Raw genomic sequence first — 56290 nt, 5'->3', positions numbered from 1 at the left:
ACTTGGCGGGGTGGTGTCGTGCGGGTGTGAGGCGGGTCGTGCGGATGGGGTGGGCCGTGCGGGTCATGCCGGCGGGGCCGGAAGGGAACGTGCGGAAATTGCGTCGCGCCGTAGGTGGTCGAACGGACAGAGTGGTGGCCGTCCGTACACGCGGCCGGGTTGGTCGCAAGCACTGCCGCGGTCGAACCAAGGGGAGGAGTCCGTCCATGTCCACGCTGCGCGTCACCGCGGAGAAGCTGACCGTTCTGGAGCACCCGAACGCCGATGCCCTGGAGCTCGCGCAGGTCGGCCTCTACCGGGCGGTGGTTGCCAAGGGCAGGTACCGGACCGGAGACCACGCCGTCTACATCCCCGAACAGTCCGTCCTGCCCGATGAGTTGATCGAGGAGCTCGGCCTGACCGGCAAGTTGGCCGGCGCCCGGGCGAACCGGGTGAAGGCGGTACGGCTGCGCGGCGAGCTGTCCCAGGGCATCGTCTGCCGGCCAGCCGCACTCGCCGGCACCGACCTGGCCGCCGCGGCCGAGCGCGGCGAGGACTTCGCCGAACTGCTCGGGGTGGTCAAGTGGCAGCCGCCGGTGCCCACGTCGATGAGCGGCGACGTGGTCAGCGCGCCCGACCTGCTGCCCTGGGTGGACATCGAGAACCTCAAGCGCTACCCCGACGCCTTCGAGCCGGGCGAGCCGGTGGTGCTGACCGAGAAGCTGCACGGCAGCTGCTGCCTGGTCACGTACGTCGCCGCTACCGGTGAGGTGCAGGTGTCGTCCAAGGGCATCGGCGCGCAGGGGCTGGCGCTGGCCGAGGACGAGCGCAACCTCTACTGGCGGGCGGTGCGCGCCTACGGCATCCCGGCGGCCGCCGCCCGGCTGGCGGAGCGCCTCGGGGCCGAGCGGGTCGGCGTCTTCGGCGAGGTCTTCGGCGAGGGCGTGCAGGACCTGAGCTACGGCTCCTCGGCGCGCACCGAGCGGCCCGGCTACGCCGCCTTCGACGTCTCGGCCGTGGTGGACGGGCAGCTGAACTGGTTCTCGGCAGCCGAACTGTTGGACGGCGAGCTGCCGTTGGTGCCGGAGCTGTGGCGGGGGCCGTTCGACCCGGAGACCGTCCTGGGGTTCGCCCGGGGCAAGGAGAGCGTCTCCGGGCGTGAACTGCACCTGCGCGAGGGCGTGGTGGTGCGGCCGGTCACCGAGCGCTGGAGCCCGGTGCTCGGCGGACGGGCGATCGCCAAGGTGGTCAGTGACGCTTACCTGACCCGCAAGGGGGGCACCGAATACGAGTGAGACGGGTCCGGATCCGGCCGGGCAGGTCGGCCCGTCGGTGGGTCCGGGCGCGGCTCCTTTCGGTGCTGACCGCCCGTCGGAAGCGGCGGCGGGCACGCCCCTGTACAGAAGGAGTGCCGATGACCATCGAACTCGTCCCTGTTCGGGCCCCCGGGCTCGCACCCGCCCCCACCTCCGCGATACCCGTCCCGGCGGGGAACCGCCTGGTCGGCTCACTGTTCGACCTCACCCGCCGCCCGCTGCGCAGCTACCTCGCGGCCCGACGCGACCACGGCGACGTGGTGCGCTTCCAGGCCGGGCCGCCCGGGCTGCGCGCCGACTTCTACGGGGTGTTCTCGCCGGAGGGCGTCCGGCAGGTGCTGGCCGTCGAGGCGGCCAACTTCCGCAAGGAGGACCCCTTCTACGACGAGTTGCGGACCAGTGTCGGCAACGGGCTGCTGACCAGCCAGGACGCCGAATACCAGCGCCAACGCCGCATGGTGCAGCCGCTGTTCACCCGGCGCCGGGTGGACGGCTACGCGGACGCGCTCGCACAGGAGGCGCAGTCGCTCGCCGAGCGCTGGCGGGCGGTGCCCGGCGGGGTGGTGGACGCGGCGGAGGAGACGTCCCGGTTCGCCCTGCGGGCGGTCGCGCGGATCCTCTTTGGCGCCGACGTGGAGGAGGCGATAGCGGTGGTGCACCGCAGCTTCCCGGTGCTCGGCGAGTACGTGAAGGAGCGCGGCTACGCCCCGGTCCGCCTCCCGCGCACCTGGCCGACCCCGGCCAACCGGCGCGGTGCCGAGGCCCAGCGGGCGCTGTACGGGGTCTGCGACCGGATCATCGCCGAACGGGCCGCGCGGGGCGGCGGCGACGAGGACGCGGACGACCTGCTCACCCTGCTCGGACGGGCCCGCGACGAGGACGGCGGGCGGCTGGACCCGGCCGAACTTCGCGACCAGGTTCTGGTGTTCCTGCTTGCCGGGCACGAGACCACGGCCACCGCGCTGGCCTTCGCGCTGCACCTGCTGGCGATGCACCCCGAGCAGCGGCGGCTCGCCCGGGAAGAGGCGCGGACCGTCCTGGCGGGGCGGGCGCCGACGGCGGCGGACCTGGAGGCGCTGCCCTACATCACCCGGGTGCTGAAGGAGGCGATGCGGCTCTACCCGTCGGCGGCCCTGGGTGGGCGGCGGGCGGTCGCGGAGACCGTCATCGACGGGTACGTGATCCCGGCCGGGGCGCAGGTCGTGGTCGCGCCGCTGGTCACCCACCGGCACCCGGACCACTGGGCGGACCCGGAGCGCTTCGACCCGGACCGCTTCCTCCCGGAGGCGGAACGGGCCCGGCACCGCTACGCCTGGTTCCCGTTCGGGGGCGGACCGCGGGCCTGCATCGGGCAGCACTTCTCGATGCTGGAGGCGGTGCTGGCGTTGGGGGTGCTGCTGCGGGACTTCGATGTGGAGGCGGTGGACCGGCGGGTGGCGCTCGCCCAGGGGATCACGCTGCGAGCGGCGAGCCCGATGCGGATCCGAGTGACGGCGAGCCGCTGACGGCCGACGGCTGACCGCGTGCGGCCGACAGCCGACAGCCAGCAGCGGACAGATGACAGCCGACAGAGTTCAGCGGACAGATGACAGATGTCAAACTCTGTCATCTGTCCGCTGCCGTTTGTGCGCAGCCCCCGCATGCCGTCCGTCGCGCCGGCCGCCCTCCGGGTACACGACAGGGCTATCGGAACACATCAACCGCTCCCTGCGGGCAGCTTTTCAGATCTTTGTCTGACCGATTCCGGCCCCTCGGTAGCGTCCCACGCACCCCAGGCCGGAAGCGCACATGCGGTTGGCATATGCCATTCGTGTGCAGTCCGCCCGGCCCGGGGCGCCCGGGCGCACCGCGTACCGCCCCCGGGCCCGACCGGTCGACCGGAGGTCCCATGGGCACTCTCAACCATCTCAGCCTCGGCTGGCTGACCCCCGCCCTCTCGTACCTGATGGCCTGCACCGGCGCCGCCCTCGGCCTGCGCTGCACGCTGCGGGGACTGGCCGCGAGCGGTCCGGCCCGGCGGAACTGGCTGATCACGGCCGCCGCCGCGATCGGCTCCGGCATCTGGACCATGCACTTCGTCGCCATGTTCGGCTTCACCGTCGACGGCACCGAGCTGCGCTACAACGTGCCGCTGACCGTCCTCAGCCTCGTGGTCGCGGTGCTGGTCACCGGCCTCGGCCTGACCGTGGTCTGCTACGGCCGGCACCGCGGCCTCTCCCTGCTCTCCGGCGGCGTCACCACCGGTCTCGGCGTCGCCGCGATGCACTACCTGGGCATGGCCGCCCTGCGGATGCACGGGGGCCTGCACTACGACGCCGGGACGGTCGCGCTGTCCGTGCTGATCGCGGTCGGCGCCGCGACCGCCGCGCTCTGGGCCGCTGTCACCATCCGCAACGTGTACACGGCCGCGGCCGCCGCGATGGCCATGGGCCTCGCCGTCAGTTGCATGCACTACACCGGCATGGCCGCCGTCCACGTCCGGCTGGAGCCGACCCGGACCGTTCTCGGCGGGGTCAGCCCGATGGAGTTCGTCTTCCCGCTCGCCGTCGGCCTCGGCTCGTTCCTCTTCCTCGCCTCGGCCTTCGTGGCACTCTCGCCGACCGCCCAGGAGCGGGCCGGCTACCGGGAGGCGGGCGAACTGGCCGTGGAGGAGGTCCCCGCCGCGCCCCCGCAACCCGAGCGCGCGTGGCACGAGCCCACGCCGGCGGCGGCCGGGCGGCGCGACGCCGAGCGGCACGACCGCGCAGCCTGAGCCGAGCCCTCGCACCTTCGCACCGCCCGCTCGCTCCTCGCCCGCTCGCTCCCGGTCCGGCCCCGCCGTCTCCGCCCACCCGGCCTCCGCCCACCCGGCCTCCGCCCTCCCCGCCCGAAAGGCTCCTCACCCATGCGAGAAGACCGCGGTACCGCCCCCGGTACCCGCCGGGGTGCCCATGCCGGGCCGCCCGCCCGTCCGCCGCGCCCCGGCCCGTGGCTGCGCGGGCTGCGTCCCCGGACCGTCCGCGCCCGGATCATCGCCCTGCTGATGGTCCCGGTCGTCTCCGTCATCGCCCTGTGGGGGTTCGCCACCGTTACCACCGCCCAGGGCGTCTGGGGCCTGATGCGCCAGCGCGACGCCCAGCGCACGCTGCTCACGCCGGTCGCGGAGACGGTCGCCGGGCTGCAGGCCGAACGCACCGTCGTCGGCCAGCTGTTGGCCGCCCCAGCGGTCCCATCGGTCCCAGCGGCCCCAGTAGCTCCGGCGCCGACCCCGGCGACCCCGGGGACCCCGGCGACCGCCCCCAGCGCCGCCCGGGAGAGCGCCCTGCGCGAGGCGGCGGCGGCCACCGACCGGGCGCTCGCCCCGCTCTTCCCGGACCCCCGCCGACCCGACCGGGGCTACAACCGCGCCGACGCCCAGGGCCTGGGCGATGAGGCGGCCGTCCGGCTGGACGCCCTCGGCGGTTCGCTCGCGGCCCTGCCCGCACTGCGCGACCGGGTCCTGGCCAGGAGCGTCGGCTGGCCCGAGGCGTACGCGGCGTACGGCGAGGCGGTGGACCGGGCGCTCGCCGCCGCCGGGGCCGTCGTTCCCTTCCAGGAGCGCCAGATGGCCGCCGACGCGCGGGTGCTGCTGGAGCTGGCCCGGTCCCGCGAACTGCTCTCCCGTGAGGACGCGTTGCTGCGCGCCGCCCAGCTGTCGGGCGGGCTCGGCGACGACCAGCTGCGGGAGTTCTCCGGCGCGGCCTTCGCCCGGCGCGAGTTCGAACGGGGCGCCGCCGCCGACCTGCGCTCCGTCGACCGGGCGGAGCTGCTCGCCGTCACCGGGGGTCAGGACCACCGCGAGCTGGCCGGGTACGAGGACAGGATGCGGACGGCCGCCGACGGCCGGTCGGCGGTCGCGGCGGTGCCGGCCGACCGCTGGGCGATGGTCGCGGGCAACGTGGCCGGCGCCCTGCGGGGCGTCGAGGACCGGGCCGGAAGGCTCGCCGCCGAGCGCCAGGACCCTTACGCAATGGGCCTGTTCACCCCGGCCGGGATGGCCGTGCTGCTCGGTCTGGTCGGCGTGGTGGCGTCGCTGGTGATCTCGGTGCAGATCGGGCGCGGGCTGGTCACCGAGCTGATCGGCCTGCGCAACTCGGCACTTGAGCTGGCCGGGCGCAAACTCCCCGCGACCATGAGGAAGTTGCGCGCGGGCGAGGAGGTGGACATCGAGGTCGAGGCGCCCCGGCCGGTGGGGCGGGGCGACGAGATCGGCCAGGTGCACCGGGCGCTGGGGACCGTCCAGCGCGCGGCGGTCACGGCGGCGGTCGAACGGGCCGAGGTGCTCTCCGGAGTCTCCGGGGTGTTCGTCAACCTCGCGCGCCGAAGCCAGGTCCTGGTGCACCGCCAACTCACCCTGCTGGACGCGATGGAGCGCCACACCGACGACCCGTCCGAGCTCGCCGACCTGTTCCGGCTGGACCACCTCACCACCCGGATGCGCCGCCACGCCGAGGGCCTGATCATCCTCTCCGGGGCCGCCCCCGGTCGGGGCTGGCGCCGTCCCGTCCCCCTGGTGGACGTGGTGCGCGCGGCCGTCTCGGAGGTCGAGGAGTACGCCCGGGTCGAGGTCCACCCGCTGCCGCTCGCCGCGGTGGTCGGCCACGCCGTCGCCGACCTCACCCACCTGGTGGCCGAACTGGTCGAGAACGCCACCGGGTTCTCGCCGCCGCACACCCGGGTGCACATCCGGGGTGAACGGGTCGGCAACGGCTTCGCGCTGGAGATCGAGGACCGCGGCCTCGGCATGGGCCCGGAGGTGCTGGCCGCGGCCAACCGCCGGATCTCCGCCGCCGAGCAGACCGACCTCTTCGACAGCGACCGGCTCGGCCTGTTCGTGGTCAGTCGGCTCGCCCGGCGGCAGGACGTCAAGGTCTCGCTGGTCACCTCCGCGTACGGCGGCACCACGGCGGTGGTCCTGCTGTCGACCGCGCTGCTGGCCGACGAGGCGGCGGCGGTGGGGGCCGAGGACGAGCGGTACGGCTTCGAGCCGGTCGCGCCTCCGCCGCCCTCGGCGGCGTCGGGCGGCACGGCGTCGGGCGGCACGGCGTCGGGTGGCACGGCGTCGGGTGGCACGGCGTCGGGTGGCGCGGTGGCGTCTGGTGCCGCCCCGATCGACGCGGTGGGTGCCGCGGCGGTCGGGGCGGGGCCGGTGGAGCCGGTGTTCGCCGATCGGGCGGATCACCGCGCTGTCCCGGAGCGGGAGTTCACCCCGGAGCACGGCCACGCGGAGCGGCCGGTGGGCAGTCCGGGCAGTGGCCCGAGTGGTGGCTCGCCGGGTCTCCCGACCGGCGTCTCGGGGCACCCGGGGCATCCTGGGCGCCGGGATGACCCGGGGCGCCGGGAGCACCCGCAGGACGGGACGGGTGATGGGCTTCCGGCGGCGGGTGGGCCGCCGCCGGAGGGTGGGGCGCTGCTGCCGTTCGGTGTCCGGGGCAGTGCCCCCGGGCCGGTGCGCCGCACCCCCTTCCGGGCCTCCGGTGCCCGGGAGGCCGGTCCGGCTGCGGACGGGCGCGCGGGTGCGGCCGCCCGTCCGCAGTCCGGGCCGCCGCAGCCGTACGGCGTGGAGCCGTACGGTCAGGGCTCCCTCGCGGAGCCGGTACCCGGACCGGCCACGGACGGTTCCGGCTCGGACGGTGTCCGTTCGGGCGGTCACCAACCCGGCCAGGGGCCGGAGGAGTTGCCGCGCCGGACCCGCCAGGCGAGCCTCGCACCGCAACTGCGCGAGGCCCCGGCCCGTCCGCCTGCGCACAGGCGCCGTACGGCTGCCTCTTCCTCCGTCTTCGCCTCCGCCGGGCCGGGTTCCGGCGACGGCTTCGGTGCGGCGGGCCGCAGCCCCGAGGAGGCGCGGGCTGCGATGTCCGCGTTCCAGAACGGATGGGCGCGCGGTCTGCACCCGGAAGACCGGCGGGACGGGCAGCCCGCAGACCCTCCGCAGCCGCCGCGGGCGCACCACCCCCAATCCCCGTCCCGATCCGAAGGAGAGCGTCCGTGATCGCCACCACCCACCGCGCGGGAGCGCTGAACTGGCTCCTGGACGAGCTGGTCCAGCGCGCCCCCGAGCTCCGCTTCGCCGTGATGCTCTCCGCCGACGGCCTGGCCATGGGCACCTCGGCCGGACTGGCGCGGGAGGACGGAGAGCATCTGGCGGCCGTCGCCTCCGGATTCCACAGCCTGGCCAAGGGCGCCGGTCGGCACTTCGGTGCGGGCGAAGTCCGCCAGACCATGGTCGAGTTGGAGGGCGGCTACCTGCTGGTCGCGGCGGCCGGGGAGGGCACCTGCCTCGCCGTGTTCGCCACCTCCCGGGCCGACCTCGGCCTGATCGCCTACGAGATGGCCAGGCTGGTCCGCCGGGTCGGGGAGCATCTGAGCGCCCCGCCGCGGGCGGTGGGCGGCCGGTGAATCCGGTGCCCCGCCCGTACCGGGGGCGACATCCGGAGCACCCGAGGGCAGACCCCGACGGGCAGCCCCGCAACCCGCTCGCCGCCGCCCACCGGGCGCGCTGGTACGACGACGAGGCCGGGCCGATGGTCCGCCCGTACGCGATGACCCGGGGGCGCACCGGGGCCGGGGAGCAGCAGTTCGACCTGATCGCCGTGGTGGTCACCGAGCCGCCCGACCCGACGTTCCTGCCCGGCGTGCCCGAGCCGCCGGTCGGCCCGGAACAGGCGCACATCCTGGCGCTGTGCCGGGGCACCCCGCTGTCCGTGGCCGAGCTGGCCGCCGACCTCGACCTGCCGGTGGGTGTCGTGCGGGTGCTGCTCGGCGATCTGCTGACGGCCGGGCTCATCCGGGTCCGCCGCCCCGTCCCGCCCGCCCTGCTCCCCGACGAGCGCATCCTCCAGGAGGTCATCCGTGGACTCCGCGCACTCTGACCACCCGTCCGCATTGTCCGCCCCGTCCGCACCGTCCGCCCCGCGCGTACCGTCCGGACTGCGCGTGCCGTTCGAACCGTCCGACCCCCTCGGCCTGTCGGATCCGTACGGCGGATCGTATACGTTCGACGGGTCGGATCCGTTCGACGCCGAGGACCCCGACGGCACCGTGCTCGCGCTCAAGATCCTGGTGGCGGGCGGCTTCGGGGTCGGCAAGACGACGCTGGTCGGCGCGGTCAGCGAGATCCGGCCGTTGCGCACCGAGGAGCGGCTGACCGAGGCCGGGCGCGAGGTGGACGACCTGGACGGTGTGGAGCGGAAGACCACCACCACGGTGGCGATGGATTTCGGCCGGATCACCATCCGCGAGGGGCTGGCGGTCTACCTGTTCGGCACCCCCGGGCAGGACCGGTTCTGGTTCCTCTGGGACGAGTTGGCCCAGGGGGCGCTCGGTGCGGTGGTGCTCGCCGACACCCGCCGGCTGACCGACTGCTTCCCGGCCGTCGACTTCTTCGAGCACCGGGGCATCCCGTTCGTGGTCGCGGTGAATCGTTTCGCCGGGACGCGGGAGTTCGGCCCGGAGGACGTTGCCCGCGCGTTGGACCTGGATGCCGGGACGCCCGTGCTGCTGTGCGACGCGCGCCGCCGGGCCTCGGGCAAGGAGGTGCTGATCAACCTGGTCGAGCACGCGGGCCGGGTGCACGCCGCCCGGCTGCTCGCGGACGCCTCGCCGGTGGGCTGAGACGGTGGCGGCGGAGGTGCAGCGGGCGGGCGACGGACAGATGACGGATGACGGCTGACAGATGACAGCTTTCGAAATCTGTCAGCCGTCATCTGTCAGCCGTCGACCGCCGGTTCTGTCGACGGTTCAACCGTGCCTCAGCTGTGCCACTGGAACACGATCCGCGTCCAGGTGGACCCGGGGCATTTGCCCCAGACCGCCCAGGCCTCCGGCCGCGCGCCGATCCACAGGCCGGTGGTGTGCGAGCCGTCGGCGCAGTAGGTGATGGTGCGCAGTCGCCCGGAGTAGACGTTGCAGTAGCCCTCCCAGCGCCAGCCGTAGTTGCCGGTGATGACGCAGTGGTAGGCCTCGGACGTGATGGTGTTCCAGGCCTCGGCGGCCGCGGGGGTGACGGAGCGGGTCCCGGCCGTCGCCGCGGCGGCCGGCAGGGCGGTGGCCCCGAGGGCGGCCGTGGCGGCCAGCCCGAACGTGGCGATCTTCCTGGCGATGCAGCCTCGCACGGTGGTTCTCCTTGCTGAGGGGTTCTCGTCGGGCGGGTGTCCCGGCCGTCGGGATGTCCGCGCGGTCCGAACGCGGATCGCGCGGTCCGCGCGGAGGTGAAGTCCCGCCTCCCGTACGACTGGTGACGTGTTGCACACGAATGACTGCGCACAGTGAGACGACGAACTATGATGTGACCTGTGTCACAAGTAATCCGGTTGGCTCATGGTTCCTGCGGCCAGGACGGACCGGGTTCTCGGAGTGCCGATTTCCGGGGAGAGCGGCATGGCGGATTGCAGCGGTCGGAATGAGGGCGGCGGCGGAGGGGAAAGGGACTTCGGTCCCAACGGGAACGGCGGTCAATCGGCCGAATTCAACCAGGTGTTCACGGATCTGCTGCCCAGACTCCAGCAGGCGGCGGCCTCGCTCGCCGGCGGTCCGGCCGGTGCGGGGGACGTCGTCCACGACGCGTACCTCAGGATCGCCCGTCGGCCGGAGCGCTTCCTCGGCCATCCACAGCCGTACGCCTACGCGTTCACCACGATGGTCAACATCCTGCGCGACCAGTGGCGCCGGGAGCGCCGGCGGGTGTCGATGCCCGAGGTGCCGGAGACCGGCGACATCGGCGAGCGGGACCGGGGGCTGCCCGACCTCCGGGCCGGTGGGATGGCCGAGTTGCAGGCGCGGTGGGAGGTGATGCGGCTGCTCGGCTTCCTGACCGTCAAGCAGGCCCGTGCGGTGGTGCTGGTCGACCTCGACGGCTACAGCGTCGACGAGGCCGCCGAGCTGCTCGGGCTGCACCGCAGCACGCTGGCGGTCACCCGGCGCCGCGCCCACGGTCGGCTGCGCGCCGTCGTCCAGCGGGAGCGCGAGCGCGACGGGGAGCGCGGTCGGGAGCACGATCGGGAACACGCGCGGCAGCGGGAGCGGAGCTGAGGGCGCGGCGGCGGGTGACCGCCGCGCCACCCCGACGCACCGAACCGTCGGCAAGTCGGCTCGGGCGCTGCCCCGGCCCGTACCCTGCGAATCGTGATCACGTACGAGGACGGCGGCCTGCGCGCACTGGCCGAGGACGGCCGCTGGCCCGAGCTGCTCGCCGCCTACCGGCAGGGCCGCGCGGCTGCCGTGGTGGAGGCGGGGGAGGAGACCGCGGCGGCGCTGACGGCTCCGCTCGGCCACCTGATCGCCTACGCGGCGCCGCCCGAGCTGGCCGTCCGGCTGTTCGACCGGGAGGGTGGCGCGGGGACGGCCGCCGGGGTGGCCGATCATGACGCCGGTCCGCTCTGGGAGGTGCTGGCGACCAGGCACTCCTGGCTGCGGCTGGCGCCGCTGCTCGGTCCGGCCCCGGTGCGACGGCTGGTCGCACACACCAGGGCGCTGCTCGGTGAGGACCTCTCGCAGACGGCCGAGCCCGATCCGGAGGGCGTGCCACTGCGTCTGGAGCCGTGGGAGGCGGCGGGCTGGGGCGAGACGGCCCGGGTGCGGGAGTACCTGCCCGGCGGGGGCGCGCGCAGTGCGCTGCTGACCCTGCCGGCCAGCCGGGAGGGCCTGGGCGAGGTGGAACTGCCCCCGGGGGCGCAGCCGGGTGGCCGGCCGGCCGGACCGCGGGTCGCCCGGGCGCTGGCCGGGCTGGGCGCGCTCGCGCCGTGGGCGCAGACGGCCTGCGTCCGCGGCCGGGCCCCGGCGGCGGCCGCCCTGCTGGCCCGCGACCGGCGGGTGGTCGGAGGCTATCTGCCGTTCGCGCTCGCTTACCCGGCGCTGGTGCGGGCCGCAGCCGTGGGACGGTCGCGGGGTTGTGCGCACGGGAGGCTGGGGCTGTGGCGGGCGCTGACGGCGATGGCCGGGGCAGATGGTCAGGGCGGCACGGGCAGTACGGGCAGTACGGACGGTACGGACGGCGCGGATCGTGCGGGCGGGACGGACCGGGACGAGGTGAACGCCCTGGTGGCCCGGATGCGCTGCTTCACCTGGCAGGAACCGTCGGCCGGGCTGCACCATCTGCACATCGCGCTGGAGGACCCGGCCAGTGGGGTGGCCTGGGTGGTCAGCGGCTCGCAGGAGTTGTGACGCGCCGACCGGACCGACGCCGGACTGCTGCTGGACAGCCGTCGGACGGAAAGCCGGACGGAAAAGTCGGACGGAAAGCCGGACCGAAAGCCGGACAGCCACCGGACAGAAAGCCGGACGATAGTCGGGCGGAAAGACGAAACCCTGGTCCGGCGCCGATTCCGGGGGTTGGTGGGAGGCGCCGGACCAGGGAGTGCGGGGGTGCCGCCGGGCTCAGACGCCGACGGGGGAGGTCCCCTGAGGGGTTCCCTGCGGGGTTCCGTGACCGGCTCCGTGGCCGGTTCCCTGGGCGGGGACGTCCTCGGGCGCGTCGGTCGTGGAGCCGTCCGCCGCGCCGGCGGGCCCGGCAGGCGCACCGTGGGCGTGGGCGTCGACCAGCGTCAGCTCGTCGAACGGCAGCTCGCCGGCCAGCACCCGCCGGGCACGTTCGGCGTCGAGCTCGCCGGTCCAGTGCCCGATGAGCACGGTCGCGACGGCGTTGCCCGCGAAGTTGGTGAGCGCGCGGGCCTCCGACATGAAGCGGTCGATGCCGACGATCAGTCCCACGCCGTCCACCAGCGCGGGCTTGTGCGACTGGAGTCCGCCCGCGAGGGTGGCCAGTCCGGCGCCGGTGACCCCGGCCGCGCCCTTGCTCGCGATCACCATGAAGACCAGCAGTGAGAGCTGCTCGCCGAGCGACATCGGCTTGTCCATCGCCTCGGAGATGAAGATCGAGGCCATGGTCAGGTAGATGGCGGTGCCGTCGAGGTTGAAGCTGTAGCCGGTCGGCACGGTGATGCCGACGACGGGGCGGCTGACGCCCAGGTGCTCCATCTTGGCGATCAGGCGGGGCAGCGCGCTCTCGGACGAGGAGGTGGAGAGGATCAGCAGGAACTCGCGGCCGAGGTACTTCAGCAGCGCGAAGACGTTGACCCCGGCGACCAGGCGCAGCAGCGTGCCCAGCACCACGACGACGAACAGCACGCAGGTGACGTAGAAGCCGATCATGATGACGGCCAGGCTCTTCAGCGCGGCGGTGCCGGTGGCGCCGACGACGGCGGCCATCGCCCCGAAGGCGCCGACCGGCGCGACCCACATGATCATCGACATGACCCGGAAGACCAGGCGCTGCACGTGCTCGATCCCGCGCAGCACCGGCGCGCCGGCCGCACCCATCGCCTGCAGCGCGAAGCCGGTGAACAGGGCGACCAGCAGGGTTTGGAGGACCTTGCCCTGGGTGAGGGCGGAGAACAGGGTCTCGGGGATCATCCCGAGCAGGAAGTCGGTGGTCGACTGGGCGCCGCCGGCGGCCGCCTGGGCGTGGCCGGACTTGGCGAGCGCGGCGGTCAGGTGCAGGCCGCCGCCGGGCTCCAGGAGGTTGCCGACGACCATGCCGATGGCCAGCGCGACGGTCGACATGGCGAGGAAGTAGCCGATGGCGAGGCCGCCGACCTTGCCGACCTTCGCGGCCTTGGTCACCGAGCCGATGCCCAGGACGATGGTGCAGAAAATCACCGGGCTGATCATCATCTTGATCAGGTTGACGAAGCCCGTGCCGACCGGCTTCAGCTCCACGGCGAACCCGGGGGCGGCCAGACCGACCACGACGCCCGCGACCACCGCGGCGATCACCGCGATGTAGAGGTAGTGGGTCCGGTCCTTGCGTCTGGGTCCCGCCGCCGGGGCGGCTCCAGCGATCGACATCTGCGGCTCCTTTGCCGTGCACTCCTGGTGGCCCCGGGGGGATGGGCCGCTCCGACTATGGACCCCGAAGTGACGGAGGTCACGTTTGCGTTCATAGAGTTCACGGACGCGGCGGACGGCCCGGACGGCGGGCCCGCGAACGGTGCGGGCCGGGTGGGCCCCAGGGGTGTCCGGGAGTGTGGTGCACACTGGCAGGCATGTCCGAGCGCACCGCCCCCACCGCCCCGCGCCGCCGCTCGCACCGGCCGACGGGCCGCGGAGCCCGGCGGCTGCCTCCGGGTCCACCCCGGCGTCCCGCCCGCCGACTGCCCTGTGGGCTGGCTCGGAGCCTGGTCCGATGCCTGCCCCGGCGCCTGGTCCGCAGTCTGGCCGGGCAACTGTTCGTCGTCCAGGTGGTGATCGTCGCCGCCGTGGTCGCCGGTGGCGCGGTGCTCGCGTACCTCTTCACCGCCGATCGCGCCGAGGACGCCGCCCGCCGCCAGGTCACCGCGGTCGCGCATGCCGTCGCGGACTCGCCGTCCGTCCGGGCCGCGGTCGCCGGTCCGGACCCGACCTCGGTGCTCCAGCCGTACGTGGAGCAGGTGCGGGCGGACACCGGGGTCTCCTTCATCACCGTCATGGACACCGACGGCGTGCGCTGGACCCACCCGCTGCCCGAGCAGATCGGGCGGACCTACCTCGGGCACATCGACTGGGCGCTCGCCGGGCAGACCCGCAGTGAGACGTACACCGGCACGCTCGGCCCGTCCGTGCGGGTGGTCACCCCGGTGTGGGACGACCGGCACCGGGTGGTCGCGCTGGTCAGCGCGGGTCTCACGGTGGAGTCGATCTCCGCGCAGCTGAGCGGCCCGCTGCTCGCCCTGGTCGGCGTGGCGGTGGCCGCGCTCGCGGTCGGTGGCGTCGGCACCTACCTCGCCAACTCCCGGCTGCGGCGGCACACCCACGGGATGGGGCCGGACGAGCTGAGCCACCTCTACGAGTACCACCAGGCCACCCTGCATGCGGTGCGCGAGGGACTGGTGCTGCTGGACCGCTCGCACCGGGTGGTGCTGTGCAACGACGCGGCCCGGGAACTGCTCGGCCTGGCAGGCGAATTGGACGGCCGTCCGGTGGCGGAGCTGGGGTTGCCGGAGGCGCTGGTGGCGGCCGTACTGGGGGAGGAGCCGGTCCGGGACGAGGTGCACCTGACCGCCGAGCGGGTCGTGGTGCTGAACACCTCCACCATCGGCACCGGGCTCGGCCGGGTGGTCGCCCTTCGGGATCACACCGAACTCCAGGCGCTCAGCGGAGAGTTGGACTCGGTTCGCGATTTCACCGAGGCGCTCGGCGCGCAGGCGCACGAGGCCGCCAACCGCCTGCACGCGGTGGTCTCGCTGATCGAACTCGGCCGCCACGAACAGGCGGTGGAGTTCGCCACCGCCGAGCTCGAACTCGCCCAGCAGCTCACCGACCGGGTGGTCGCGGCGGTGAGCGAGCCGGTCCTGGCCGCCCTGCTGCTCGGCAAGGCGGCGCAGGCCGCCGAACGAGGAGTGGAGTTGACCCTCACCGAGGACAGCCGGATCGACGACGGAGTGCTGCCGCCCGGGCTCTCCGCACGGGACCTGATCACCGTGCTCGGCAACCTGATCGACAACGCCGTGGACGCCGCCATCGCCGGTGCGGCCGAGAGCCCCGTCCCGCCGGAGGTCATCGTCACGGCGCGGGTCGCCCGCGGCCGGGACTGCGAAGGACCGGGCCGCAGCGTCCATGGCGACGGGAGCGGCGACGGGAGCGGCGACGGGAGCGGGGAGGGGGACGGCGTCAGCGGTGGTGGTGCGGCGGCGGCCGGTGACTTCCTGCTGCTGCGGGTCGCCGACACCGGTGCGGGCATCGGTCCGGGCGCGGTCGAGGACGTTTTCCGGCGCGGCTGGAGCACCAAGCAGGACGGCCGCGGGCACGGGCTCGGGCTGGCGCTGGTCGCCCAGGCCGCCCGGCGCAACGGCGGCACCGTCGAGGTCGGGCGGGAGCGAGGCGCCGTGCTCACGGTGCGATTGCCGCTGTCCGGACGGCCGGGAGGGGCCGTCGGCGACCAGGGGGAGTCCACCCGGCGGCCGGGGGAGTCCCCCGGTCGCGAGCAGGAAGGGGCACTGGTGTGACCGGTACCGCCGACACCCCCGCCGCGGCGGGCATCTCGGTCCTGGTGGTCGAGGACGACCCGGTGGCCGCCGCCGCGCACACCCTGTACGTCCGGCGCGAGCCCGGATTCCACGCCGTGGGGACCGTCCACAGCTGCGCCGACGCGCTGCGCTTCCTGGACCGGGCCCGCGCCGCCGGCGCGCCCGTCGACCTCACCCTGCTCGACCTCTACCTCCCGGACGGCCACGGGCTCCAGCTCTGCCGCACACTGCGCGCGGCCGGTCACAGCACCGACGTCATCGCGGTGACCTCGGCCCGCGACCTCGCCATGGTCCGGCAGGCGGTCTCCGCGGGTGTCGTGCAGTACCTGCTGAAACCGTTCAGCGCGGCCGCCCTGCACGACCGCCTGGAGCGCTACGCCCGCTACCGCGACAGCCTCGGGCGCACCGGCGAGGCGACCGGGCAGGAGGAGGTCGACCAGGCGTTCGCCCTGCTCCGCACGCCGGAGCGCAGCACCCTGCCCAAGGGGCTGAGCGCGCCCACCCTGGAAACCGTCGCCTCGGTGCTGCGCGAGGCGGCCGCCGGACTGTCGGCCGCGGCCGCGGGCGCCGCCGCCGGGGTCTCGCGGATCACCGCGCGGCGCTACCTGGAGCACCTGGTGGAGACCGGGTGCGCGGTGCGGGAGCCCCAGTACGGGAGTGTCGGGCGGCCGGAGCTCTGCTACCGCTGGAGGGGGCGGGCCTGACGGCCGCCGAGGGTGGGGCGGCATCGGTCGGCGGTCGGCGGTCGGCGTGGGTCGGCGTGGGGCGCGGCCCCGGGCCGTGACCCTTCCGCGCGATGCTCGTTGGATGAACCGGGGGAGGTTCACTCACTTGGGTGGTTCCGTAGGCCTGGGGACGTTCCGCCAGGTCAAGGGCAGTAAAGTTAGGCTAACCTAACTTCCCCTGGGGGTTTCTCGTGTCACTCGCTGCCGTACCCGTCCAGGCCGCCTCCGGAGCCCCGGCCGCCGGTGAAGCCATCCTGCGCCGTCAGCGCGTTCGCGAGTCCGCCGCCAGAACGTACGCCCGCTCCTTCCCGATCGTCCCGGTCCGCGCCCACGGCATGACCGTCGAGGGCGCCGACGGGAGGCGCTACCTCGACTGCCTCTCCGGCGCCGGCACGCTCGCCCTCGGACACAACCACCCGGTGGTGCTGGAGGCGATCCGCCGCACCCTCGACAGCGGTGCCCCGCTGCACCTGCTCGACCTCGCCACCGCGGAGAAGGACGACTTCACCAACGCGCTGTTCGAGAGCCTGCCCGCGGAGTTCGCCGCCCGCGCCCGGGTGCACTTCTGCGGACCGGCCGGGACGGACGCCGTCGAGGCCGCGCTCAAGCTGATGCAGACCGCCACCGGCCGCTCCGGCGCGCTCGCCTTCACCGGCGCGTACCACGGCATGACCGCCGGCGCCCTGGCGCTCACCGGCAACGTCGCCGTCAAGGAGCCGCTGCCGAGCGGCGGCGAAGTCGCCCGGCTGCCCTTCCCCTACAGCTACCGCTGCCCGTTCGGCGTCGGCGGCGACGCGGGCGCCGACCTCGCCGCGACCTATGTGGAGCGACTGCTGGACGACCCCTCGGGCGGCGTGGTCGCGCCGGCCGCGATGATCCTGGAGGCCGTCCAGGGCGAGGGCGGGGTCGTCCCCGCACCCGACGGCTGGCTGCGCGAGATGCGCCGGATCACCGCCGAGCGCGGCATCCCGCTGATCGTCGACGAGGTGCAGACCGGAGTCGGCCGCACCGGCGCGATGTGGGCGATCGAGCACAGCGGCATCGTCCCGGACGCCATGGTCCTCTCCAAGGCCATCGGTGGCAGCCTGCCGCTCGCCGTCGTCGTCTACCGCGAGGACTACGACGGTTGGCGGCCCGGCGCCCACACCGGCACCTTCCGCGGCAACACCCTCGCCATGGCCGCCGGGGCCGCGACGCTGCGCCACGTCGCGGCGAACGGGCTGGCCGAGCGGGCCGCCGCCGTCGGCGAGCGGATGACGGCCCGGCTGCGCGAACTCGCCGTCGAACTACCGGTGATCGGCGACGTGCGCGGCCGGGGGCTGATGCTCGGCGTCGAACTGGTCGACCCGGGGGCCGAGCCCGACGCCTGCGGCGCCCGGCCGGCCGACCCGGCACTCGCGGTGCGGGTCCGGGAGGCCTGCCTGGCGCGGGGTCTGATCGTCGAGCTCGGCGGACGCCACGACGCGGTGCTGCGGCTGCTTCCGCCGCTCACCATCACGGACGAGCAGGTGGCGGCGGTCCTGGAGCGGCTGGCGGAGGCGATCGCGGCGGCCTCCACGAGCGGGCGGCCCGGCGGATCGGCGAGCGGGTCGCCGAGCGGATCGGGGCAGGCGGGGGCAGGCGCGTCCGCGGGCGCGCCGGCGGCTCGGGGCCGGCGGTGAGTGGCCCCGGACCGGACCCCGGAACCGCCCCCGGAACCGACCCCGTCGGGCTCCCCGGGGACGGCGTCGCGACGGATGCCCTGGCGGGCGGCGCCGCCGGGCCGGGCGCGCTCGGACCGCTGCTGGCCACCGTCCTCGACTCCCTGGAGACGGGCACCGCCATGCGTTCCGGACCGCTGCCGGCCGGCAGTCCGGCTGAAATCGCCGCACTCGTCGACGACGCGCTGGCCAGCGACGACGGACCGGGCGCGCTCGCCCGGCTCACCGAACTTCTCGCCTACGGCGCCGCCGACCCCGCCGACCCGGCCTGCGCCGCGCACCTGCACTGCCCGCCGCTCGCCGTCGCCGCCGCGGCGGACCTCGCGGTCAGCGCCCTCAACCCCTCCCAGGACTCCTGGGACCAGGCCCCCGCCGCCACCGCCCTGGAGAGCGCACTGCTCGCCGAGATCGCCGCACTGGTCGGCTACGACCCGGCGCGCGCGGCCGGCGTCTTCACCTCCGGCGGCACCGAGTCCAACCTCATGGGGCTCATGCTGGCGCGCGACCAGAAGCTCGACGGCATCGTGGAGCTGGACGGCATCCCGGCCGGAGTCCGGCCGTGCATCCTCGCCTCCGAGGCCGCGCACTTCTCCGTCCAGCGCGCCGCCGCCCTGCTCGGCCTCGGCGAGCGGGCCGTCATCCCCGTCCCGGTCGACCATGGGCTGCGGATGCGGGAGGACGAACTGGAACGGGCGATGGCCGAGGCCAGTTGGGCGGGCCGGACCCCGATCGCCGTGGTCGCCACCGCCGGCACCACCGACACCGGAGCCGTAGACCCGTTGTCCGCCGCCGCCGACCTCGCCGGCCGCTACGGTGCCTGGCTGCACGTGGACGCCGCGTACGGCGGCGGTGCGCTGCTCTCCGACCGGCTCGCCCCGCTGCTCGACGGCATCGCCCGCGCCGACTCGGTCTCGCTCGACTGGCACAAGCTCGGCTGGCAGCCGGCCGCGGCCGGGGTCTTCCTGGTCCGCCGCGCGGAGACCTACGTCTCGCTCGCCCGCCGCGCCGAGTACCTCAACCCGGTCGACGACGAGCAGGCCGGGTACCCCAGTCTGCTCGGTCGCTCGCTGCGCACCACCCGCCGGGCCGACGCCTTCAAGCTCGCCGTCACCCTGCGCACCCTCGGCCGCGACGGACTGGGCCGGCTGGTCGACGCCTGCCACGACCTCGCCCGCACCGCCGCCGACGCCGTGCGCGCCGACCCGGCGCTCGAACTCCATGCCGAGCCCGTTCTCACCGTCATCCTCTTCCGCTACCGGCCGCCCGGGATGACGGACGAGGCGGCGTTGGACGAGGTGAACGGCCGGCTGCGACGCCTGCTGCTGCGCACCGGCCGGGCGGTGGTCGGCCGCACCGAACTCCCGGGCGACGGCCCGGGCCGGGTCCGGCTGAAGCTCACACTGCTGAACCCCCACGCCACGGTGGGGGAGGTCGGCGCGCTGCTGCGGGAGGTGGTGGGCGCCGGGCGCAAGGTGGCGGGCGAGCGGGCGGGGTAGGGCGGACGGCTCGGGGCGGGCCGGGCGCTCCGGGCGGGTCGGCCTTCCGGTCGGCCGGGGGTTCCGGGCTGGCAGGGCCCGGAGTTCCGGGCGGGCTGGGCCTCGGGATCAGCCGCCCAGGAGGATCGACCGGGTGAGCTCCCAAGTGTCGGGGTCGGCGGCGACCAGGAGACCGTCCTCGCAGCCGGGAGCCTCCGGGCGGTACGGGGTGCCGTCCGGGCGGGCGGAAACGCCGCCGGCCTCGGTGACCAGGAGCGAGCCGGGGGCGTGGTCCCAGGGAAGGGTGCGCCAGTAGAGGATGAAGTCGAAGCGGCCCTCGACGACGTCCGGGTACTCGATCCCGGCGGCGTGCCGGCCGGGGGAGATCTCGCTGAAGGACGCGATGTTGTCCTGGAGCCGGCGGCGGTGCTCGGCGTCGAGGTAGCGGCTCTTCACCGAGCCGCGCAGCTTCGCGACGTCCTGGGGTGCCGGTGGACGGGTCAGGCGCTCGCCGTCGCGCCAGGCGCCGGAGCCCAGTTCGGCGCAGTAGGCGGTGGCGGTGGCGGGCTGCCAGATCCAGGAGGCGACGGTCCGGCCGGAGCGGACCAGGGAGCACATCACGGCGTACTCGGGTCTACCGGCGACGAAGTTGGCGGTGCCGTCCACCGGGTCGACCAGCCAGACGGCGGGCTCGTCGCGAAGGGCCAGGGCGAGCGACGGATCGGCGGAGACCGCCTCCTCGCCGACCACGGGGACGGGCAGCAGCTCGTGGAGTCGGCGGGCGATGATCGTCTCGGCCTCGCGGTCGGCGACCGTCACGACCTCGCCAGGGGCCTTCTCCATCACCTCGCCGGCGGCCAGCGCCCGGAAGCGCGGCTCCACCGCCTCGGCCGACGCCTCGGCGAGTATCTCCGCCACCTTCTCCATCAGCACGTTCGCGCTCCCTTCGCTGCCTACCACTCTCCCACGAGTGGAGGAACGGGGACGGCGGCGGACCGGGGGGCGGACAGCCGTCGGCCGGCGGTCGACGGGCGGGAGGCGACGGGCGACAGTTCACGACTGACAACTGACAGCTGACAGATTTCGAAATCTGTCAGCTGTCAGTTGTCGGCTGTTATCCGTCGGCGGTCGGCTCCCGTCACCCGTCCTTTGTCCTCCGTCACCCCTCCGCCGGGCCCGGTCCATCGCCGCCCAGGTAGTGAAAGCCCGGGCGAGGGTGCATCAGGAACTCGTGGTGCGAGATGTTCCACGCGTACGCGTCCGCCATCGCGAACAGCACGCGGTCGCCCGTCCGCAGGCCGTCCGTGCCCTCGGCCGCGTGGGCGAGGACGTCCTTCGGGGTGCAGAGCTGTCCGGACAGGGTGGCGCGGCCGCCGGTGACGGCCGGGCGCGGCCGGGGGTGCGGCCAGGCGTCCACCGGGAGCACCGCGAAGGGCTGGGAGTGCCCCCGGGTCGCGGGCGTGCGCAGGTGGTGGGTGCCGCCGCGGACCACCGCGAAGTCCTCGCCGTGGCTCGCCTGCACGTCCAGGACCTCGGTCGCGTACCAGCCGCAGCAGGCGGTCAGCGCCCGGCCGGGCTCGATCCGCAGGGTCAGCCCGGGGTGGGCGTCGAGCAGCTCGGCCAGGCCATCGCCGAAGGCCGTCCGGTCGAAGCGGGAAGAGGGGTCCGCGTAGTCCACGGCCATTCCGCCGCCGATGTTGACCTCCGCCAGTGGGAAGCCGTGCCGCTCGGCCAGTGCGGTCGACCGGGCGACGATCCGCGCCGCGACCGACAGCTGCTTCGCCGCCGGGAGCCCGCTGGCCAGGTGGGCGTGCACGCCGCGCAGCCGCAGCCGGCGCGCCGACGGACTGCCGCCGGTGAGCAGCCGGACGCACTCCTCGGCCCGGTCCGGGGCCAGCTCGAACGGTGTCGGACGGCCGCCCATCGCGAGCGGCACCGCGTCGAGCGCTGCCCTCTCGACCGCGAGGTTGACCCGCAGCAGCACGTCCACGACCGCGCCGGGCCGGTCCGCGAGGACGGCGGCCAGCCGGTGCAGCTCCTGCTCGCTCTCGACGTGCCAGCGGTGCCGCCCCCGGTGTTGATGCCGAGGGTGACCGGGGAGGCCAACGGGTTGCGGGTCACGCCCCGGGCGACCGCCCCGGCGACGCCGAGCGCGGCCCCGACCGCCAGTCCGATGAGCGTGCGCGGGACCCGAAGGCCCGTCACCACGTCGGCGTCACCGCCGTGGGCGGCACCGGTGAGGGCGTCGAGCACGGTGGAGAGCGGAATGGAACGGGAGCCCAGCGCAAGGCTCAGGGCGGCACACAGCACGAGCGCATACACGCCGGCGAACAGCAGTAGGGGCTGCCGGATCACCGGAGAACGAGGCGCCGCCGGGGCCGTGGGGGTCGGGTGACGTGAGGCGTTGTAAGGTGAGCCTCACCTTAATCGATCACGCGGAATCGATCTCGGGAGTGCCGATGGTTCCCGGAACACCCATGCCCGTCGCGCCCTCGGTGCGTGCCGGGGCCCCGGCGCTCGTCGCCGACTACCGGCGGCTGGTGGAGCTCTGCCCGGTACTGGAGCTGCGCCTCCTGGACAGCGGCGAGCCCGACCCGCGCGCCGCTGACGGCTGGTACTCCGGAGCCCAACTCGCCGCCGACGAAGGCGCGCTGGCCGCCGTCCTGGCCGGCGCGGAGGCCCGCATCGCGGACGAGCACGGCAGCGCCCCGCGACCGCACGTCACCGCCTCCCGGCTGCTCCACCACTACGCCTGGTCGGCCTGCCTGCTGATCGCCGGCCCGTGGCACCTCTCCCGCCGAGTGCCGGCCGTCGACCCCACCGACCTCTGGCTGCACGCCCCCACCGGTGCGCTCGCCCTGCGCCCGCGCGGCCACGTCGCCATGCCCGGCCACGTCACCATGCCCGGCTACGTCACCATGCCCGGCTACGTCACCATGCCCGGCCACGTCACCATGCCCGGCGACGACGAACTGCGCGCCGAACTGCGGGCCGCCGTGGTCGCGCACCTCGGGCCGGTGCTCGCCGCGTTCGCCGGGCCCACCCGGCGCCGCGACCGCGCCCTCTGGGGCATGGTGACTGACGATCTGGCCTCCGCCCTCTGGCACCTCGGCCGGATGCTCGGCGAGGAGGATGCCTCCGTGGCCGCCGCCGAGGCCGTCCTGCCCGGTGGCACCCTGCCGCTCCCCGGCGGCGCCGACTTCCGCCGCCTGCACACCCCCGACGGGCGCGCCCACCACACCCGCACCCGGCTCGGCTGCTGCCTCTACTACGCGGTCGGGCCCGCGGCGACCGCCTGCCTGACCTGCCCCCGGACCTCCGACGAGGAACGCCTGCGGCGACTCTGACGGCCTGTCCGCGAACCCGCCGCACCGCGGGGTTCGCTGTCAGTGGCATGGGCTATGGTCGCCGGCATGATCGATTCCACCGTGCGGGTCCGGATCGCCCGCCCCTCGCGCGACCTCGCGGCGGCCGAGCGCTTCTACGTCGGCGGCCTCGGCCTCGCCGTGCTGTGGCGCAGCACCGAGCGGGTGTCCGGGAAGCACGACCTGCTGATGGTCGGCCCGTCCGGTGGCAGCTGGCACTTCGAGCTGACGCACGACCCGGAGCGGCCGCTGGAGCCCACCCCGACGGTGGACGACCTGTTCGTCGTCTACCTCGGCGCCCCGGTGGACGAGGCCCTGGTCGCCCGGCTGGAGGAGGCCGGCGGTACCCGGGTCGAGTCCCACAACCCGTACTGGGACGAGTACGGCGTGACGGTGGCCGACCCGGACGGCTACCGGCTGGTGCTCTGCTCCCGCACCTGGGGCGCCTGAGCGTCCGGCGCCAGGGGCACCGGGCCGACCGTAGCCGTCGGGCCCTCCTCGCGCGGTGCGGGAGGGGGCGTCCGTCCCGCGGCCCCGCCCGGCATCACCGCCACGCCCCGGTCCAGGTCCACGCCCAGGTGCGGCGGCCCGCCGGCCTGCGCGTCGTCCCGCAGCACGAGCTGCTCCCGCTTCTGCTCGATCTGCACCTGCTTGCCCGGACTGAACAGGGCGTGCAGCTCGTCCAGCCCGCCGGCGCCCATCCCGGCCCCGGGCCCGCGGCGCCGCGGGCGCGACGAGGACTCGTCCTGAACCTGCCACGCCGCCAGCAGTACCATCCCCAGCACCGCCACGACCGCCGCCGCCACACCCACGATCCACCCCATGCCAGCTCAACGCGGCCGCGGGGCCGTCGCGTTCCCGAGGCTGGGCCGGGCTGAGCTGAGCTGAGCTGGGCCGGGCCGGGCCGGGTTCAGGACGCGGGCGCGCCGTGGGCGCAGCGCGGGCGCAGTGTGGCGAAAACCGCATGGGCGGGCGACGGGCCCACCGGATACGCTGCCGGACGAACCGGAAGGAGCGCCCTGACCATGCCCGTGCGCGGAACCCTCGTGGACATTCCGACGGCGGACGGCATCGCCGACGCCTACCTCGCCCACCCCGACGACGGCCGGGCCCACCCGGGTGTCATCCTCTACATGGACGCCTTCGGGCTCCGACCACACCTTGAGCGCATGGCCGACCGGCTGGCCGCAGCCGGGTACACCGTGCTCGTCCCCAACGCCTTCTACCGGGCGGGGCGCGCGCCGGTCGTCGAACTGCCGGAACTCATCGACCTGGACCAGGCCGACGAACTCTTCGCCCGGATCGTCCCGCTGCTCGGCACGCTCACCCCGGAGGCGACCGCGCGCGACGCGGACGCGTATCTGCGCTGGCTCGGCGAGTCCCCGCTGGTCCAGGACGGCCCGGTCGGCCTGACCGGCTACTGCCGCGGAGCCCTGCTGGCGCTGCGCACGGCCGCCAGCCACCCGGACCGGATCGCCGTCGCGGCCGGATTCCACGGCGGCAGCCTCGCCACCGACAGCCCGGACAGCCCGCACCTGGGCGCCGACCGGATCACCGCCGAGCTGTACTTCGGCCACGCGGACGACGACCCCTCACTGCCGCCCGAGCAGATCGACCGGCTCGCCGCGGCCCTCACCGCCGCCGGCGTCCGGTACCGGGCCGAGGTCTACGCCGGCGCCCCGCACGGCTACACCCAGGCCGACACCAGCCGCTACGACGCCGCGGCCGCCGAGCGGCACTGGGAGGCGCTGCTCGGACTGCTGAAGCGGGTCCTGCCGGCCTGAGGCCGTACCTGTTGACCGGGCGCCCGTTCGACCATGCACCGGTCCGCTCGGGTCCGCTCGGGTCCGCTCGGGTCCGCTCGGGTCCGCTCGGGTCCGCTCGGGTCCGCACAGGTCTGCGCGAGTCCGCACCGGTCCGCGCGGGTCGGTGCGAGTCCACACAGGTCCGCGCGGGTCCGCGCGGGCCATCGGAACCGGCCCCGGGGGAGGGGCCGGACCACGATCCAGGGGGACGGCACATGAACGCCAGCCAGGGCGAGCGGGCGAAGCCCGCCGGGCCGGATCTGCGGAGCGTCCACGAGGCCGTCGCGCGGGCGCTCGGCGAGCACCTGCCCGGCGGAGTGCGTAGCGGTGAACTGGACCGCACCGGAAGGGCGTTGCGCTGGGTGGAGGCCGGTCGGGGCGGTGTCGCACCGATGGTCCTGATCGCGGGCTGCGGCACCACGGCGCTCGGCTGGTCGGCCGTCCTGCCCGAACTCGCCCGGTACGGGCGGGTCGTGGCGTACGACCGGGCGGGGCTGGGCGCCAGCGAGCCCGGTCGGGCCGCCGCCCCGACGCTGGACGGCCAGATCGCCGACCTGGCCGCCCTCGTTCAGCACCTGGAAGCTGGACCGGCGCTCCTGATCGGGCACAGCTGGGGCGGCCAGCTGGCCCAACTCCTCGCCTGGCAGCGGCCGGAGCTGGTGGCCGGGCTGGTCCTGGTGGACCCGGCGCACGAGGAGTTCCAGCCACGGTCCATCCGGGTCGCCGAGGCGGTGCTGAACCGGCTGTGGCTGTACCGGGCGGGATCGGCGCCGACGGCATCGGCACTGGCGTCCCTCGATGAACCGGCGTCGCTCGACGCGGAGCTGCCGCTCGATCGGGCGACGCCGCTCGACCGGGCCGAGGCGGCCGTGATCGCGCACCGGCACCAGCGGCGGGCCGTCCTCGCCGAGCAGCGGCTGACCTCCGTCGCCGTTCCGGAGATCCGGCGACGCCGCTCCACCGCGCGACCGTTCGAGATGCCGGTGACGGTCCTGAGCGCGACCCGGGGACTCCCCGGTGCGATGCGTGTCCGCTGGACCGCCCTGCAGGCGGGCGTCGCGAGGAACGCCGTCCGGGGAACCCACAGCACGGTCCACGGTGCCGGTCATGCCATCCAGGCCGACCGGCCCCGGGCGGTCGTCGCGGCCGTCCGAGAGGTTTCGGATCATGCCCGATACTTCCTCATGGACTGATGATTCGTGCTCAATTCCTGTCCGGACCTGATCAACTGGGCCTGTAACCCGCTCTGGCACACTGTGTGCCGATGACCCGTCGGGGCGGGGCACGGAACACGGGGGGAGCAGGGGTATGAGCGGGGCGGGCACCGTGCTCGGCGGGCGGTACGAGCTGGTCGAGAAGATCGGCGGCGGCGCGATGGGTTCGGTCTGGAGGGCCGAGGACACCGTGCTGGCACGCCGGGTCGCGGTCAAGATCCTGCGCTCGGAGCTGCTGGAGGACGACACCTCCGCCCAGCGATTCCGCCGCGAGGCCCAGCTCGTCGCCGCGGTCGACCACCCCGGCGTGGTGGGCGTCCACGACTACGGCGAGAGCGGCGGGGACGGCGAGGAACGCTGCGCCTACATCGTCATGGAGCTGATCGACGGCCGTCCGCTGGACAGGGTGCTCAAGGACACCGGCCCGATGACCGTCGAGCGCACCCTCGACCTGGTGGCCGGCGCCCTGGACGCGCTGCACGCCGCGCACCGGCGGGAGATCGTGCACCGGGACATCAAGCCGTCCAACCTGATGGTGCGCGTCGACGGGCGGGTGGCCATCACCGACTTCGGCATCGCCCGGGCGCTCGCCAGCACCAAGCTCACCGCCCCGTTCGCGATCATCGGCACCGCGCTCTACATGTCCCCGGAGCAGGCCGAGGGCGCGAACCTCGGACCGGCCACCGACCTCTACTCGATCGGCGTGGTCTGCTACGAGCTGCTGGTCGGCGCGCCGCCGTACTCCGGTGACGGGCCGCTCCAGATCGCGCTCAAGCACGTCAACCAGCCGGTGCCGGAACTGCCGGACACCTTCCCGGTGTCGGTGCGGGCGCTGGTGGCCAGGGCGCTCGCCAAGAAGCCCGAGGAACGGTACGCGGACGCCGCCGCGATGGCGGCGGCGGCCCGAGCGGCCCGTGCGGCACTCGTGAGGGGCGGCGGCGCGGGCGGCGCGCAGGCACTCGGGAAGGCGGGCCCCGAGGACAGCGGGACCATCCCGCTCGGGGCCGGCGTGGGCTCGGCGGACAAGAACGGTGCGGCGGCCGATGGCGGTGCGGGGGCCAAGGGCGGTGCGGCGGGCAAGGGCGGTGCTGTCGAACTGATCAAGGGCGGCGCCGGGGCGGACCCGGCCGACGCGGGGGCCGTGGTGGTCCCCGCCGCGGGCGGTGCCCCGGCGGCGGACGAGGTCGCGAAGGTGGAACCGCACGCTCCCACCGAGCCCGGCCGCAAGCGGTCGCGGCGCGCCCTGCTGGTGCCCATCGTCATCCCCGTCGTTATCTCGATGGGCACGGCGACCGTGCTGCTGGTCGACCGCGGGGCGGGCGGCTCCGACGCGGTCCTGCCGCCCGGCACCCAGCCGACCGTGGTGGTCACCGTGCCGGTGAACCCGGGCACCGCCACCGCGGCGCCCGCGACCACCACCGCGCCGGTCACCTCGGTGCCGACCGACACCCCGGCGGCCACCCCGGGCCCCGACCAGTCGGCACCCGCCGCCGGCCAGGGCCAGCCGCAGGCCCCGGTGCCCCCGGTGCCGGCCGCCGGACAGAGCGGCAGCGGCGGTGCGGGCGGTTCGAGCGGCGGCCGGACCGGTGGTACGGGCGCGGGTACGGGTACGGCTGCGGGCGGATCACCGGCCGATCAGGCGAACAAGCCCGGCGGTGGCAACCCGCCCAACCCGCCCGCCGACCAGAACCCGCAGCCCCCGGCCCAGACCACGAGCGGCACCGGCAACACCCCGTCAGGTGCGAACAGGCCGCCGTCCTGCGGCGGCAACAGCTGGAGCACCATCGTCAGCGTGAAGGACGGCCGCACGATCGGGATGCGCGACGACAACCTGAGCGGGGACAACCCGATCCTGGTCGGCGGTCACTCGCAGTACGGCTGGGTGCGCTCGACCAATCCCGGCTCGTGGATCCTCTTCAACGCCTGCAACAACGGCGGCCCGCAGCTGGTCCAGACGATGGACGGGAAGGTCGTGCTGAGCAACGGGTTCAGCTTCCTCACCAACTGGACGGTTCGCAGTGGAAGTTCGGCCGGATCGTACACGCTCGGCGACTACCAGAACCAGAGCTGCATGACCAACAACGGCCCCGGCAGCGCGGTCACCATGGTCGCCTGCACCGCCGGCAACGCCGCCCAGGAGTGGCGGCTCCAGTGACGACCCCGGTCGGCCCGGGCTGGTAGCAGCCCCCCTTCCGGCGGGCAAGGGGGGTCGTGTGGCGGAACCTCGCCACCCGGGTGTCAAGGGACCGTATGGAGTCTTCTACACACATGTAAAAGTCGATCGACGGTCCGCCTGTCAGGTGCTCCGGGCCGGCGTTCGGTGAGCGAGTGCCCGTAGGCGCAGGCGATCGGCCGTCACCCTGCTCGAAGCCCTTGGTGGGATGTGGTGAATTGCCCCGATTCGCCTGCCGATTGGACGCTCTTTACCCAATGGCGAGACCTGGCCAATCAATGAAGCAGACCTGTCAATTCATCTGCTGGATTGTCATGCTTCTGGTCACCCCCTGGCGGTAGCCCCACCCCCACCCCTTGGTGGCGAGCCGCTCGACTGCACGGGGTTCCCGCACGTCAGCACCCGTTCCGCCCCACAGGGCCGACCCGGCCCCGGGACGCGGTGCGACCGCGCCCTGACGCGGTTTCCCGGAAGGACTCGTTCGTGAAGCGTAAGCTCGCAGCCGTCGCCGTGCTCTCGGCCACGGCCCTGTTGACCGGTGTGATCCAGGTGAGCACCGCTGCCCAGGCCGCTCCCACCCCCTCGCTGCAGGCGCAGGCCGCCCAGCAGCACGCGACCGCGCTCAAGCTGGCGACCGGTCAGGCCGGCCCGCTGGCCGCGGCGCTCAAGCTCGGCGACAAGGAGCAACTGGTCGCCAAGGACGCCGCGGTGGACAAGGACGGCACCCGCCACCTGCGCTTCGAGCGCATCTACGCCGGCCTGCCGGTGATCGGTGGAGACCTGGTCGTCCACCAGAAGGCCGACGGTTCGGTGAAGTCGGTCGACAAGGCGGTCGCCGCACGGATCGCGCTGCCGAGCCTGACCCCGAAGATCGCCGCCGACCAGGCCGTCGCCCAGGTCACCGCGGGAGTCAAGGCCACCGTCGGGGTGAGCGCCGATGCCGACGAGTCGCCGCTCACCGAGGTCCACCGCGCCGGTCAGGCCGAGCTGGTGGTCTGGGCCACCGACGGCACCCCGCGCCTGGCGTACCGCACCACGGTCGAGGGCCAGCGCGCCGACGGCACCCCGAGCCGCCAGATCCTCGTCACCGACGCCGCCGACGGTCGGGTCCTCGCCACGCACGAGACGATCGAGACCGCGGCCGGCACCGGCAACGGTGTCTTCGTCGGGCAGGTCCCGCTGACCACCACCCAGAGCGGTTCGAGCTACTCGCTCAAGGACGCGAGCCGCGGCGACCAGTCCACCAGTGACCTCAACGGTGGCACCGACGGAACCGGCTCGCTGTTCGCCAACAGCAGCAACAGCTTCGGCGACGGAACCGTCAACAGCCGCGAATCCGCCGCCGTGGACGCCCAGTTCGGCGCCGCCACCACCTGGGACTTCTACAAGAACACCTTCGGCCGCAGCGGCATCCGCAACGACGGCGTCGGTGCCCTGAGCCGGGTGCACTACGGCTCCAACTACGTCAACGCCTTCTGGGACGACAGCTGCTTCTGCATGTCGTACGGCGACGGCAACAACGACACCGCGCCGCTCACCGAGATCGACGTGGCCGGGCACGAGATGAGCCACGGCGTCACCGCCGCGACCGCCAACCTCAACTACTCCGGTGAGTCCGGCGGCCTCAACGAGGCCACCTCGGACATCATGGGCACGATGGTCGAGTGGTACGCCAACCTGCCCTCCAACCCGCCGAACTACTGGATCGGCGAGCTGATCAACCTGCGCGGCGACGGCAGCCCGCTGCGCTACATGGACCAGCCGAGCAAGGACGGCGCCTCGGCGGACTACTGGGACGCGAACGTCGGCAACCTGGACGTGCACTACTCGTCCGGGGTGGCGAACCACTTCTTCTACCTGCTGTCCGAGGGCAGCGGCGCGAAGACGGTCAACGGGTTCAGCTACAACAGCCCGACGTACGACAACTCCACGCTCGCCGGCATCGGGCGGGACAAGGCCGCGCAGATCTGGTACCGCGCGCTGACCACCTACTTCACCTCCACCACCGACTACGCGGGCGCCCGGGCGGGCACCCTCAGCGCGGCGGCGGACCTGTACGGATCGGGCAGCGCGGAGTACAACGCCGTCGCCGCCACCTGGACGGCCGTCAACGTCAACTGAGCCGAGTCCGGCGCCGGTTCCGGTGAGACCTCGGGCTTGAGTCGAGCCCGGAACCGGGGCGGAACCGGGCCGGCCCGGGCCTGGACCGATCAGGCCCGGGCCCGGGAAGGAGTCGAGGCCCCGCCGGGCCGTGGGTGCCGGCCGGCGGGGGAGTACGGCGGGAGCGACGGTGAGCGGACCACCGTCGCGCCCGCTGTATGGCGCCTGACGATACGTCAATTTTCCTTCTCGTGCAGCTTTGGAAGGGGTTCGCGGCACGGCCGGTGGCGGGCGGCGGGGCGCGGGGCGCGAAGTAGCACCTCCACCGGGCCTCCGTACACCCAGAAAACTCGACCATCGCGGTGGTAGTGGACAACCCCCGGGAGCGGCAGTGCACTTGGTTCCGGGGCGAACCCCGGGTCCGTAGCGTCCCCGGCATGACGCTACTGAAGCAAAACCCGCCGAGCGCCGTCCGATGGCGCGGCCTGCTGGTCTACCTGGTGCTCGCCTACGCCGGGATGTGGGTGGCCATGACACCACTGCTCGCCGGCGGCTACCGGCGCGCCGACGCCCGCGAGGAGGTCGGCGCCCTGGAACAACTCTGCATCGGGGCCGCCATGCTGGCCCCGGCACTGGCGGCCCTGCTCGTGGTCCGCTTCGTCGAGCGCGGCGGCGGGGTGCGGGAGGCGCTCGCGCTGCGGTGGCCCCGGCCGCGGGCCCGCGCGGTCCGGGCCTGTCTGCTGCCGCTCGGGGTGCTCGGCGGACTGACGGCCGCGACGCTGGTGCTCGGTGCGGTGGCGGGCGGCTACCCGTTCGCCGGCTTCGGATCGCTGGACGCGGGGCGGATCGGATCGTGGGCGCTCCAGGGCTCGATCGGGATGCTGCTGTCGCTGCCGCTGTTCTTCGGTGAGGAGATCGGTTGGCAGGGCTTCCTCTTCCCCCGGTTGCTGCGACTCGGCCGGGGCGGGGGTCGGGGCGACGGCCGGGGTGAGGGCGGAGGCGGAGGCGATGGCGGTACGGCGGCCTTGGTCCGGGCGTACGTGCTCACCGGAACGGCCTTCGCACTCTGGCACCTGCCGACGCTGCTGATGGGCGGCCAGTACCCGGGGCGGCCCTGGTACCTGGCGGTGCCCGCGCTGACGGTGAGCTGTGTGCTCGTCCTGCCGGTCTTCACCTGGCTGAGGCTGCGCTCGGGTTCGGTGGTCCCGGCGGTGCTGGCGCACGCCTTCGCGAGCAGCATGAGCGTGTCGATGGTGCGGGAGTTCGCCGCCCCGGGCGCCGAGCTGGACCCGCTCACCATGTCGCTGGCCGGCTGGCCCGGCTGGATCGTCCTCGGCGGGTTCGTGGCCTTCCTCGCGTGCACCGGGCGGCTGCGGCCGGGGCGGTACGGGCAGTGGTGACCGCCCGGGCGGCGGGCGGATGACGGGCGACGAATGATGGGTGACGGATAACGGGTGACAGATTTCATCATCTGTTATCTGTCGTCAGACATCTGTCGTCCGTCACCCGCCCGCCGGCGCCAGGTCCCTGCGGATCTCGTCCAGGATCAGCCCGGCGCCGGTGTAGCCGATGCCGAGCATCCACAGGCTGTCGTCCACGCCGAACACCCGCCCGCTGCGTACGGCGTCCAGGCCCTTCCAGAGTGCGCCCTCGGTGATCCTTCCCCGGTCCGACTTGGCCGCGTCCCCGTACACGGAATAGAAGATGACGTCGGCCGCCGCCTGGTCCACCTGCTCGGGGCTGATCTCCATCGAGAAGCCGGGCTTGTCCTGGTTGGCGGGCCGGCCGAGCCCGAGGTCCTTGAACAGCGAGCCGACGAAGGTGTCGTTGAGGTAGAGCCTGGTCGGCGCGCCCGCCAGGAAGCGGGCCATCTCGACCCGGATGGCCGCCGCCCTGGCCGGTCCGCCGAGTGCGGTCACGAGGTCCCGCAGCCTGGTCCGGTACGCCGCGTCCGCGGCCTCGGCCTCGGTCCGACGGCCCAGTGCCTCGGCGTGCAGCCGGACATTCTCCTTCCAGGTCGGGCCGGTGGTCCTGGAGAGCACCGTCGGCGCGATCTTCGAGAGCTCGTCGTAGCGCTTGTCGTCGCGGACCTGGTTGCTCAGGATGAGGTCCGGCCGCAGTGCCGCGATCGTCTCCAGGCCGGGCTGGCCGATTGCCCCGACGGGCTTCGTCCCGGACAGCCGCTCCGCCGGCAGGTAGGCGGGGAAGGGGGCGCCCGCGGTGACGGTGGTGGCGCCGACCGGGCTGAGGCCGAGGGTGACCACCGAGTCCAGCGCGTCGGTGTCCAGGACCACCACCCGGCTCGCCCGCGCCGGCACGGTGCTCTCGCCGCGCGCGTGTCGGACCGTCCGCGTTCCGCCTGCCGAGCCGCCGCCGGTCGAGCCTGACGCGCCGGCACCCGGTGCCGGGGAGCCGGACCCGCAGGCGCTGAGCACGACCCCGGGGGCGAGCCCGGCGGCGAGGCCGAGGGCGGCGCGGCGGCTGAGCGGTCGGGGCATCGGCGGTACCTCCAACGTGCGGGCGGGACGCGGGGATCCCTGCCCGGACAGCGGCCCGGTTACGCCTCGGAGCCGTTCTCCCGTCGCTGGCGCAGGAGTTCGGTGTATTCGACGTGCACCCGTCGGTCCATCGCGAGGGCGAACTGGGCGTCCGCGACCGTGCGCGCCAGTGGCCGGACGCGCAGGATGCGCTCGGTGAGCCGGGCCGCCGCGCCGGGCGGCAGCGGGGTGTCGGCGGCCAGCGCGCTGAGCAGGTGCTCGCTGACCACCTCGATGAAGATCTCGGCGATGGCGTCCACGTGCTCCTGGGTGCGCCGGCTGGCCTCCAGCACGGCCGAGAGCGGCACCCCCTCCGCCACCAGCTCGGTGGTGGCGTCCATCAGCCGGCGGCTGACGTGGGTGATGCCGTCCTCCTCGACGGTGATGTAGCCCTGGGCGATCGACTCGGCGGTGTTCTCCTCGGTGAGCTGGTCGCCGAACGCGGTCTTCAGCTCGTCCCAGTCCAGGCGCACCGGGGTCTCGTCGGACCACGGCGCGACGATCGCCGCCTCCAGTCCGATCAGCTCGGCGACGTCCCGCCCGCTCTCGCCGGCACCGATCAGCTCGGCGATGCCGCCCAGGGTGTGGCCGCGTTCGAGCAGTTCGCCGATCATCCGCAGGCGGGCCAGGTGCTCCTCGCCGTACCAGGCGATGCGGCCCTCCTTGCGGGGTGGCTGAAGCAGTTTGCGCTCGCGGTAGAAGCGCAGGGTGCGGGTGGTGATGCCGGCGGCCTCGGCCAGTTCCTCCACCCGGTACTCGCGTTTTCTGTCGCCCGCAGCAGCTCTGACCTTGTCCACGGCGATCAGCATAGGACGGCCGGCCCAGAAGGTTCCCCGAACCGGAGCCGTCGTGCTTCTTCCATCCGGTGTCAGCAAGGGCTACCCTGCCAACCATGCCAGTGATTACTGGCGCGATTGGCAGGGTCCCGGAGGCGAGCCCCCGGGAGGTTCCGGGGCCGCGACCCCGGGAGAGCGCGACGATCACCGTCCCACCCTCAGGAGGTTTGCCGCATGGCACCCAGCAGCAAGCGCCCCCGCTCCGGCGCGTCCGCAGCGACCGAAACCGCCGCTGCGCAGGAGCCCGTCCCGCACGTCCGGGTGGCGGTGATCGGCTCCGGCTTCGGCGGCCTCGGCGCCGCGGTCCGACTGCGTCGCGCCGGGATCACCGACTTCGTGGTGCTGGAACGGGCGGACTCCGTCGGCGGCACCTGGCGGGACAACAGCTACCCCGGCTGCGCCTGCGACGTTCCCTCGCACCTCTACTCCTTCTCCTTCGCGCCCAACCCCGAATGGCCGCGCAGCTTCTCCGGCCAGCCGGACATCCGCGCCTACCTGGAGAAGGTCGCGACCGTCTTCGGCCTCCGCCCCCACCTGCGCTTCAACACCGAAGTACTGGAAGCCCGCTGGGAGAGCGAGCGGACCCGCTGGCGGATCACCACCTCGGCCGGCGAGTGGACCGCCGACGCCGTCGTCTCCGCCGCCGGACCGCTCGCCGACCCGCAGATCCCCGACCTGCCCGGACTGAGCGGCTTCCCCGGCAAGGTCTTCCACTCCTCCCGCTGGGACCACGACTTCGACCTGGCCGGCAAGCGCGTGGCGATGGTCGGCACCGGCGCCTCCGCCGCCCAGATCATCCCGTCGATCCAGCCCAAGGTCGGCAAGCTGACGGTCTTCCAGCGCACCCCGGCCTGGGTGCTGCCCCGGCGCGACCGCGAGATCACCCAGCTGGAGAAGTGGCTGCACGGCCGCCTGCCGGTCACCACGAAGATCCGCCGCGGCACGCTCTTCGCCCTCCGGGAGATCCAGGTCGACGCCTTCGTGCGCCGCCCCGGACTACTGCGCCTGGTCCAGGGACTCGCCGAGCGCCACATCGCCCAGGGCGTCCGCGACCCGGAGCTGCGCGCCAGGCTCACCCCGGACTACCGGATCGGCTGCAAGCGCATCCTGCTCAGCAACACCTACTACCCGGCCCTCGCGGCGGCCAACGCCGAGGTCGTCTCCTCCGGCCTGCGCGAACTGCGCGGCTCCACCCTGGTCGCGGCCGACGGCAGCGAGCACGAAGTGGACGCCATCGTCTTCGGTACCGGGTTCCACGTCACCGACATGCCCATCGGCGCCCGGGTGTTCGGCGCCAACGGCACCAGCCTGGCCGAGGAGTGGAAGGACGGCATGGAGGCGCTGCGCGGCTCGACCGTGCACGGCTTCCCGAACCTCTTCTTCGTCATCGGGCCCAACACCGGCCTCGGCAACAGCTCGATGATCCTGATGATCGAGTCCCAACTGAACTACATGATCGACGCGTTGGCCACGCTCGGCTCGATCGGTGCTGCCGCGATGCAGCCCACCGCGCGCGCCCAGCGGCAGTGGAACCTCGAACTCCAGCACCGGATGGACCGCACCGTCTGGACCACCGGCGGCTGCCTCAGCTGGTACCTCGACCCGAACGGCAAGAACACCGTGCTCTGGCCCGGCTCCACCACCTCGTTCCGCCGGGCCACCCGCAAGGTCGACCTCGGCGAGTACGAGCTGATCATGCGCGCCGCACCGGCCGCCACCCGCACCACCGCCCAGGAGGTCTCCGCGTGAGTGCCCGGCTGCCCGAGGACTACGAACCGCCGCTTCCCGTAGAGGAGTTGAGCGTCCGGTCGGCGGACGGCATCCGGCTGCACGTCGAGGTGCACGGCCGGCCCGGAGCGCCCACCGTGGCGCTCGCCCACGGCTGGACCTGCTCGACCGCCTTCTGGGCCCCGGTGATCCGTCGGCTGTCCGACCGCTACCGGGTGGTGGCCTACGACCAGCGCGGCCACGGGAACAGCGAGATCCCGCCGAGCCGGGCCCGCTACTCGACCCGGGCGCTGGCCGAGGACCTGTCCGCCGTACTCGCGCGGACCGTTCCGGCGGGCGAACGGGCCGTGCTCGCCGGGCACAGCATGGGGGGGATGACCATCATGGCCGCCGGCGGCCGTCCCGAGGTCGCCGAGCGCACCGCGGCGGCCGTCCTGATCTCCACCGGGCCGGGCGACCTCGTGGCCGAACTCACCGTCCTGCCAGCGGCCGTACGGCCCCGGGGCCTGCGGCGCTTCCTGCACAGGCAGCTGCTGCGCTCCCGGATGCCGCTCGGGCCGGTCTCGCCGGTCAGCCGGGTGGCGCTCAAGTACGCGACCATGGGGCCCGGTTCGGCCGCCGGCCAGGTCGAGGCGACGGCCCGGATCGTGCACGCCTGCCCGACCGCCGTCCGCGCCAACTGGGCCGCGGTGCTGGACCGGTTGGACGTCCACGCCGGACTCGCCCGGCTCGCCGCTCCCACGGCGGTGGTGGTCGGCACCGGCGACCGGCTGACCCCGCCGGTGCACGCCCACCGGATCGTCGCCGAACTCCCGGACGCACAGGGGCTGTTGCTGCTGCCCGGGGTCGGCCACATGTCGCCACTGGAGCGCCCGGACGAGGTCGCCGCCGAGATTCACCGGATGGCCGCCGCGTACCTGGCGTCCGCGCCGGCCGGTGCTGCTTCCGCTTCCGTCGATGAGAGGACCGCCGTCGCATGAACGCCATCCCGCCGTTGTCCGCGCAGGTCGTCGTCGTCACCGGGGCCGCGCGCGGCGTCGGTGCGTCGCTGGCCCGCAAGCTCGCCCGGCGTGGGGCCAAGGTCGCCCTGCTGGGACTGGAGCCGGAGGAGCTGAAGGCCGCCGCCGCGCAGTGCGGGCCGTCCGCGAGCAGCTGGGAGGTGGACGTCACCGACCTCGACGCGCTGGAGGACACCGCCCGGCGGATCAAGGAGCACTACGGTCGGATCGACGCCGTCGTCGCCAATGCCGGGATCGCCATCGGCGGTCCGCTGACCGACAGCGACCACAAGGCGTTCAGCCGGGTCATCGAGGTCAACCTGCTCGGCAGCGTGGCCACCGCGCGGGCGTTCCTGCCGGCGCTCGCCGAGAGTCGCGGCTACCTGCTCCAGATCGCCTCGCTCGCGGCGCTGACCCCTGCGCCGCTGATGAGCGCGTACTGCGCCAGCAAGTCAGGGGTGGAGGCCTTCGCCCACTCGATCCGTGCGGAGGTGGCCTACCAGGGGGTCAAGGTCGGTGTCGGGTACCTGAGTTGGACCGACACGGACATGGTGCGCGGGGCCGACCAGGACGCCGTGCTGAAGCAGATGCGCTCCCGACTGCCGTGGCCGGCGAACAAGACGTATCCGCTGGAGCCCGCGGTGGACCGGATCGTCGCCGGGATCGCCCGCCGGTCCGCCCACGTCTACGCGCAGGCCTGGCTGCGCGGGATGCAGCCGGTCCGCTGGCTGCTGCCGTCCCTGATCGCGGTGGTCGGCTCCCGGGACGTGGCCCGGATCGCCCCTCAGCTCGCCGCCACCGCGGCGAGCCGCCTGCGCGCCGTCGGTGCCGGGGGCGCGGCGGACACCGCGGTCCGGGGGAGCCGGAGCGGCGCGGGCGACTGACGGGTGAGGACTGAGGGGCGACGGCCAACGGCGGACAGCTGACAGCTGACAGCCGACGGACGACAGCGAACAGATGACGGACGACAGCTGACAGATTTTGAAATCTGTCAGCTGTCAGCCGTTCGCCGCTCACCCGCCCCCTCCGCGATCCCCGCCAGCGTCTCCAGTGCCCGCGCGAGCACCGGCAGCGGCGGGGAGGCGAGCCCGACCCGGATAGCGGAGGGCGAGCGCCGGGGGTCGACGGCGAAGGCCGCCGCGGGCGTTACCGAGATACCGGCACGTGCCGCGTCGGCGACGAAGGCCTCCGCCCGGCGGCCCGTCGGCAGCTCCCACCACAGGTAGTACGAGCAGGGGTCGGACCGCAGCCGCTGTCCCGTCAGCACCTCGCGGGCCAGCAGCTGTCGGGCCCTCGCGTCGGCCCGCTTCGCCGCCTCCACCGCGGCCAGCGTGCCGTCCCCGATCCAGCGCACCGCCGCCTCCAGCGCGAAGCCGCTCGGCGTCCATCCGCCCGAGCGCAGCGCCCCCGCCACCCGCTCGCGCAGCGCCGCCGGGACGACCGCGAACCCAGTGGTCAGTCCCGGGGCGATCCGCTTGGAGAGGCTGTCCACGAGCACGGTGCGCTCCGGCGCGAGCGCGGCCAGCGGCGCGAGCTCGGGCCGCAGGAAGGACCAGATGGCGTCCTCGACCACCGGCAGGTCGAGCCGTCGCAGCACCGCGACGAGTGCCACCGCCCGCTCCTGCGGCAGGCTCGCGCCGAGTGGGTTCTGCAGGCGCGGCTGGACGTACACCCCGCGCAGCGGCCCGGCCCGGTGGGCGGCGGCCACGGCCTCCGGCAGCAGTCCGTGCTCGTCCACGGCCAGCGGCACCAGCACGATGCCCAGCCGGTCCGCCACCGCCTTGACCACCGGATAGGTCAGCTCCTCCACGCCCAGCCGCTGCCCGGGCGGCACCAGCGCGGACAGGGCCCCGGCGATGGCCTGCCGCCCGTTGCCGGCGAACAGCAGTCGCTCCGCCCCGACCTCCCGGACACCGGCCGACACCAGGCCCGCGAACGCCCGCCGGGCCGCGACCGTCCCGGCCGCGCCGACCGGCCGCAAGGCGTCGCCCAGTGCGTCCGGACGCAGCAGCGGCGCCAGGGCGCCCGCCAGCAGCTCGGCCTGCCCGGGGATGGAGGGGTAATTGAGCTCCAGGTCCACGGGGGCGGCGGCCGGCTCCGCGAGCGGCACCCGGGCGCCGTCCGGTGCGCGCCCGGCCCGGACGAACGTCCCGCGCCCGACCTCCCCGACGGTCAGCCCGCGCCGGGCCAGTTCCCGGTATACGCGTCCGGCGGTCGAGTTGGCGATGCCCCGGCTACGCGCGAAGGCGCGCTGGGTGGGCAGCTGCTGACCGGGCCGCAGCCGCCCGTCCGCGATCTCGGCGGCGATCCGGTCGGCGATCAGGCGGTAGTCGTCCATCGGCGGTCGGCCTCCAGGGGTCGGACGGGCCCAGGCAACGGCCCACGCGCGGCCCGGCCCCGCATTGCACCGAGTGCAAAGTCATCATTGCATCGACCCGATGGTCCGTCCTAGCCTCCTCGCATGGACGCGTTGACATCGGCCGTGGACGGCCGGGCCGTACTCGGGATCGCCGCCGTGGCCCTGGGCATGGTGCTGTCGCCCGGGCCCAACATGATCTACCTGGTCTCGCGCTCGATCGCGCAGGGCCGCCGGGCCGGGCTGATCTCGCTGACCGGGGTCGCGGCCGGCTTCCTGGTCTACCTGGTCGCGGTGACGGCGGGAGTGGCCGCGGTGTTCTCCGTGGTGCCCGCCCTCTACACCGCGATCAAGCTGGCCGGCGCCGGGTACCTGCTCTGGCTGGCCTGGAAGGCGGTCAAGCCGGGCGGCACGGCGGTCTTCGCCCCGCAGCAACTGCCGCCGGACCCGCCGCGTCGGCTGTTCGCGATGGGCTTCCTGACCTGCCTGCTCAACCCCAAGATCGCCATCATGTACATCTCGCTGCTGCCCCAGTTCGTGGCCCCGGAGCGCGGCCACGTCGCCGTCCAGGGCCTGCTGCTGGGCCTGGTCCAGATCGCGATCGCGATCACCGTCAACGGCCTGATCGCGGTGAGCGCGGGCGGCATCGCCGCCTTCCTCAACCGCCGCCCCGGCTGGCTGCGGATCCAGCGCTACGCGATGGGCACCGTCCTCGCCGGCCTCGCCGTGCGCATCGCCGCCGACCGCGCCAAGGCCGTGGCGGTCTGAAGCCATGGTGCTCCGAGGCCGCGGCGGTCCAGGTGCGAGGCGCGGGGTGCGGAGCGTTACGTGCTGTGGCCGGTGACGGTCCGCAGCACCTCGTACCCCGCCTGGACGAAGCATCCGCCGCGCTTCGGGCCGGTGTTGGCGAGGGCCGCCACGGCGGTCGCGCCCGTCGGAGAGAACCCGACGAAGGCGGTGAACCCGGGGGTCGCGCCGGTGTGGAAGTACAGCTCGCGCCCGCCCGAGCGGCGGTGGTTCCACACCAGGCACAGCTCGTCGGGGGAGTGCGGAAGCCGCAGCCCGACCCGTTGGACCTCGGCCAGTGGATTCGCCAACTCGCCGTCCTCCTGCCCGATATGGGCCTGGAGGTAGCGCAGCAGGTCGCTTCCGCTGGCCCGTACCGCGCCCGCGCCCGGCAGCCCGGGGATCCGCCAGGCCGGCATCGCCCGTCCATGCCGGTAGCCGGTCGCCCGGCTCGGCACGTCCGGCACGTCCGGTGCGTCCGGTGCGTCCGGCGAGTCCGGCGCGCATGTGGTCGCATCGAGTCCCAGTGGCATCAGGACCCGCTTGGCGAGCAGCTCCCCGTACGGCAGTCCGCCCGTCTCGGCCAGCAGTCGCCCGAGCAGTCCGACCCCGTAGTTGGAGTACCGGTACATGTTGCCTGGCCTGCCGCGCACGGTGGTTCGGGCCAGGGCGTCTCTCAACCGCTCGTCGCCGAACGCCGCGTACGGGTTGGTCTGCCAGGTCGGCACGGCTCCGAAGAGCAATCCGGGGGGTAACCCGGGCAGCCCCGAAGTGTGGGCGGCGAGGTGCAGCAGCCGGATCGGCTCTGGGGAGCGGACGGTCATCGGACGCCAGTCGGTCGGCAGTCGGTGTTCGACCGGGTCGTCGAGGGCGAGTTCACCGCGCGTGGCCAGGTCGGTGAGCAGCAGCGCGGTGAACGTCCTGCTGACCGAGCCGAGTTCGAAGACGGTCTCCGGGGTGCATGCTGCTGCCCGCCCTCGCGCGAGGCGCCCGAAGCATCGCACCTCCCCATGCCCTTCGCGCGCCACGGCCACGGTGACCGCGGTCGCGTACGGCGCGGCCGCCCGCACTGCCGCGCGGACGGCCGTGTCGACTCCGTTCATGCGGCCGCGATGTCAGCGGTGTCGGCGCCGTCCGCGCCGCCGAGTGCCCGGGAGAGTGCGACCGTCGAGGCCACGACCGCAACCACGGCGGTGTGTTCGTGTGCGCGGATGGCCAACTCCTCGTCGTCCTCGATCGGTTCGTTGTCCCGGGGCACCAGGCCGTCCGCCCGCTGCACCGAGGCCAGGGCCTCCCAGCCGGACCGTCCGGTGATGGGTTCCCCGATGCACGAGTCGACGATCAGCAGCTCGCCGACCAGGTCCCACTCCCCGATCTCCAGCCAGATGTCGAGCCAGACCGGCAGCCAGTCGTGCAGGTAGTCCCGCATCGGTTCGGGCAGGTCCTGGGGGCGGGCGCCCCAGTCGGTGAGGTGGAAGACGGTGTGGGTGACCTGGTAGGCGGTGGACCAGGAGACGGTCCAGGGTTCGGGGAGCGCGCCGAGCCAGGTGCGGGCGGCGAGCGCGGCCCAGTCCGGCCGGTGGCTGAGTCCGATGATTCGACGCGCGTTGGCCACGGCCAGCTGCCGGCTGCCCTGGATCTCGACGGCGTGCACGGCCCGCAACCGGCTGAGTGATTCGAGCAACTCCTCCAGTGCGGCGTGCCGGTGGCCGATCCGGGCGAAGTGGGCGTACGTCTCCAGCGGGTCCGTGATGGTGACATACCGCAGCTGGCGTTCGTAGAGCATGTCGCCCTCGCGCAGCTGGCCCCAGGCGGTCGTGAGGAGGTCGCGCGCGGCATGGATGTCGTGCGGTCCGGCGACCCCGTCGCGCAGCACCAGGGAGGAGGCCATCGCGACCTCGCAGAGCGGCTTGTAGATGTCGTCCGGTTCGGAGAGGTTGATGACGCTGTTGTCCGCGAACTTGCCGTAGCTGCCCTGGTACGACGTGTGCAACCAGGACAGCGCGCGGGTGCCGAGCTGTTGGGCGATGGTGAGCGTCTGGGTGTCGGTCATGCCGGGCTTCCCTCCAGCAGGCGCTGGGCGACGGCGAGTTCGAGGCGCGTCCGGACGGCTCCGATGCCGACCAGGCGGCTCCGGTCCAGGACCGGTTCGACCTCGAGCCGTGGCGGGAGCCCCTCGGCGCTCGTCCAGGCGAGCCAGCGGGCGAGCCGTACGGCGGTGGTGAAGTCCCGTCGGAGCATGGAGCGGACGGTGCCGTGGGCGAGGTGCAGGGTGCCGGAGCGGGCGGCGTCGTGCACCGGACCGTCCAGTCCGGGCAGTGCGAGCACGGACAACTGCGCCATCCGTACCGACCAGGACTGCCAGCCCAGGTCGGTCGGTCCGGGCATGGGGGAGGGCGGTGAGGCCGGTGTGGCGTCCCCGTACGGTGTGCGGGCGAGCAACCGGTCGATCGCCCAGTCCTGCCAGGCGATGACCAGCGCGGCCTCGGCGGATGCCGGTGCCGGGGCGGGGAAGGCCCGTCGGGCCTCGGCGAGCAGCGCGGCGGTGGGTCCGTCGGGCTCGGCCCCGGCGAGCAGTTGCGGGGTGAAGAGGCCGGCGCCGAGCACGCGCACCGCGGCCAGCAGCGGGCGGGGCGCGGCGGTGTCCGGGTCCGCGAGTGCGGCCGCACCCCCGGCGCCCCGGAGGGCGTCGAGGGTCCGGCCGGCCACCCGCTCGACCGCCGCGGCGTACTCGTCACGGAGAGGGGTTTCGGCGAACGGCATGGTGGTGAGCTACTCCTTCAGGGGACTCGGGATGGGCGCGGGGCCCCAGGGGCGCACGGCCCGGTGGGGCGGGGGCCCGGCTACCTGATCGGCTTCTCCTTCGGTCCCTTCGGGGAGAGCAGGACCAGGCCGAGCAGGAGCAGGAGCCCCGCGGCCTCGGGCGAGTACGTGGGCGCGTCGGACACGACGGCCTCTTCCTCCACCATCAGGCTCGCGAGTGTCTCGGCCTCAAGCGTCGTGCTGCGCGACGCCGTTGCCGTTCCGGTCCGGAACTGAGTAAGCATCAGAAGTGGCTCCTCGTCTGGATTTCACCGCCCGGTCGGACGATGCCCCCGTTCGACAGTGCGAGCACCTCCGGTGACCTGCATCCGCAGCCCGCTGAGCTGGGGCATTGCCCTGGATGTGGGCCCTGTTGCGGCGAGTCGGTACGGTCGGGGCATGACCACAGCCTTGATCACCGGCGCGACCGCCGGCATCGGAGCCGCCTTCGCCCGCCGGCTCGCCCGCAGCGGCTACCAGCTCGTGCTGGTGGCCCGGGACACCGAGCGCCTGGAGCGCGCAGCCGCCGACCTGCGCGGCACATACGGCATCGAGGCGGAGGTGCTGACCGCCGACCTCGCGACGGACGAGGGCATCGGCGCCGTCGAGGCCCGGCTCGCCGACGCCGCCCGCCCGGTGGACCTCCTGGTCAACAACGCCGGTTTCGGCAACAAGGGCGCCTTCGGCACGGTTCCGCTCCAGGACGAGCTGGCCATGCTGAAGGTGCACATCGAGGCGATCCTGCGGCTGACCACGGCCGCCCTGCCCGGCATGCGGGAGCGCGGCCGCGGTGCGATCGTCAATGTGGCCTCGGTGGCGGCCTTCCTGCCGCGCGGCACGTACGGCGCCAGCAAGGCCTGGGTGGTGAGTTTCACCCAGGGCGTGCTGCGTGACCTCGGCGGTACGGGCGTGCGGATGATGGCGCTCTGCCCGGGCTTCACCCGGACCGAGTTCCACCAGCGGGCCGGCATGGGTACCGGCAACATCCCGTCCTGGTCCTGGCTGTCCGCCGAGCGGGTGGTGGACGAGGCGATGCGCGACCTGGCCCGCGGCCGGGCCGTGTCCGTGCCGGGCAAGCGGTACAAGGCCGCCGTGGCCATCGCGCGGGTGCTGCCCTCCGGCAAGCTCGGCGGGGTCTCCTCGAAGGCGGCGCGCACCTACCGGACCAACTGACGGCAGGGGCGGTCGGGCTCGGCGCCCGGCCGGTCGGGCAGTCGGGCGCGGGTCCCGGGCGGCCGCCGCGCTCCGGGTGGCCGGACGGTCCGCAGGTCGGCGGGAGCCGAGGAATAGAGCAACCCTCACTATTAGCTTGTCTAACTATGAGCTATCCTCGCTATGCTGATCCCAGCCCGACCGTCCGCCCGACCGTCCCACCCAGGGAGGCCCGTCCTTGAGGCCCACCGCCATCGACTGGACCCCGCCCGAGCGCGCCGAGGGCGATCCCCGCCCCTCGGCCGAGTGGCGCCGCATCCTCGCGCTCTTCCGCCCGTACCGGGGCCGCCTGACCGTCGTCGGGCTACTGGTGGCCGCCTCCGCGGTGGTCTCGGTCGTCTCCCCGTTCCTGCTCAGGGCCGTCCTGGACACCGCCATCCCGCAGGGGCGCACCGGGCTGCTCAGCCTGCTCGCGCTCGGGATGATCCTGACCGCCGTGGTGAACAGCGTCTTCAACGTCCTCCAGACGCTGATCTCCACCACCGTCGGCCAGCGCGTGATGCACGACCTGCGCACCTCCGTCTACGGCCACCTCCAGCGGCAGTCGCTGGCCTTCTTCACCCGAACCCGCACCGGCGAGGTGCAGTCCCGGATCGCCAACGACATCGGCGGCATGCAGTCCACGGTGACCTCCACCGCGACCAGCCTGGTCTCCAACCTGACCGCGGTGGTCGCCTCGGTCGTCGCCATGGTCGCCCTCGACTGGAGGCTGACCGTCGTCTCGCTGCTGCTGCTCCCGCTGTTCGTCTGGATCAGCCGCCGGGTCGGCCGGGAGCGCAAGAAGATCACCACCGAGCGGCAGAAGCAGCTGGCCGCGATGAGCTCGGCGGTCCAGGAGTCGCTGTCGGTCAGCGGCATCCTGCTCGGCCGCACGATGGGCCGCTCCGGTTCGCTGGCCCGGGAGTTCACCGACCAGTCCGACCGGCTCGCGGACCTGGAGGTGCGGGCCGGCATGGCCGGGCGCTGGCGGATGAACACCATCATGATCGTGATGGCCGCGATGCCCGCGCTGATCTACTGGGCGGCCGGGCTGACCTCCGCCGCCGGCGCGCCGATCGTCTCGGTCGGCACCCTGGTCGCCTTCGTCACCCTCCAGCAGGGCCTCTTCCGCCCGACCGTCAGCCTGCTCTCCACCGGCGTGGACGTGCAGACCTCCCTGGCGCTCTTCCAGCGCATCTTCGAGTACCTCGACCTGCCGGTGGAGATCGACGAGCCGGCCGACCCGGTCACCCTGACGGGCATCCGCGGCGAGGTCCGCTTCAAGGACGTCGACTTCCGCTACGACCCGGAGCAGGAGCGCCCGACCCTCGCCGACGTCGACCTCACCGTCCCGGCCGGGAGCTCACTGGCCGTGGTCGGCGAGACCGGTTCGGGCAAGACCACCCTCAGCTACCTCGTGCCGCGGTTGTACGACGTCACCGACGGGCGGGTCACCCTGGACGGCGTGGACGTACGCGAACTGTCCTTCGACACCCTGGCCCGAGCGGTCGGCGTGGTCTCCCAGGAGACCTACCTCTTCCACGCCTCGGTCGCCGAGAACCTGCGCTTCGCCAAGCCCGGCGCCGACGACGCGGAACTGGTCGAGGCCGCCCGGGCCGCGCAGATCCACGACACCATCGCCGCCCTCCCGGACGGCTACGACACCCTGGTCGGCGAGCGCGGCTACCGCTTCTCGGGCGGCGAGAAGCAGCGCCTCGCGCTCGCCCGGACGATCCTGCGCAACCCGCCGGTGCTGATCCTCGACGAGGCCACCAGCGCGCTCGACAACCGCACCGAGCGCGCCGTCCAGCAGGCCGTGGACACCCTGGCCGCCGGCCGCACCACGATCACCATCGCACACCGGCTCTCCACCGTCCGCGCCGCCGACCAGATAGCCGTCCTGGACCACGGCGAGGTGGTCGAACTCGGCACCCACGAGGAGCTGGTGGCGCTGGACGGCCGGTACGCGGCGCTGCTGCGCCGGGAGGTGCCGGAAGCCGCCGGGCAGCCCGAACCGGCCGTGCTCGGGCGCGCGTGACGACCCGGGACGCGGGAGCGAGCGTGGGTGTGCGCGCCGGTGGGGGACGCGGCGGTCAAGCCGCCTTCGGCACCTCGTTGTAGCTCTCCGCGACCTCCTGGCCGGAGAGCCGCTGGATGGCCGCCATGACCTCGTCGGTCACCTGCCGACGGGCCTTCAGCGAACGGGCCTGCCCGTGCAGCTCGTCGAAGTGCAGCGGCTCGCCGAAGCGGACCGTCACCTTCTTCAACCGCGGGATCCGCTTGCCCACCGGCAGGATCTGCTCCGGACCCTCCAGCGCCACCGGCACGACCGGCACGCCCGCGGTCAGCGCGAGCCAGGCGACGCCCGTCTTGCCCCGGTAGAGCCGGCCGTCCAGCGAGCGGGTGCCCTCGGGGTAGATGCCGAAGGCCTTGCCGTCCTCCAGGATCTCCAGCGCCGACTCCAGCGAGGCCTGAGCGGAACGGTAGGTGCCGCGCTCGACCGGCACGGCGCCGATGGCCTCGAAGAAGTCCTTGGAGAGCCGGCCCTTGAGCCCGGTGCCGGTGAAGTACTCGGCCTTCGCGAGGAAGTGGACCCGGCGCGGGGCGGTCAGCGGGATCACCACGCTGTCGATGAAGGACAGGTGGTTGCTGGCCAGGATCACCCCGCCCTTGCGCGGCACGTTCTCGATTCCCTCGATGGCCGGCCGCCAGATCCCCCGCGAGACCGGTTTCAGCACCAACTTGGTGACGAGGTCGAGCACGATTCCCTCCCTGGACGAACGACCGCCCGGGAGGAGCCCGGGCCTGCAATCAGATCCGCAGACTACGACACCCACCCCCGCGCACGTCCACTCCCGGCGACCGTGGCGCGCGCCACGGCCGGGTAGGGTACGGCCGTCCGAACCGAGCGACACCCGCAGTACCCAGGAGGGCACGATGGAGACCACCGAGGCGATCAAGGCCTTTTTCGACCGTTTCGACAAGGACGGCGACGGCAGGATCACCCCGGCCGAGTACGCCCTGGCCGCCAACGAGATGGGCGACCACGACGTCACCATCTCGATGGCCGAGGCGCTGATCCACAGCATGGACACCAACCACGACGGCGTCCTGACCTTCGAGGAGTTCCTGGCCGCCCGCCGGCGCTGAACCCGCGCCGACGGGGCCGGTCGCCGTACCGGCGGCACCGGCCCCGTCCGGACGCCCCCGCTGTTCTCCGCAGGGTCCGCCGCAGCGTCCTCCGCAGGGGCCGCTACTCCTCCACCGGGAACACTCGGCGCACCACCCGCTCCGAGGCCCCGCCGTCGTCCCAGACGCAGAACTTCGCCCGGAACCGCGCCCGCGCCGCCGGCTCCGGGTCGCCCGCCAGCAGCGCCCGCGCCAGCCCGTCCGCGTCCACCGTGACCGCGCCCGGCGGCTCCGCGAACAGATCGAAGTAGACGCCGCGTTCCCGCTGGTACTCCTCCCAGTCCGGGGCGAAGATCACCACTGGCCGGTCCAGCACCGCGTAGTCGAACATCATCGACGAGTAGTCCGTCACCAGCACGTCCGCCGCGAGGTAGAGGTCCTCGACGGTCGGGTGCGCCGAGACATCCACGATCCGCGCCGATTCCGCGCCGGCCGCCGACAGGTCGCCCGGACCGTCGGTGTGGAAGTAGTGGGTGCGCACCAGCAGCGTGAAGTCCGGGCCCAGCCGCCGGGCCAGCGCCGCCACGTCCAGCAGCGGCACGTAGCCGCCCTTGCTGCCGCGGTGGGTCGGCGCGTACAGCACCGCCCGGGTGTCCGGCCGCAGCCCGAGCCGCTCGCGCATCGCCCGGACCTCGTCCGGAACGGCGTTCGCCAACCGGTCGTTGCGCGGGTATCCGGTGTCCAGCATCTCGTACCGGCCGGGGAAGGCGCGGGCGAAGTGCCCGCTGGTGTGCGGGTTGGGGGAGACCAGGAAGTCCCAGCGGTCGACGGCCTCCTGGAGCAGCTCGAAGTCCATCCCCTCGGCCGCCGCCGGGTGGTCGCGCAGGTCCATGCCCATCGCCTTGAGCGGGGTGCCGTGCTGGGTCTGGACGTGTACCGTACCCGGCCGCTTCGTCATGGTGCGGGGGAAGTTGACGTTGTTGACGAAGTACTTGGCGGTCGCCATCGCCTTGAGGTAGGCGGGGGTGTTGACGATCACGTGCGGAACCCCGGGCGGCAGCGCGGCGGCCTGGGCGCGGTTCTCCACCACCCACACGCCCCGGATCCGCGGGGCGAGTTCCTTCGCCTTCTCGTAGATCGCCGCCGGGCTGCACGCGTAACCCCGGTGCCAGTAGGCGGCGTAGACGGCGAGGTTCTCGTCCAGCGGCAGCCGGCGGAACGCGTTGTACGCGGTGAACCGGGCGCCGCTGCGCATCCCCTTCTTCACCGCGGGCGCCACCGCCCGTGCCCCGCGCTTGAGTTCGCGCGGCAGCCGCCCGGTGCGGCGCAGCTCCGCGTAGGCGATCCGGGCGCCGCGGGCGGCCAGCCGGTACTGCACGCCGCGCACCCCGCCGGGGAAGCGGTAGCCGGCCGGGCGGTGGCGGTCGAAGTGTCGGGCGATCCGCCGGAAGAAGTCCTTGCGCAGGTCGGCGGGGACCAGCCCGGGGGTGTCGTAGACGTTCAGCGCCTGGCGGACGGTCCGGTCGAAGACCAGGGTGCGCAGCTGGTCCGGGACCGGCCGGCCGGGGCGGTCCGGGCGGTCCAGGAAGGCGAAGATCGCGTCGTACTGGGCGAACACGTCCGCGTGCTTGGGGGAGGAGGTGGCGGTGATCGCGCCGTCCCGGCCGCGCCGGTAGAAGTAGCAGGGGCGGTCGAGGTAGCGCAGCCGCTCGGCGGCCAGCAGCGCCGGGTAGGTGACCGAGATGTCCTCGTAGTAGCCGCGGCCGAAGGAGACGCCGAGGCCGTCCAGGAACGCGCGGCGGAACAGCTTGTTCCACACCGACATCACGGTCTGGAACAGCGCCGGGTGCTCGGCCAGGGTGCAGCCCTCGACCAGCGGGGAGCCGGCCAGCACGTGGCGCCAGGGGTTGGGCTCCGTCCCGCCGTCCGGGTAGACGTGGGTGAAGTCGGTGATCAGCACGTCGGCGGGGGTCTCCCGGCGCCGCTCCTGCGTCAGCTCGTCCAGCAGCGCGCCGACCGTCCCCTCGGGCACCCAGTCGTCGCTGTCCACGAACCAGACGTACTCGCCGCGGGCCTGCGGCAGGGCGGCGGTGCGGGCGCCGCCGAGGCCCTGGTTCTCGGTGAGGTGCAGCACCCGCAGCCTGCTGTCGCGGGCCGCGTAGGCGTCCAGGATCGCGCCGGAGCCGTCGGGGGAGAGGTCGTCGACCGCGATCACCTCGAAGCGGGTCTCGGCGGCGGGGGTGTCGCCGAGGAGCGAGTCGAGGCAGTGCGGGAGGTACCGCTCCACGCCGTGGACCGGGAGCACGATGCTGAGGAGGAGGGACACGCTGGCCGAGTGTACCGATCCACCGGGTGTCACCTGCGCGGACGTCCGGTGCGGGGCTTCCGGGATGGTGGCCGGGGCGGTGACCGGGGGTGGCGGTGGTGGTGGGGCGGCGGTGGGGCGGCTCGCGGCAGGGGCCGTGGTGCACCCGGAACCGCCGGTGCCGGGCCCCTGGCGGGGCGGCACCGGCAGTCAGGTGGCGGTCCGGCCGACCCTCGACGGCCGACCGCCGGTCCGGGCACCGCGCGAGCCGGGCCGCCGCAGCGTCGAGGCGGCCGGGCAGTGGCTCGCGGGAGCCGGAGTTCTTCATCAATCGAACACACGCTTGGGTGCGGTGCGGGCACTGGCGTGTGCATCAGATACTGCTTGGAGGTTCGGCGGGAGTCAATCCCTCGAATGTGTTCACTTCCTGAAGTCGATCGGTCACGGTGTCGGCCGGCGCCCGGTTCGGCCGGGCCGCGTACGGATCGGGCGCGGCGAACGCCCCCCGATGATCGCTTTGTCGATGTGGCGGCCGTCTCCCGGCTGTCCCCTATATGGCGGCGCGAGTGGGACGCGGGTGAGGTGCGGGTTGGGCGTGGGCGGGCCGTTGGTGGGGTGCGGGCGGGCCGCGGGGCCCGGTTCCGCGGGGGCGCCGCCGTGCGCCGGGCGCGCGTCGTGCGTGTGCCGTGCGTACGGTTGCCGCACCGCCCCTGTCGGACCGGGTGACGGACGGCCGGTCGTGCACCATCATTGATGCCTAGTCGTGACCGGCCTGGTGGCCCCTGGTGCTTCGTCAGTTGACGCCGCACGATACGGTGGCACAACACCAAGGACGGTTGCGCGAAGGCCGTCCTTCACGGATAGTCTTCGCCTCACGGCCCTGGCGCCTCGTAGGGGTGGGAAAAACTGATGGAACACATGCAAGTGCGGACTCGGCCCCGCGTGCCGGCGATCCAGTGCGGTGTCGGCACAACCGGCCGCCGGATCGACCGACACCTGGCCGTGCTCGGCGCGCCCGCACTCCCGGCGGTGGACACCGCCGAAGCACTCGGGTTGATAAGGGAGCTCACGCCGCGCGGCGCCGAGGCCCCGACGACCCGTCGTCGCCACACCAGGATCTCGCTGCTGACGCCGCTGCGGCGGCTGCGGCGGAGCCTCTTCGGCGGGCGCGGCTAGTTCGACCGGCGCGGTACGGGTCCCTCCCCGCTGCCCGGTCGGGAACCGACCCGGTGGACCGTCCGGTCCACCGGGTCTTCGGTGTGTCCGGACGATGTCCCGGGTCCGGGCCCGGCGGGGCCCCGGCGAAGGGCCCGGGCGGGGGCTTCGGCGCGTGCCGCGCGGTCCGGGCGATGTGGTCTGAACCTTTCACCCTACGCGAGTTCGCCTCCCCGGCGCGGCGAGTCGGCGAGGGAGTACGCCCGGCCCGCTGACCTGGGACAGGATGGCGCCATGGCGGACAACAACCACTCCACCCGGACCGGCTCCTTCCCGGACACCACCTTCCAGAGTGGCACCATCGAGATCACCACCGGCAACCGCGAGGTCGCGCTCGACATCACCGACCGCTGCGCCGCGTTCCTCGACGAACGGGCCACCGGGCGCGACGGCCTGCTCAACATCTTCGTCCCGCACGCCACCGCGGGGATCGCGGTGCTGGAGACCGGCTCCGGCAGCGACGACGACTTCCTCGCCACCCTGCGCGACCTGCTCCCGGCCGACGACCGCTGGCGCCACCGGCACGGCAGCCCCGGCCACGGCCGGGACCACGTGGTGCCCGGCCTGGTCGCCCCGCACGCCACCCTGCCGGTCCTCGGCGGCCAACTGGCCCTCGGCGTCTGGCAGTCGGTGGTGCTTATCGACACCAACGGGGACAACCCGCGCCGGACCGTCCGGCTGTCCTTCCTCGGCTGACCTTGGCGCGGTGCGCGCGGGGCCCGGGGGGCGCGCCGGGGCGCCCCGTGGGGCACCGCCCGACGGAGGGCGGGCCGACTGGGTCCGGCGGGCTCGGTGGTCCGGGTGGGCTCGGCGGGCTCGATGGGTTCGGTGGGTTCGGTGGGCTTCGCGACTCAGCGGACGTGCGAGGCCACCGTGGCGAGGTAGCGCTCGATCGCCAGGTGCTGGCAGAGCAGGGCCACCGGGCGGCCCATCCTGGCGTACCAGGCGGACAGCCGGGAGAACGCGGTGACCTCGAACCACACCTCGCCGTCGGCGTCCATCGACACCAGGAACGCCTCCTCGCCGCGCTCGGGGTGCCCGGGGAGGGTTCCGTACCCGAACCCGATCCGGTCCGGCTCGTCCACCGTCCACACCACCCGGCAGGGGATCACCAGCCGCGGCCGCCGGCTCCCCGGCAGGTTCAGTCGCAGCAGCACCGTCCCGCCCTCCCGGGCCGGGCCGGCGGGGTACACCGCGAAGCCGGTGCCCAACTGGCTGCCCCAGCCGAGCACGTACCGACCGGCCCGCTCCAGTACCTCCGCGCCGCGCCCCAGGTGGACCCGCCGCCGCAGGTGGGCGTAGCCGTCCGGCAGCCGTCCGCCCCCGCCCCGGGTGGCGCCCACCTCGGGGTACGACGGGGCGGTGGCGTGGGCGGCGAGGAGACGTCGGTGCAGGTCGGTGGGCATGCCGGTCACGGTAGCCGCCGGGCGGGAGGGGACCTGCGGCGGGGCGGGGCGGGTTTCAGCGGACGGGTTTCGGCGGACGGGATTCGGCGAACAGATTTCAGATGACGGATTTCAGCGAACGTTTTCTGAAATCTGTTCGCTGTCAACCGCCCGCCGGGGCGCTCGGGCCGGCTCGGCCGGGGCCGAGCCTGTTGCAGCTCAGCGGGGAGCGGAGTAGGAAGGCGGCATGAACGACACCGGTACGAACCAGGAAGTGGCCGTCTGCGAACTCGTGTCCGAGGGCGGCGCGGAGGCGGCGCTGCGGCACGACCCGGAGGCGACCGGGCCGCGCGCCGACTGCGTGCTGTGCGGGGAACCGACCGAACTGCCCGCTGACCGGCCCGGCAGCACCCTCTGCCCGGTGTGCGCCTGGCAGCAGGCGCAGCGGATCGCCTGCTCGGGCTGATCCACGGCCGGCCCCGGACTCCCCGGGGTCGCCCTACGCGTCCTCCCGCCCGGCCAGCGCCAGGGTCGAGCCGTGTCGCCCCTTGCGGACCAGCAGCTGGGCGGGGATGCGGCTGCGCAGGTCGGCGACGTGGCTGACGATGCCGACCGCGCGGTCCCGCTCGCGCAGGCCGTCCAGGACGTCCATGACCTCCTCCAGGGCCTGCTCGTCGAGGGTGCCGAAGCCCTCGTCGATGAAGAGGGTGTCCAGCGGCATGCCGCCGGCCTCGTCGGTGACCACGTCGGCCAGTCCCAGGGCGAGGGAGAGCGAGGCGAAGAAGCTCTCGCCGCCGGAGAGGGTCGCGGTGTCCCGCTCGGTGCCCGTCCACGCGTCGACCACCCGCAGGGCCAGGCCCGAGCGCTTGGTGCCGCTGCCCCGGTCGTCGCTGTGCACCAGGGTGTAGCGCCCGCCGGACATCCGGACCAGTCGGTCGCTGGCCGCCGCCGCGACCTGCTCCAGCCGGGCCGCCAGGACGTACGACTCCAGGCGCATCCGCAGCCGGTTGTCGGCGGCGGTGCCGGCCGTGAGTGCGGCGAGCCGGGTGATCCGCCCGTACCGGTCCAGCGCGGGGGCCAGTTCGGCGGCGAGCCCGGTCAGCTGCCGCCCGATCGCGGCCAGCGCCCCGCAGCGCTCGCGGGCCGCCGCATGGGCGGCATGCGACCGGCCGAGCCGGTCGGTGGCGGCGCCGAGCTCGGCCGCGACGGCGGGCAGGTCCACCGGCGGACGGCCCGCGGCCTCGGCCAGCTCCGGCAGCCCCAGCTCGCGGCGGACGGCTGCGGTCTCCGCGCGGTGCCGCTCCAGCCGGGTCTCCAGCCGCTCGCGCTCCTCGCGCGGCAGCAGCACCGCCAGGGCCGCCGCCGGGTCGGGGAAGCCCGCCGCGGCGGCGGCCTTGCCCAGTTCGTCCTCGGCCTCGTCGAGCCGGGCCGCCGCCTCCGTCCGGGCCCGGGCGGAGTTCGCCGCCACGGCGACCGCCTCGGCGAGCCGGGTGAGGGCCGCGGCCCGGTCGGCGACCGAGGGCGCGTCGCCCCGGGCGGCCGCCACCCGGGCGGTCAGCGTCTGCTGCTCGGTGCCGAGCGCCAGCAGCCGGTCGGAGAGGACGGCGGCGCGCTCCTTGGCCTCCTGCAGCTCGTCGACCCGGCGGGTGCGGTCCTGCGACAGCCGGGCCATCTCCTGCTCGACCCGGCCGAGCGCCTCCGCCGCGTGCCGTGCCCCGCGATGCTGGTCCTCCAGCCCGGCCAGGGCCTGCGCGAGCGCCTCCGTGGTGTCCGGCCCGGCCGCGCCGGCGGCGGTGGCCTCGCGCACCCGCAGTGCGGTGAGCGCCTGGTCGGCCTCCGTCCAGACCCGCTCGGCGTCGGCCTGGGCCCGGCGCGCCCGCTCCTCGTCCTCGGCGCCGACCCGGCCGCCGGGCGAGGCCTCGGCGGGCGCCGGGTGTTCCGGCGAGCCGCAGACCCGGCAGGCCTCTCCCGTGCGCAACTGCTCGGCCAGCTCGGCGGCCATGCCGCTCAGCCGGCGGTCCCGCAGGTCCAGGCTGTGCTCCCGGGCGTCCAGCGCGGCGCTGCGCAGCGCGACCGCCCGGGGCCCGGCCGCGGCGATCTCGGCGCGCAGGCCGTCGCGCTCCCGCGCCGCACCGAGGCGTCCGGTCAACTCGGTGCGCTGACCGTCCAGTTGCTCGACCCGGGTGGTCGCCGACCGGGCCTCGGCGTGCTGCTGCTCCAGACGGCCCAGTTCGCCCTCGAACTCGGCGAGCCAGTCCTCGGCCTCCTCGGCCAGTTCCTCGGCGGCGCGCCGGTCCTGTGCCAGGGAGCCCTGCTCGCGGGTGAGTTCGGCGCAGCGCCGCTCCTCCGCCCGGGCCGACTCCAACCTGACCACCTCGGCCCGCAGCCGCAGCTCGGCCTCGGCCAGCCCGGCGGCATCGGCCCCGGCGAGATCCCGACCCCCGGCACCGGATCCGGCCAGCAGCTCGCGGTGCCGGCGCTCCAGCTGCCGCGCGCGCTCGAGTGCCTCGGCCGCGCTCTCCCGCAGTCGCAGGGCGGACTCCACCCCCACGGCCTCCTGCGCGGCGGCGAGCCGCCGCCGGTCCGCCGTCGCCGCGGGCTCGAAGCCGGCCAGCCGCTCGGCCCGGTCCAGCGCCTCGCGGTGCCGGCGCTGGCGACCGGCCAGCTCCTCGGCGGCCTCGCGGCGCTCCTGGGCGGCGCGCTGGGCGGCCCCGGCGCCCGCGAGGGCGGCCTCGGTGACGGTGAGCTGCTCGGCCGCGCCGCTGCGCAGGACCGCCGCCCAGCCGAGCACCCCGGCCGCCAGACCGTCGTCGTCCTCGGCCGGCACCCAGCCCGCGGCGGGTTCGGCGCCCGGACCGGCCGCCTGCTCGGCCTTGCTGGCGAGGTCCCGCAGCCGGCGCCGGCCGGCCTGGACGGCGGCCTCCTGGCCGCGGCGCTGCTCGGCCAGCCAGGCCTCCACGTGCTGGAACCGCTCGGTGTCGAACAGCCGCCGCAGCAGCTTGCCGCGCTCCTCCGAATCGGCCTTGAGGAAGCGGGCGAAGTCGCCCTGCGGCAGCAGCACCACCTGGCAGAACTGCTCCCGGTTCATGCCGATCAGCCGGTGGATCTCCTCCCCGGCCTCCTGGTGCGACTTGCTGATCCCGCGCCAGCCGGGCGCGCCGTCGCCCGTGTCGAGGACCCACTCGCGCAGCAGGGTCTGCGCCCGCTCGACGGTGGTGCCGCTCCCGACCTTCTTCGGCCGGCGCTGCTCGGGCAGCCGGGTGACCTGCAGCCGCCGCCCGCCGAGGGTCAGCTCCAGCTCCACCGAGGTCAGCCGCTTCGGGTCGGCGTGGTCGCTGCGCAGCCGGTTGGCCCGGCGCGCGCCCGGCGTCTCGCCGTACAGGGCGAAGCAGACCGCGTCCAGCACGCTGGTCTTGCCCGCGCCCGTCGCGCCGCGCAGCAGGAACAGCCCGCCGGCGGCGAGCGCGTCGAAGTCCACCGTCTCGCTGCCCGCGAACGGGCCGAAGGCGGTGACGGTGAGCCGGTGCAGCCTCATCGGGGCAGGTCCGCCTTCCGGTCCGTGGTCTCCCGGACGCGCTCGAAGCCCTCCCGCAGCCAGCCGAGCTCGTCCGGCTCCGGCTCGGCGCCGGGGCGGACGTGCCGCAGGAAGCCCTCCGCGATCTCCAGGTCCCCGCGGCCGCTGACCCGCGCCGCGTACGACTGCGAGGGCTCGGCCTCGCGGCGCTCGGGGTCGAACAGCAGCTGGAGGGTGTGCGGGAAACGGCGGCGCAGCCGCTCCATCGGCTCGCTCGGCCGCGCCGCGTCGGTGAGCGTGGCCTGCACCCAGGACTGCTCGTGCTCGGAGTACCGCTCGTCGGTGAGCAGCGCGTCGAGGGTGTCGCGCAGTGTCGCCAGGCGGCGCGGCTCGGGACAGGGAACCCGGTCGGCCGTCACCGAGCCGTCGGCGGCCAGGTCGACCAGCCACATGGTCTTGCGCTGGTGCACCTCGGAGAAGGAGTAGGCGAGCGGGGAGCCGCTGTAGCGCAGGTGCGGGGCGAGCGTCTGGCAGCCGTGCAGGTGGCCGAGCGCGGCGTAGTGCACGCCGTCGAAGACCGACGCGGGGACGGAGGCGACGCCGCCGACCGCGATGTCCCGCTCGCTGTCGCTCGGCGCGCCGCCGGTGACGAAGGCGTGCGCCAGCACCACCGCCCGGGTGCCTGCCGGGCGTGCCGCGAGGTCCTCCCGGACCCGGTCCATCGCCGCCCCGAGCACCGCCGCGTGCCCGCCCTTCGTCAGCCCGAACCGCTCGCGCACCAGAGTCGGCTCCAGGTACGGCAGCCCGTACACCGCCACCGGGCCGTGCTCGTCCGCCAGCAGGACGGGCTCGGCGCACTCGCCCGGGTCGGTCCGCAGGTGGATGCCGGCCCGGCCGATCAGCCCCGCCCCGACGCCGAGGCGGCGGGCCGAGTCGTGGTTGCCGCTGATGAAGACCGTCGGCACCTCGAGGTCCGCCAGCCGGTGCAGCACGTCGTCGAACAGCGCGACCGCTTCCAACCCGGGCAGCGCCCGGTCGTACACGTCCCCGGCGACCAGCACGGCGTCCACGCCCTCGGACCGGACCACCTCCACCAGGTGGTCCAGGAAGGCGCGCTGGGCGTCGTGCAGGCTCTCCCGGTGGAACGAGCGCCCGAGATGCCAGTCGGAGGTATGCAGCAGTCGCATGGTTCCCGACCCTAACCCGCGGCACTGACAAACCCGTCCGACCCGGTGGAACCACTGGCTCCTGGCACCCCTGGCACCCCTTGCGTCCGGGGCCGGGGCCCCGGGGCCGGGCGGCGGTGGGCGGGGCGGGTGGCGCCGAGCCCGTTCGATCACTCCGGGTGAATTGTCAGTGGCTCTGTGTATGTTCCTCGGCGTCGGCCACTCCCGGTCGGGGTGGTCGGCGCGATCCGGTGTCGGAGGGCGAGAAGGAGGAGCCATGGCTGCGGTACGGAAGTCGGTGCGCGAGGTGCCGGGCGCTGCGGCGGGGTGGTCCCCGCGGGAGCGCCGGCGGGTGCTGGTGCTGGGCGGGCGGCGGCCGGGTGGCGGTGCCGGTGGGGCGTCGGCGGGCGGGCCCGGTGGGGCGGCGCCACCCGGGGGCGGGCGGCCGCCGGGGGCCCGGGCGGGAGGGGAC

46 protein-coding genes and 2 pseudogenes are annotated in these 56290 nt (G+C 74.2%); 30 read left to right on the top strand and 18 right to left on the bottom strand.

The window, feature by feature from the left end; genetic code table 11:
* Window positions 1-206 precede the first annotated feature (206 nt).
* From ACWGJO_RS00240 to ACWGJO_RS00210, 7 genes are all read left to right on the top strand, one after another.
* Entirely contained in the window at window positions 207-1274 is a 1068-nt protein-coding gene (locus tag ACWGJO_RS00240) for an RNA ligase (ATP) (RefSeq protein WP_452181409.1), read from the top strand.
* 119 nt (window positions 1275-1393) lie between these two features.
* Window positions 1394-2800: a cytochrome P450 gene (locus ACWGJO_RS00235; RefSeq protein ID WP_452181408.1), complete on the top strand. Its 1407-nt coding sequence runs from the start codon at window positions 1394-1396 to the stop codon at window positions 2798-2800.
* A gap of 383 nt (window positions 2801-3183) precedes the next feature.
* Window positions 3184-4047, top strand: a complete 864-nt coding sequence (locus ACWGJO_RS00230; protein ID WP_452181407.1) for an MHYT domain-containing protein — start codon at window positions 3184-3186, stop codon at window positions 4045-4047.
* A gap of 132 nt (window positions 4048-4179) precedes the next feature.
* On the top strand, window positions 4180-7305 hold the full coding sequence (locus ACWGJO_RS00225; RefSeq protein ID WP_452181406.1) for a nitrate- and nitrite sensing domain-containing protein: 3126 nt from the start codon (window positions 4180-4182) through the stop codon (window positions 7303-7305).
* Window positions 7302-7712, top strand: a complete 411-nt coding sequence (locus ACWGJO_RS00220; protein WP_387684924.1) for a roadblock/LC7 domain-containing protein — start codon at window positions 7302-7304, stop codon at window positions 7710-7712. The genes ACWGJO_RS00225 and ACWGJO_RS00220 overlap by 4 nt, the downstream gene beginning before the upstream one ends.
* A gap of 125 nt (window positions 7713-7837) precedes the next feature.
* Entirely contained in the window at window positions 7838-8185 is a 348-nt protein-coding gene (locus ACWGJO_RS00215) for a DUF742 domain-containing protein (protein WP_387727801.1), read from the top strand.
* Window positions 8186-8354: 169 nt separating this feature from the next.
* A complete protein-coding gene (locus ACWGJO_RS00210; RefSeq protein WP_401048668.1) occupies window positions 8355-8927 on the top strand; it encodes a GTP-binding protein in 573 nt (190 codons plus the stop codon).
* A gap of 137 nt (window positions 8928-9064) precedes the next feature.
* Here ACWGJO_RS00210 and ACWGJO_RS00205 read toward each other — a convergent pair whose 3' ends face one another.
* Complete coding sequence (locus tag ACWGJO_RS00205; RefSeq protein ID WP_452181405.1) at window positions 9065-9427, bottom strand: hypothetical protein; 363 nt, start codon at window positions 9425-9427, stop codon at window positions 9065-9067.
* Between the two features lie 361 nt (window positions 9428-9788).
* Between ACWGJO_RS00205 and ACWGJO_RS00200 the strand changes: the two genes are divergently transcribed.
* The gene (locus ACWGJO_RS00200; protein ID WP_452181404.1) at window positions 9789-10343 is read left to right on the top strand and encodes an RNA polymerase sigma factor; all 555 of its coding nucleotides are present in this window, start codon (window positions 9789-9791) and stop codon (window positions 10341-10343) included.
* Window positions 10344-10436: 93 nt separating this feature from the next.
* A complete protein-coding gene (locus ACWGJO_RS00195; protein ID WP_452181403.1) occupies window positions 10437-11474 on the top strand; it encodes a hypothetical protein in 1038 nt (345 codons plus the stop codon).
* 213 nt (window positions 11475-11687) lie between these two features.
* On the opposite strand, the gene ACWGJO_RS00190 is transcribed toward ACWGJO_RS00195, so the two are convergent.
* Window positions 11688-13157: a cation:dicarboxylate symporter family transporter gene (locus ACWGJO_RS00190; RefSeq protein ID WP_452181402.1), complete on the bottom strand. Its 1470-nt coding sequence runs from the start codon at window positions 13155-13157 to the stop codon at window positions 11688-11690.
* Between the two features lie 197 nt (window positions 13158-13354).
* Between ACWGJO_RS00190 and ACWGJO_RS00185 the strand changes: the two genes are divergently transcribed.
* The 4 genes from ACWGJO_RS00185 to ACWGJO_RS00170 all read left to right on the top strand — a co-directional run bounded on the left by ACWGJO_RS00185 (window position 13355) and on the right by ACWGJO_RS00170 (window position 19234).
* Window positions 13355-15292, top strand: a complete 1938-nt coding sequence (locus ACWGJO_RS00185; protein WP_452181401.1) for a sensor histidine kinase — start codon at window positions 13355-13357, stop codon at window positions 15290-15292.
* Complete coding sequence (locus tag ACWGJO_RS00180; RefSeq protein ID WP_452181400.1) at window positions 15289-16017, top strand: response regulator; 729 nt, start codon at window positions 15289-15291, stop codon at window positions 16015-16017. The genes ACWGJO_RS00185 and ACWGJO_RS00180 overlap by 4 nt, the downstream gene beginning before the upstream one ends.
* Window positions 16018-16229: 212 nt before the next feature.
* Complete coding sequence (locus ACWGJO_RS00175) at window positions 16230-17699, top strand: diaminobutyrate--2-oxoglutarate transaminase (protein ID WP_452181399.1); 1470 nt, start codon at window positions 16230-16232, stop codon at window positions 17697-17699.
* Window positions 17700-17779: 80 nt separating this feature from the next.
* Window positions 17780-19234: a pyridoxal phosphate-dependent decarboxylase family protein gene (locus ACWGJO_RS00170; RefSeq protein ID WP_452181495.1), complete on the top strand. Its 1455-nt coding sequence runs from the start codon at window positions 17780-17782 to the stop codon at window positions 19232-19234.
* 108 nt (window positions 19235-19342) lie between these two features.
* Here ACWGJO_RS00170 and ACWGJO_RS00165 read toward each other — a convergent pair whose 3' ends face one another.
* The 3 genes and pseudogenes from ACWGJO_RS00165 to ACWGJO_RS00155 all read right to left on the bottom strand — a co-directional run.
* Window positions 19343-20140: an inositol monophosphatase family protein gene (locus tag ACWGJO_RS00165; protein WP_452181494.1), complete on the bottom strand. Its 798-nt coding sequence runs from the start codon at window positions 20138-20140 to the stop codon at window positions 19343-19345.
* A 232-nt stretch (window positions 20141-20372) separates the two neighbouring features.
* A pseudogene (locus ACWGJO_RS00160) lies at window positions 20373-21347 on the bottom strand (type III PLP-dependent enzyme); the annotation flags it as partial.
* Window positions 21335-21466, bottom strand: a pseudogene (locus ACWGJO_RS00155) (iron chelate uptake ABC transporter family permease subunit); the annotation flags it as partial. The pseudogenes ACWGJO_RS00160 and ACWGJO_RS00155, both read right to left, overlap by 13 nt.
* Before the next feature lie 224 nt (window positions 21467-21690).
* Here ACWGJO_RS00155 and ACWGJO_RS00150 point away from each other — a divergent pair.
* Both ACWGJO_RS00150 and ACWGJO_RS00145 read left to right on the top strand, forming a co-directional pair.
* Window positions 21691-22560, top strand: a complete 870-nt coding sequence (locus ACWGJO_RS00150; protein WP_452181398.1) for a (2Fe-2S)-binding protein — start codon at window positions 21691-21693, stop codon at window positions 22558-22560.
* 66 nt (window positions 22561-22626) lie between these two features.
* Complete coding sequence (locus ACWGJO_RS00145; protein WP_452181397.1) at window positions 22627-23028, top strand: VOC family protein; 402 nt, start codon at window positions 22627-22629, stop codon at window positions 23026-23028.
* Here the strand turns inward: ACWGJO_RS00145 and ACWGJO_RS00140 are convergent.
* Window positions 22989-23402, bottom strand: a complete 414-nt coding sequence (locus ACWGJO_RS00140; protein ID WP_452181396.1) for a DUF6191 domain-containing protein — start codon at window positions 23400-23402, stop codon at window positions 22989-22991. The genes ACWGJO_RS00145 and ACWGJO_RS00140 overlap by 40 nt on opposite strands.
* Window positions 23403-23603: 201 nt before the next feature.
* On the opposite strand from ACWGJO_RS00140, the gene ACWGJO_RS00135 reads away from it, so the two are divergent.
* The 5 genes from ACWGJO_RS00135 to ACWGJO_RS00115 all read left to right on the top strand — a co-directional run bounded on the left by ACWGJO_RS00135 (window position 23604) and on the right by ACWGJO_RS00115 (window position 31270).
* Entirely contained in the window at window positions 23604-24362 is a 759-nt protein-coding gene (locus ACWGJO_RS00135) for a dienelactone hydrolase family protein (protein ID WP_452181395.1), read from the top strand.
* A gap of 236 nt (window positions 24363-24598) precedes the next feature.
* Window positions 24599-25576 carry an alpha/beta fold hydrolase gene (locus ACWGJO_RS00130; RefSeq protein WP_452181394.1) on the top strand — a complete coding sequence of 326 codons (978 nt, stop codon included), beginning with the start codon at window positions 24599-24601 and terminating at the stop codon, window positions 25574-25576.
* Between the two features lie 115 nt (window positions 25577-25691).
* Window positions 25692-27752 carry a serine/threonine-protein kinase gene (locus tag ACWGJO_RS00125; RefSeq protein ID WP_452181393.1) on the top strand — a complete coding sequence of 687 codons (2061 nt, stop codon included), beginning with the start codon at window positions 25692-25694 and terminating at the stop codon, window positions 27750-27752.
* Window positions 27753-28253: 501 nt separating this feature from the next.
* Window positions 28254-29891 (top strand): M4 family metallopeptidase, encoded by a 1638-nt coding sequence (locus ACWGJO_RS00120; RefSeq protein ID WP_452181392.1) that lies wholly within the window; start codon window positions 28254-28256, stop codon window positions 29889-29891.
* A gap of 416 nt (window positions 29892-30307) precedes the next feature.
* Window positions 30308-31270, top strand: coding sequence for a CPBP family intramembrane glutamic endopeptidase (locus ACWGJO_RS00115; RefSeq protein WP_452181391.1), 963 nt, complete (start codon window positions 30308-30310; stop codon window positions 31268-31270).
* 102 nt (window positions 31271-31372) lie between these two features.
* Here ACWGJO_RS00115 and ACWGJO_RS00110 read toward each other — a convergent pair whose 3' ends face one another.
* Entirely contained in the window at window positions 31373-32368 is a 996-nt protein-coding gene (locus tag ACWGJO_RS00110) for an ABC transporter substrate-binding protein (RefSeq protein ID WP_452181390.1), read from the bottom strand.
* Between the two features lie 59 nt (window positions 32369-32427).
* Window positions 32428-33204 carry a MerR family transcriptional regulator gene (locus tag ACWGJO_RS00105; RefSeq protein WP_452181389.1) on the bottom strand — a complete coding sequence of 259 codons (777 nt, stop codon included), beginning with the start codon at window positions 33202-33204 and terminating at the stop codon, window positions 32428-32430.
* Window positions 33205-33417: 213 nt separating this feature from the next.
* Here ACWGJO_RS00105 and ACWGJO_RS00100 point away from each other — a divergent pair, with 213 nt between their 5' ends.
* From ACWGJO_RS00100 to ACWGJO_RS00090, 3 genes are read left to right on the top strand one after another with little or no spacing between them, the layout of a single operon-like run.
* A complete protein-coding gene (locus tag ACWGJO_RS00100; protein WP_452181388.1) occupies window positions 33418-34992 on the top strand; it encodes a flavin-containing monooxygenase in 1575 nt (524 codons plus the stop codon).
* Window positions 34989-35951: an alpha/beta fold hydrolase gene (locus ACWGJO_RS00095; protein WP_452181387.1), complete on the top strand. Its 963-nt coding sequence runs from the start codon at window positions 34989-34991 to the stop codon at window positions 35949-35951. The genes ACWGJO_RS00100 and ACWGJO_RS00095 overlap by 4 nt, the downstream gene beginning before the upstream one ends.
* Window positions 35948-36853: an SDR family oxidoreductase gene (locus ACWGJO_RS00090; RefSeq protein ID WP_359898587.1), complete on the top strand. Its 906-nt coding sequence runs from the start codon at window positions 35948-35950 to the stop codon at window positions 36851-36853. Before ACWGJO_RS00095 ends, ACWGJO_RS00090 begins: the two co-directional genes overlap by 4 nt.
* A gap of 107 nt (window positions 36854-36960) precedes the next feature.
* Here ACWGJO_RS00090 and ACWGJO_RS00085 read toward each other — a convergent pair whose 3' ends face one another.
* Window positions 36961-38307, bottom strand: coding sequence for an aminotransferase-like domain-containing protein (locus ACWGJO_RS00085; RefSeq protein WP_452181386.1), 1347 nt, complete (start codon window positions 38305-38307; stop codon window positions 36961-36963).
* A 123-nt stretch (window positions 38308-38430) separates the two neighbouring features.
* On the opposite strand from ACWGJO_RS00085, the gene ACWGJO_RS00080 reads away from it, so the two are divergent.
* Complete coding sequence (locus tag ACWGJO_RS00080; RefSeq protein ID WP_452181385.1) at window positions 38431-39093, top strand: LysE family translocator; 663 nt, start codon at window positions 38431-38433, stop codon at window positions 39091-39093.
* A gap of 56 nt (window positions 39094-39149) precedes the next feature.
* Here the strand turns inward: ACWGJO_RS00080 and ACWGJO_RS00075 are convergent, their stop codons facing one another.
* The 4 genes from ACWGJO_RS00075 to ACWGJO_RS00060 all read right to left on the bottom strand — a co-directional run bounded on the left by ACWGJO_RS00075 (window position 39150) and on the right by ACWGJO_RS00060 (window position 42158).
* On the bottom strand, window positions 39150-40214 hold the full coding sequence (locus tag ACWGJO_RS00075; RefSeq protein WP_452181384.1) for a serine hydrolase domain-containing protein: 1065 nt from the start codon (window positions 40212-40214) through the stop codon (window positions 39150-39152).
* Window positions 40211-41164 carry a DUF6895 family protein gene (locus ACWGJO_RS00070; protein ID WP_452181383.1) on the bottom strand — a complete coding sequence of 318 codons (954 nt, stop codon included), beginning with the start codon at window positions 41162-41164 and terminating at the stop codon, window positions 40211-40213. The genes ACWGJO_RS00075 and ACWGJO_RS00070 overlap by 4 nt, the downstream gene beginning before the upstream one ends.
* Entirely contained in the window at window positions 41161-41874 is a 714-nt protein-coding gene (locus tag ACWGJO_RS00065) for a hypothetical protein (protein WP_452181382.1), read from the bottom strand. Before ACWGJO_RS00065 ends, ACWGJO_RS00070 begins: the two co-directional genes overlap by 4 nt.
* 80 nt (window positions 41875-41954) lie before the next feature.
* Complete coding sequence (locus ACWGJO_RS00060; protein WP_452181381.1) at window positions 41955-42158, bottom strand: hypothetical protein; 204 nt, start codon at window positions 42156-42158, stop codon at window positions 41955-41957.
* Window positions 42159-42312: 154 nt separating this feature from the next.
* On the opposite strand from ACWGJO_RS00060, the gene ACWGJO_RS00055 reads away from it, so the two are divergent.
* Both ACWGJO_RS00055 and ACWGJO_RS00050 read left to right on the top strand, forming a co-directional pair.
* On the top strand, window positions 42313-43086 hold the full coding sequence (locus tag ACWGJO_RS00055) for an SDR family NAD(P)-dependent oxidoreductase (RefSeq protein WP_452181380.1): 774 nt from the start codon (window positions 42313-42315) through the stop codon (window positions 43084-43086).
* Between the two features lie 217 nt (window positions 43087-43303).
* Window positions 43304-45142 (top strand): ABC transporter ATP-binding protein, encoded by a 1839-nt coding sequence (locus ACWGJO_RS00050; RefSeq protein WP_452181379.1) that lies wholly within the window; start codon window positions 43304-43306, stop codon window positions 45140-45142.
* A gap of 55 nt (window positions 45143-45197) precedes the next feature.
* On the opposite strand, the gene ACWGJO_RS00045 is transcribed toward ACWGJO_RS00050, so the two are convergent.
* Complete coding sequence (locus ACWGJO_RS00045; protein ID WP_359898578.1) at window positions 45198-45866, bottom strand: lysophospholipid acyltransferase family protein; 669 nt, start codon at window positions 45864-45866, stop codon at window positions 45198-45200.
* Between the two features lie 175 nt (window positions 45867-46041).
* Between ACWGJO_RS00045 and ACWGJO_RS00040 the strand changes: the two genes are divergently transcribed.
* Entirely contained in the window at window positions 46042-46254 is a 213-nt protein-coding gene (locus ACWGJO_RS00040; protein ID WP_359898577.1) for an EF-hand domain-containing protein, read from the top strand.
* Window positions 46255-46357: 103 nt separating this feature from the next.
* Here the strand turns inward: ACWGJO_RS00040 and ACWGJO_RS00035 are convergent, their stop codons facing one another.
* Window positions 46358-48559 carry a bifunctional glycosyltransferase/CDP-glycerol:glycerophosphate glycerophosphotransferase gene (locus tag ACWGJO_RS00035; protein ID WP_452181378.1) on the bottom strand — a complete coding sequence of 734 codons (2202 nt, stop codon included), beginning with the start codon at window positions 48557-48559 and terminating at the stop codon, window positions 46358-46360.
* Window positions 48560-49447: 888 nt separating this feature from the next.
* On the opposite strand from ACWGJO_RS00035, the gene ACWGJO_RS00030 reads away from it, so the two are divergent.
* Window positions 49448-49714 carry a hypothetical protein gene (locus ACWGJO_RS00030; RefSeq protein WP_049650625.1) on the top strand — a complete coding sequence of 89 codons (267 nt, stop codon included), beginning with the start codon at window positions 49448-49450 and terminating at the stop codon, window positions 49712-49714.
* Between the two features lie 273 nt (window positions 49715-49987).
* On the top strand, window positions 49988-50449 hold the full coding sequence (locus tag ACWGJO_RS00025) for a YjbQ family protein (RefSeq protein ID WP_380538050.1): 462 nt from the start codon (window positions 49988-49990) through the stop codon (window positions 50447-50449).
* 155 nt (window positions 50450-50604) lie between these two features.
* Here the strand turns inward: ACWGJO_RS00025 and ACWGJO_RS00020 are convergent, their stop codons facing one another.
* Window positions 50605-51159 (bottom strand): DUF1990 family protein, encoded by a 555-nt coding sequence (locus tag ACWGJO_RS00020; RefSeq protein ID WP_452181377.1) that lies wholly within the window; start codon window positions 51157-51159, stop codon window positions 50605-50607.
* Between the two features lie 226 nt (window positions 51160-51385).
* Between ACWGJO_RS00020 and ACWGJO_RS00015 the strand changes: the two genes are divergently transcribed.
* Window positions 51386-51604 (top strand): hypothetical protein, encoded by a 219-nt coding sequence (locus ACWGJO_RS00015; protein ID WP_452181376.1) that lies wholly within the window; start codon window positions 51386-51388, stop codon window positions 51602-51604.
* Between the two features lie 33 nt (window positions 51605-51637).
* On the opposite strand, the gene ACWGJO_RS00010 is transcribed toward ACWGJO_RS00015, so the two are convergent.
* Window positions 51638-54673, bottom strand: coding sequence for an AAA family ATPase (locus tag ACWGJO_RS00010; RefSeq protein WP_452181375.1), 3036 nt, complete (start codon window positions 54671-54673; stop codon window positions 51638-51640).
* On the bottom strand, window positions 54670-55839 hold the full coding sequence (locus tag ACWGJO_RS00005) for an exonuclease SbcCD subunit D (RefSeq protein ID WP_452181374.1): 1170 nt from the start codon (window positions 55837-55839) through the stop codon (window positions 54670-54672). Before ACWGJO_RS00005 ends, ACWGJO_RS00010 begins: the two co-directional genes overlap by 4 nt.
* Window positions 55840-56290 lie beyond the last annotated feature (451 nt).

Source organism: Kitasatospora sp. NPDC054795, from assembly GCF_053611565.1.
The sequence above is the reverse complement of the archived record's forward strand: the minus strand, read 5'-3'. Positions and strand labels throughout refer to the sequence as shown.

Bases quoted from the DNA above. Each gene is read 5' to 3' on its own strand.
- ACWGJO_RS00040 (WP_359898577.1), top strand. From the start codon at position 46,042: ATGGAGACCACCGAGGCGATCAAGGCCTTTTTCGACCGTTTCGACAAG.
- ACWGJO_RS00080 (WP_452181385.1), top strand. From the start codon at position 38,431: ATGGACGCGTTGACATCGGCCGTGGACGGCCGGGCCGTACTCGGGATC.
- ACWGJO_RS00070 (WP_452181383.1), bottom strand. From the start codon at position 41,164: ATGACCGACACCCAGACGCTCACCATCGCCCAACAGCTCGGCACCCGC.
- ACWGJO_RS00135 (WP_452181395.1), top strand. From the start codon at position 23,604: ATGCCCGTGCGCGGAACCCTCGTGGACATTCCGACGGCGGACGGCATC.
- ACWGJO_RS00190 (WP_452181402.1), bottom strand. From the start codon at position 13,157: ATGTCGATCGCTGGAGCCGCCCCGGCGGCGGGACCCAGACGCAAGGAC.
- ACWGJO_RS00240 (WP_452181409.1), top strand. From the start codon at position 207: ATGTCCACGCTGCGCGTCACCGCGGAGAAGCTGACCGTTCTGGAGCAC.
- ACWGJO_RS00005 (WP_452181374.1), bottom strand. From the start codon at position 55,839: ATGCGACTGCTGCATACCTCCGACTGGCATCTCGGGCGCTCGTTCCAC.
- ACWGJO_RS00010 (WP_452181375.1), bottom strand. From the start codon at position 54,673: ATGAGGCTGCACCGGCTCACCGTCACCGCCTTCGGCCCGTTCGCGGGC.
- ACWGJO_RS00075 (WP_452181384.1), bottom strand. From the start codon at position 40,214: ATGAACGGAGTCGACACGGCCGTCCGCGCGGCAGTGCGGGCGGCCGCG.
- ACWGJO_RS00025 (WP_380538050.1), top strand. From the start codon at position 49,988: ATGGCGGACAACAACCACTCCACCCGGACCGGCTCCTTCCCGGACACC.
- ACWGJO_RS00100 (WP_452181388.1), top strand. From the start codon at position 33,418: ATGGCACCCAGCAGCAAGCGCCCCCGCTCCGGCGCGTCCGCAGCGACC.
- ACWGJO_RS00030 (WP_049650625.1), top strand. From the start codon at position 49,448: ATGGAACACATGCAAGTGCGGACTCGGCCCCGCGTGCCGGCGATCCAG.
- ACWGJO_RS00150 (WP_452181398.1), top strand. From the start codon at position 21,691: ATGCCCGTCGCGCCCTCGGTGCGTGCCGGGGCCCCGGCGCTCGTCGCC.
- ACWGJO_RS00165 (WP_452181494.1), bottom strand. From the start codon at position 20,140: ATGGAGAAGGTGGCGGAGATACTCGCCGAGGCGTCGGCCGAGGCGGTG.
- ACWGJO_RS00015 (WP_452181376.1), top strand. From the start codon at position 51,386: ATGAACGACACCGGTACGAACCAGGAAGTGGCCGTCTGCGAACTCGTG.
- ACWGJO_RS00130 (WP_452181394.1), top strand. From the start codon at position 24,599: ATGAACGCCAGCCAGGGCGAGCGGGCGAAGCCCGCCGGGCCGGATCTG.
- ACWGJO_RS00085 (WP_452181386.1), bottom strand. From the start codon at position 38,307: ATGGACGACTACCGCCTGATCGCCGACCGGATCGCCGCCGAGATCGCG.
- ACWGJO_RS00230 (WP_452181407.1), top strand. From the start codon at position 3,184: ATGGGCACTCTCAACCATCTCAGCCTCGGCTGGCTGACCCCCGCCCTC.
- ACWGJO_RS00225 (WP_452181406.1), top strand. From the start codon at position 4,180: ATGCGAGAAGACCGCGGTACCGCCCCCGGTACCCGCCGGGGTGCCCAT.
- ACWGJO_RS00065 (WP_452181382.1), bottom strand. From the start codon at position 41,874: ATGCCGTTCGCCGAAACCCCTCTCCGTGACGAGTACGCCGCGGCGGTC.
- ACWGJO_RS00060 (WP_452181381.1), bottom strand. From the start codon at position 42,158: ATGCTTACTCAGTTCCGGACCGGAACGGCAACGGCGTCGCGCAGCACG.
- ACWGJO_RS00090 (WP_359898587.1), top strand. From the start codon at position 35,948: ATGAACGCCATCCCGCCGTTGTCCGCGCAGGTCGTCGTCGTCACCGGG.
- ACWGJO_RS00145 (WP_452181397.1), top strand. From the start codon at position 22,627: ATGATCGATTCCACCGTGCGGGTCCGGATCGCCCGCCCCTCGCGCGAC.
- ACWGJO_RS00055 (WP_452181380.1), top strand. From the start codon at position 42,313: ATGACCACAGCCTTGATCACCGGCGCGACCGCCGGCATCGGAGCCGCC.
- ACWGJO_RS00110 (WP_452181390.1), bottom strand. From the start codon at position 32,368: ATGCCCCGACCGCTCAGCCGCCGCGCCGCCCTCGGCCTCGCCGCCGGG.
- ACWGJO_RS00115 (WP_452181391.1), top strand. From the start codon at position 30,308: ATGACGCTACTGAAGCAAAACCCGCCGAGCGCCGTCCGATGGCGCGGC.
- ACWGJO_RS00235 (WP_452181408.1), top strand. From the start codon at position 1,394: ATGACCATCGAACTCGTCCCTGTTCGGGCCCCCGGGCTCGCACCCGCC.
- ACWGJO_RS00020 (WP_452181377.1), bottom strand. From the start codon at position 51,159: ATGCCCACCGACCTGCACCGACGTCTCCTCGCCGCCCACGCCACCGCC.
- ACWGJO_RS00185 (WP_452181401.1), top strand. From the start codon at position 13,355: ATGTCCGAGCGCACCGCCCCCACCGCCCCGCGCCGCCGCTCGCACCGG.
- ACWGJO_RS00125 (WP_452181393.1), top strand. From the start codon at position 25,692: ATGAGCGGGGCGGGCACCGTGCTCGGCGGGCGGTACGAGCTGGTCGAG.
- ACWGJO_RS00140 (WP_452181396.1), bottom strand. From the start codon at position 23,402: ATGGGGTGGATCGTGGGTGTGGCGGCGGCGGTCGTGGCGGTGCTGGGG.
- ACWGJO_RS00215 (WP_387727801.1), top strand. From the start codon at position 7,838: ATGGTCCGCCCGTACGCGATGACCCGGGGGCGCACCGGGGCCGGGGAG.